This window comes from Paenibacillus rhizosphaerae (assembly GCF_014192015.1).
Classification (GTDB): Bacteria; Bacillota; Bacilli; order Paenibacillales; family Paenibacillaceae; genus Paenibacillus_AQ; species Paenibacillus_AQ rhizosphaerae.
Genome location: NZ_JACHXJ010000005.1, coordinates 288,358 through 346,028, shown reverse-complemented (window position 1 = coordinate 346,028; position 57,671 = coordinate 288,358). Strand labels below are relative to the sequence as shown.

General features: G+C 56.2%; 47 protein-coding genes (2 of these 47 only partly in view). 16 read left to right on the top strand and 31 right to left on the bottom strand.

All coding sequences use genetic code 11. The annotated features are described in order from the left end of the window. A protein-coding gene (locus FHS19_RS26990; RefSeq protein WP_183584934.1) for an aldo/keto reductase family protein crosses the window boundary here: on the bottom strand, positions 1 to 927 show its 5' portion. Its footprint begins 15 nt before the window's first position; only the first 927 of its 942 coding nucleotides appear in the window; it begins with the start codon at positions 925 to 927; its stop codon lies off the left edge, out of view. A gap of 215 nt (positions 928 to 1,142) precedes the next feature. On the opposite strand from FHS19_RS26990, the gene FHS19_RS26985 reads away from it, so the two are divergent. Then, positions 1,143 to 2,693: an FAD-dependent oxidoreductase gene (locus FHS19_RS26985; RefSeq protein ID WP_183584932.1), complete on the top strand. Its 1,551-nt coding sequence runs from the start codon at positions 1,143 to 1,145 to the stop codon at positions 2,691 to 2,693. A 36-nt stretch (positions 2,694 to 2,729) separates the two neighbouring features. Continuing rightward, positions 2,730 to 3,050, top strand: coding sequence for an antibiotic biosynthesis monooxygenase (locus FHS19_RS26980; protein WP_183584930.1), 321 nt, complete (start codon positions 2,730 to 2,732; stop codon positions 3,048 to 3,050). Positions 3,051 to 3,207: 157 nt separating this feature from the next. Here the strand turns inward: FHS19_RS26980 and FHS19_RS26975 are convergent, their stop codons facing one another. The 3 genes from FHS19_RS26975 to FHS19_RS26965 all read right to left on the bottom strand — a co-directional run bounded on the left by FHS19_RS26975 (position 3,208) and on the right by FHS19_RS26965 (position 7,346). After that, positions 3,208 to 3,678 carry a hypothetical protein gene (locus FHS19_RS26975; RefSeq protein ID WP_183584928.1) on the bottom strand — a complete coding sequence of 157 codons (471 nt, stop codon included), beginning with the start codon at positions 3,676 to 3,678 and terminating at the stop codon, positions 3,208 to 3,210. Positions 3,679 to 3,799: 121 nt separating this feature from the next. Beyond that, positions 3,800 to 4,924 (bottom strand): nitric oxide synthase oxygenase, encoded by a 1,125-nt coding sequence (locus FHS19_RS26970; protein WP_183584926.1) that lies wholly within the window; start codon positions 4,922 to 4,924, stop codon positions 3,800 to 3,802. 202 nt (positions 4,925 to 5,126) lie between these two features. After that, on the bottom strand, positions 5,127 to 7,346 hold the full coding sequence (locus FHS19_RS26965; protein WP_183584924.1) for an MMPL family transporter: 2,220 nt from the start codon (positions 7,344 to 7,346) through the stop codon (positions 5,127 to 5,129). A 316-nt stretch (positions 7,347 to 7,662) separates the two neighbouring features. On the opposite strand from FHS19_RS26965, the gene FHS19_RS26960 reads away from it, so the two are divergent. After that, complete coding sequence (locus tag FHS19_RS26960) at positions 7,663 to 8,298, top strand: TetR/AcrR family transcriptional regulator (RefSeq protein WP_183584922.1); 636 nt, start codon at positions 7,663 to 7,665, stop codon at positions 8,296 to 8,298. Positions 8,299 to 8,325: 27 nt separating this feature from the next. Here the strand turns inward: FHS19_RS26960 and FHS19_RS26955 are convergent, their stop codons facing one another. From FHS19_RS26955 to cidR, 6 genes are all read right to left on the bottom strand, one after another. After that, a complete protein-coding gene (locus tag FHS19_RS26955) occupies positions 8,326 to 9,300 on the bottom strand; it encodes a DNA-3-methyladenine glycosylase family protein (RefSeq protein WP_183584920.1) in 975 nt (324 codons plus the stop codon). Positions 9,301 to 9,513: 213 nt separating this feature from the next. Further along, positions 9,514 to 11,394 carry an ABC transporter ATP-binding protein gene (locus tag FHS19_RS26950; RefSeq protein WP_183584918.1) on the bottom strand — a complete coding sequence of 627 codons (1,881 nt, stop codon included), beginning with the start codon at positions 11,392 to 11,394 and terminating at the stop codon, positions 9,514 to 9,516. Then, positions 11,391 to 13,118: an ABC transporter ATP-binding protein gene (locus FHS19_RS26945; RefSeq protein ID WP_183584916.1), complete on the bottom strand. Its 1,728-nt coding sequence runs from the start codon at positions 13,116 to 13,118 to the stop codon at positions 11,391 to 11,393. Before FHS19_RS26945 ends, FHS19_RS26950 begins: the two co-directional genes overlap by 4 nt. Further along, positions 13,112 to 13,654, bottom strand: a complete 543-nt coding sequence (locus FHS19_RS26940) for a MarR family winged helix-turn-helix transcriptional regulator (RefSeq protein WP_183584914.1) — start codon at positions 13,652 to 13,654, stop codon at positions 13,112 to 13,114. Before FHS19_RS26940 ends, FHS19_RS26945 begins: the two co-directional genes overlap by 7 nt. A 156-nt stretch (positions 13,655 to 13,810) precedes the next feature. Further along, positions 13,811 to 15,181: an MATE family efflux transporter gene (locus FHS19_RS26935; protein ID WP_183584912.1), complete on the bottom strand. Its 1,371-nt coding sequence runs from the start codon at positions 15,179 to 15,181 to the stop codon at positions 13,811 to 13,813. 274 nt (positions 15,182 to 15,455) lie between these two features. Then, positions 15,456 to 16,349 carry a cidABC operon transcriptional activator CidR gene (gene cidR / locus FHS19_RS26930; RefSeq protein ID WP_183584910.1) on the bottom strand — a complete coding sequence of 298 codons (894 nt, stop codon included), beginning with the start codon at positions 16,347 to 16,349 and terminating at the stop codon, positions 15,456 to 15,458. A gap of 398 nt (positions 16,350 to 16,747) precedes the next feature. On the opposite strand from cidR, the gene FHS19_RS26925 reads away from it, so the two are divergent. Continuing rightward, entirely contained in the window at positions 16,748 to 17,119 is a 372-nt protein-coding gene (locus FHS19_RS26925) for a CidA/LrgA family protein (RefSeq protein ID WP_183585280.1), read from the top strand. Further along, a complete protein-coding gene (locus FHS19_RS26920; RefSeq protein ID WP_246426854.1) occupies positions 17,119 to 17,793 on the top strand; it encodes a CidB/LrgB family autolysis modulator in 675 nt (224 codons plus the stop codon). Before FHS19_RS26925 ends, FHS19_RS26920 begins: the two co-directional genes overlap by 1 nt. Positions 17,794 to 17,797: 4 nt before the next feature. On the opposite strand, the gene FHS19_RS26915 is transcribed toward FHS19_RS26920, so the two are convergent. The 3 genes from FHS19_RS26915 to FHS19_RS26905 form a co-directional block, all read right to left on the bottom strand. Continuing rightward, positions 17,798 to 18,772, bottom strand: coding sequence for a Gfo/Idh/MocA family protein (locus FHS19_RS26915; RefSeq protein WP_183584906.1), 975 nt, complete (start codon positions 18,770 to 18,772; stop codon positions 17,798 to 17,800). A gap of 89 nt (positions 18,773 to 18,861) precedes the next feature. After that, the gene (locus FHS19_RS26910; protein ID WP_183584904.1) at positions 18,862 to 21,177 is read right to left on the bottom strand and encodes an ATP-dependent DNA helicase; all 2,316 of its coding nucleotides are present in this window, start codon (positions 21,175 to 21,177) and stop codon (positions 18,862 to 18,864) included. A gap of 166 nt (positions 21,178 to 21,343) precedes the next feature. Continuing rightward, complete coding sequence (locus FHS19_RS26905; RefSeq protein ID WP_183584902.1) at positions 21,344 to 23,551, bottom strand: methyl-accepting chemotaxis protein; 2,208 nt, start codon at positions 23,549 to 23,551, stop codon at positions 21,344 to 21,346. Positions 23,552 to 24,051: 500 nt separating this feature from the next. Between FHS19_RS26905 and FHS19_RS26900 the strand changes: the two genes are divergently transcribed. Further along, positions 24,052 to 25,896: an LTA synthase family protein gene (locus FHS19_RS26900; RefSeq protein ID WP_312887343.1), complete on the top strand. Its 1,845-nt coding sequence runs from the start codon at positions 24,052 to 24,054 to the stop codon at positions 25,894 to 25,896. A gap of 265 nt (positions 25,897 to 26,161) precedes the next feature. Then, positions 26,162 to 27,142: a glycoside hydrolase family 113 gene (locus tag FHS19_RS26895; RefSeq protein WP_183585278.1), complete on the top strand. Its 981-nt coding sequence runs from the start codon at positions 26,162 to 26,164 to the stop codon at positions 27,140 to 27,142. A 179-nt stretch (positions 27,143 to 27,321) separates the two neighbouring features. On the opposite strand, the gene FHS19_RS26890 is transcribed toward FHS19_RS26895, so the two are convergent. Then, positions 27,322 to 28,392, bottom strand: a complete 1,071-nt coding sequence (locus FHS19_RS26890) for a LacI family DNA-binding transcriptional regulator (RefSeq protein ID WP_183584898.1) — start codon at positions 28,390 to 28,392, stop codon at positions 27,322 to 27,324. 333 nt (positions 28,393 to 28,725) lie between these two features. On the opposite strand from FHS19_RS26890, the gene FHS19_RS26885 reads away from it, so the two are divergent. The 3 genes from FHS19_RS26885 to FHS19_RS26875 are packed head-to-tail and all read left to right on the top strand — an operon-like array spanning position 28,726 to position 32,762. Then, positions 28,726 to 29,175, top strand: coding sequence for a hypothetical protein (locus FHS19_RS26885; RefSeq protein ID WP_183584896.1), 450 nt, complete (start codon positions 28,726 to 28,728; stop codon positions 29,173 to 29,175). Between the two features lie 10 nt (positions 29,176 to 29,185). Continuing rightward, complete coding sequence (locus tag FHS19_RS26880) at positions 29,186 to 30,931, top strand: ABC transporter ATP-binding protein (protein ID WP_183584894.1); 1,746 nt, start codon at positions 29,186 to 29,188, stop codon at positions 30,929 to 30,931. Continuing rightward, the gene (locus FHS19_RS26875; RefSeq protein ID WP_376771978.1) at positions 30,915 to 32,762 is read left to right on the top strand and encodes an ABC transporter ATP-binding protein; all 1,848 of its coding nucleotides are present in this window, start codon (positions 30,915 to 30,917) and stop codon (positions 32,760 to 32,762) included. The genes FHS19_RS26880 and FHS19_RS26875 overlap by 17 nt, the downstream gene beginning before the upstream one ends. An 85-nt stretch (positions 32,763 to 32,847) precedes the next feature. On the opposite strand, the gene FHS19_RS26870 is transcribed toward FHS19_RS26875, so the two are convergent. The 3 genes from FHS19_RS26870 to FHS19_RS26860 all read right to left on the bottom strand — a co-directional run bounded on the left by FHS19_RS26870 (position 32,848) and on the right by FHS19_RS26860 (position 34,991). After that, entirely contained in the window at positions 32,848 to 33,852 is a 1,005-nt protein-coding gene (locus FHS19_RS26870) for an alpha/beta hydrolase (protein ID WP_183584892.1), read from the bottom strand. A 169-nt stretch (positions 33,853 to 34,021) separates the two neighbouring features. Next, positions 34,022 to 34,432: a PspC-like choline-binding domain-containing protein gene (locus FHS19_RS26865; RefSeq protein WP_183584890.1), complete on the bottom strand. Its 411-nt coding sequence runs from the start codon at positions 34,430 to 34,432 to the stop codon at positions 34,022 to 34,024. Positions 34,433 to 34,442: 10 nt separating this feature from the next. Further along, complete coding sequence (locus FHS19_RS26860; protein WP_183584888.1) at positions 34,443 to 34,991, bottom strand: NAD(P)H-dependent oxidoreductase; 549 nt, start codon at positions 34,989 to 34,991, stop codon at positions 34,443 to 34,445. 170 nt (positions 34,992 to 35,161) lie between these two features. On the opposite strand from FHS19_RS26860, the gene FHS19_RS26855 reads away from it, so the two are divergent. The 3 genes from FHS19_RS26855 (at position 35,162) to FHS19_RS26845 (ending at position 38,191) form a co-directional block, all read left to right on the top strand. After that, positions 35,162 to 35,797 carry an HlyD family secretion protein gene (locus tag FHS19_RS26855; protein ID WP_183584886.1) on the top strand — a complete coding sequence of 212 codons (636 nt, stop codon included), beginning with the start codon at positions 35,162 to 35,164 and terminating at the stop codon, positions 35,795 to 35,797. 12 nt (positions 35,798 to 35,809) lie between these two features. Continuing rightward, a complete protein-coding gene (locus tag FHS19_RS26850) occupies positions 35,810 to 37,354 on the top strand; it encodes a DHA2 family efflux MFS transporter permease subunit (RefSeq protein WP_183584884.1) in 1,545 nt (514 codons plus the stop codon). A 207-nt stretch (positions 37,355 to 37,561) separates the two neighbouring features. Further along, positions 37,562 to 38,191: a LysE family transporter gene (locus tag FHS19_RS26845; protein WP_183584882.1), complete on the top strand. Its 630-nt coding sequence runs from the start codon at positions 37,562 to 37,564 to the stop codon at positions 38,189 to 38,191. Here the strand turns inward: FHS19_RS26845 and FHS19_RS26840 are convergent. Both FHS19_RS26840 and FHS19_RS26835 read right to left on the bottom strand, forming a co-directional pair. After that, on the bottom strand, positions 38,133 to 39,572 hold the full coding sequence (locus tag FHS19_RS26840) for an amino acid permease (protein WP_183584880.1): 1,440 nt from the start codon (positions 39,570 to 39,572) through the stop codon (positions 38,133 to 38,135). The genes FHS19_RS26845 and FHS19_RS26840 overlap by 59 nt on opposite strands. A gap of 172 nt (positions 39,573 to 39,744) precedes the next feature. Next, on the bottom strand, positions 39,745 to 41,004 hold the full coding sequence (locus tag FHS19_RS26835; RefSeq protein WP_183584877.1) for an alkaline phosphatase: 1,260 nt from the start codon (positions 41,002 to 41,004) through the stop codon (positions 39,745 to 39,747). A gap of 234 nt (positions 41,005 to 41,238) precedes the next feature. On the opposite strand from FHS19_RS26835, the gene fumC reads away from it, so the two are divergent. Next, the gene (fumC, locus tag FHS19_RS26830; protein WP_183584875.1) at positions 41,239 to 42,627 is read left to right on the top strand and encodes a class II fumarate hydratase; all 1,389 of its coding nucleotides are present in this window, start codon (positions 41,239 to 41,241) and stop codon (positions 42,625 to 42,627) included. A gap of 178 nt (positions 42,628 to 42,805) precedes the next feature. On the opposite strand, the gene FHS19_RS26825 is transcribed toward fumC, so the two are convergent. The 11 genes from FHS19_RS26825 to FHS19_RS26775 form a co-directional block, all read right to left on the bottom strand. Further along, on the bottom strand, positions 42,806 to 44,053 hold the full coding sequence (locus FHS19_RS26825; RefSeq protein ID WP_183585274.1) for an MFS transporter: 1,248 nt from the start codon (positions 44,051 to 44,053) through the stop codon (positions 42,806 to 42,808). A gap of 186 nt (positions 44,054 to 44,239) precedes the next feature. Further along, entirely contained in the window at positions 44,240 to 44,827 is a 588-nt protein-coding gene (locus FHS19_RS26820; RefSeq protein WP_183584873.1) for a TetR/AcrR family transcriptional regulator, read from the bottom strand. Positions 44,828 to 45,010: 183 nt separating this feature from the next. Beyond that, a complete protein-coding gene (locus FHS19_RS26815; protein ID WP_183584871.1) occupies positions 45,011 to 45,172 on the bottom strand; it encodes a hypothetical protein in 162 nt (53 codons plus the stop codon). A 142-nt stretch (positions 45,173 to 45,314) separates the two neighbouring features. Then, positions 45,315 to 47,084 (bottom strand): thiol reductant ABC exporter subunit CydC, encoded by a 1,770-nt coding sequence (gene cydC / locus FHS19_RS26810; RefSeq protein ID WP_183584869.1) that lies wholly within the window; start codon positions 47,082 to 47,084, stop codon positions 45,315 to 45,317. Beyond that, positions 47,081 to 48,943 carry an ABC transporter ATP-binding protein/permease gene (locus FHS19_RS26805; protein ID WP_183584867.1) on the bottom strand — a complete coding sequence of 621 codons (1,863 nt, stop codon included), beginning with the start codon at positions 48,941 to 48,943 and terminating at the stop codon, positions 47,081 to 47,083. Before FHS19_RS26805 ends, cydC begins: the two co-directional genes overlap by 4 nt. Positions 48,944 to 48,948: 5 nt before the next feature. Next, the gene (gene cydB, locus FHS19_RS26800; RefSeq protein WP_183584865.1) at positions 48,949 to 49,968 is read right to left on the bottom strand and encodes a cytochrome d ubiquinol oxidase subunit II; all 1,020 of its coding nucleotides are present in this window, start codon (positions 49,966 to 49,968) and stop codon (positions 48,949 to 48,951) included. Then, the gene (locus FHS19_RS26795; RefSeq protein WP_183584863.1) at positions 49,952 to 51,367 is read right to left on the bottom strand and encodes a cytochrome ubiquinol oxidase subunit I; all 1,416 of its coding nucleotides are present in this window, start codon (positions 51,365 to 51,367) and stop codon (positions 49,952 to 49,954) included. Before FHS19_RS26795 ends, cydB begins: the two co-directional genes overlap by 17 nt. Before the next feature lie 284 nt (positions 51,368 to 51,651). Further along, the gene (locus FHS19_RS26790) at positions 51,652 to 52,134 is read right to left on the bottom strand and encodes a hypothetical protein (protein ID WP_116233394.1); all 483 of its coding nucleotides are present in this window, start codon (positions 52,132 to 52,134) and stop codon (positions 51,652 to 51,654) included. A 280-nt stretch (positions 52,135 to 52,414) separates the two neighbouring features. Beyond that, the gene (locus tag FHS19_RS26785; protein ID WP_183584861.1) at positions 52,415 to 52,717 is read right to left on the bottom strand and encodes a hypothetical protein; all 303 of its coding nucleotides are present in this window, start codon (positions 52,715 to 52,717) and stop codon (positions 52,415 to 52,417) included. A 91-nt stretch (positions 52,718 to 52,808) separates the two neighbouring features. Beyond that, positions 52,809 to 54,443, bottom strand: coding sequence for a hypothetical protein (locus tag FHS19_RS26780; protein WP_183584859.1), 1,635 nt, complete (start codon positions 54,441 to 54,443; stop codon positions 52,809 to 52,811). Then, positions 54,440 to 55,237 (bottom strand): ABC transporter ATP-binding protein, encoded by a 798-nt coding sequence (locus FHS19_RS26775; RefSeq protein WP_183584857.1) that lies wholly within the window; start codon positions 55,235 to 55,237, stop codon positions 54,440 to 54,442. The genes FHS19_RS26780 and FHS19_RS26775 overlap by 4 nt, the downstream gene beginning before the upstream one ends. Positions 55,238 to 55,429: 192 nt before the next feature. On the opposite strand from FHS19_RS26775, the gene FHS19_RS26770 reads away from it, so the two are divergent. Then, positions 55,430 to 55,858 carry a DUF2500 domain-containing protein gene (locus FHS19_RS26770; RefSeq protein WP_376771984.1) on the top strand — a complete coding sequence of 143 codons (429 nt, stop codon included), beginning with the start codon at positions 55,430 to 55,432 and terminating at the stop codon, positions 55,856 to 55,858. Positions 55,859 to 56,122: 264 nt separating this feature from the next. Here the strand turns inward: FHS19_RS26770 and FHS19_RS26765 are convergent, their stop codons facing one another. Next, on the bottom strand, positions 56,123 to 56,872 hold the full coding sequence (locus FHS19_RS26765; protein ID WP_183584855.1) for a YheC/YheD family protein: 750 nt from the start codon (positions 56,870 to 56,872) through the stop codon (positions 56,123 to 56,125). A 238-nt stretch (positions 56,873 to 57,110) separates the two neighbouring features. On the opposite strand from FHS19_RS26765, the gene FHS19_RS26760 reads away from it, so the two are divergent. Continuing rightward, positions 57,111 to 57,671, top strand: partial view of a glycosyltransferase family 4 protein gene (locus FHS19_RS26760; RefSeq protein ID WP_183584853.1) — the 5' portion only. The gene runs 525 nt beyond the window's last position; the window shows 561 of its 1,086 coding nt (coding positions 1-561); its start codon is at positions 57,111 to 57,113; its stop codon lies beyond the right edge, outside the window.

The window sequence follows — 57,671 nt, the reverse complement described above, 5'->3', positions numbered from 1 at the left end:
TTGCTCGATCCGTTCCAGCACCTCCGCCGAAAGCTCAATGCCCGAGGCCTTCACGTTCTCGGTGACCTGCTCCGGACGGCTCGCGCCTACCAGCGCGCTCGCCACATTCGGCTGCCGCAGAATCCAGGCCAGGGCCAGCTGGCCTACCTTGATGTCCAGGTCAGTGGCGACCTCCTCTAACTGGCGCACCTTGGCGATCTTCTCTTCGCTGATGCGGTCTTCCTTCCAGCCTAGCTTCGCGGCGCGGCTGCCTTCCGGAGCCTGGCCGGGCGCCGTGTATTTGCCTGTCAGCACGCCTTGCGCCAGCGGCGAGTAGACGACCTGGCCGATGCCCTTCGCCTCGCCGAGCGGAATAACCTCATGCTCGATCTCCCGCTGGAACATGTTGTACACCGGCTGGTTCACGACGATGCGGTCCAGCAGGTAGCGGTCAGCCGTGCCGAGCGCGGCCTCCATCTGCGCCGCGGTCCACATGCTGACGCCGACGTACAGCACCTTGCCCTGGCGGACCAGGTCATCCAGCGCCCGCAGCGTTTCATCGATCGGCGTATCGGCATGATACCGGTGACAGTAGTACAGGTCCACATAGTCATGGCCCAGGCGCTTGAGGCTGGCGTCGCACTGTTCCATAATGTGCTTCCGCGACAGTCCCTGGTCATTGGGCCCGTCCCCCATTTTTCCGAACACCTTGGTTGCCAGCACGTAGGACTCCCGCGGGTACGCCTTCAGCGTCTGCCCCAGCAGCTCCTCGGCTGCTCCCCGCTCATACACGTTGGCCGTGTCAAAGAAATTTACACCCGCATCATAGGCCGACCGGATCGCCTGAACCGCATTTTCGCGCTCCACGTATCCGCCGTAAGTCAGCCAGCTGCCCAGGCTGATTTCACTCACTTTCAGTCCGCTTCTTCCCAGTCTCCGGTATTTCATCGTTGCATCAGCGCCTCCTTCATCATATCGGGATTCCCCCAAATGGCCGCCCTAAGCGCGGGTTTTTTGCCCCCGCCCGCAGAACGATTTAGGCTTTCCTTACTATTGTAAACAACCCCCGCAGGGAAGAAAAGCCGCCGCCCGGGCAAACTCCGTTTCTTTTTGGCGAAAAGTGGTAATAAATGAAATGAAAATACTTAGGAGGCTACGATGCTATGCAACCATCTGAACCGATATCTAATGAGCTGCCGCAGTACCCCGAATCTTTATGGAGAGCGACAACGGACTTTCCTTCCTTTCCCCGTCTGACGGAAGACATCAAGGTGGACGTTGCTATTGTAGGCGCGGGGATTGCGGGCATAACGACCGGGTACCTGCTTGCCCGGGAAGGGCTGAAGGTCGCCCTGATCGAAGCGGGAAAAGTGCTGAACGGCACCACCGCACATACGACTGCAAAAATTACGGCCCAACACGGCATGCTGTACGATGAACTGCTGAGCCATTTCGGACAGGAACGGGCATCCATGTATTATCAGGCCAACCGGGAAGCGCTGCAATTCATCCGGGACACGGCGTCCAAGCTGAATATCGACTGCGGTCTCCATGAGGAAGACGCCTATGTATATATGGAGAAGGATAAGGATCTCAATAAGCTGGAGAAGGAATTCGAAGCTTATGAGAAACTGGGCATCCCCGGCGAATGGGTGAACAAGCTGCCGATTCCTCAGTTCGCGTCGGGTGCCATCAAGCTGCCGGGACAAGCCCGGTTCCATCCGCTGCATTATTTGCGGCGTCTGCTGGAGGAGTTCGTGAAGGCTGGCGGACAAGTGTATGAGAATACGACGGTCCATAAGGTGGACAAGGAAGGGCCGTTAACGGTCGTCACCTACCGCGGAAGCCACAAGATTCAATGCAGCCATGTCGTCGCGGCTACCCACTTCCCGTTCCTGGATGAAGGCGGCTTTTATTTCGCGCGGCTGCATGCCGACCGCTCGTATGCGCTGGCTATGAAGCCGGAGACGACGTTTGCCGGCGGTATGTATATCAGTGCGGACAAGCCGACGCGCTCGCTGCGGGCCGCCTCCTGGAACGGCGAAGAGGTAGTTATCGTCGGCGGTGAAGGCCATAAAACCGGACAGCATATCTGCACCTTCTCCTACTATGAGGCGCTCGAAGCCTATGGGGGCAAACTGCTGGGCAGCAAAGGCATTCCTTTCCGCTGGTCCACCCAGGATCTGGTCACCATCGACAAAGTGCCGTACATCGGACAAATTACGTCCAAGGATGAAGGGATCTACGTGGCAACCGGCTTCAACAAATGGGGCATGACCAGCGGAACCCTCGCCGGACGGATGTTATCGGATCAAATTATCGGCAGGGACAATCCGTACAGCGAGCTGTACACGCCGTCCCGATTCCTGGCCGACCCGTCGATCATAAACCTGGTGAAGGAAAATGCCGATGTGGCCGGGGAGCTGATTTCCGGCAAAGTCGGCCTCGTCCACAGCCGGATCGAAGATCTGAATCCTGACGAAGGCGCCGTAGTCCGCCATAATGGAAAAAAAGCCGGTGCCTATAAAGATCCGGAGGGCAATCTTCATCTGGTGGATAACACGTGTACGCATATGGGCTGCGAGACCGAATGGAACGCGGCGGAGCGGACCTGGGACTGCCCTTGCCACGGCTCCCGGTTTTCCTATGACGGGGTCGTGTTTGAAGGACCGGCCATCAAGCCGCTTGAGAAACTGGACACACGAGTAGACTGAATTAAGGAACGATATCACCATCGGAGGCGATTCCTTATGATAGTCATCACCAATACGATTTTGATCAAGGAAGGGCACGGACAGGCCGTGTCCGAGCGGTTTGCGAATGCCAAGGGCGTGCAGGACATGCCGGGCTTTGTCCGGATGGAGGTATGGCTGGGCAAGAGCAAAGAGGCGGACGCCGAGGAGCTGAAGGTGTCCACCGTCTGGGAGGACGAGGCGTCATTTAAAAACTGGACGCAGAGCGAGTCCTTCCGCGCTTCCCACCGCGGTGCGGGAGGCAGCAAGGACGTCCTTCTCGGCTCTACGCTGAACCAGTACGAGCTCGTCGTCAGCCCCCTGAATGCGGCCGAATAAGCAGTCGATGCTATAGGGCGGGCGGATTTTGCCCGTTCAACCAAAAAAGGATAGGTTCGAGAGATCCAAAGGGTCTGCCGAGCCTATCCTTTACTATTTTATAAGATGCAGCTGATATGCTTCCGCCTGCGCCTGCGCCATCCCGTCCCGACGACATTCAGGCGATGCCCGCCTCCGCTCCCGCTTCTTCCACCTGAAGCCGGTATGCATACAGCGACTCGTCGATAATGGCGCTCATCATGGACAGATCCGCTTCGGGGATCAGCTCCAGTGCATAGTTCCATGCGTTCTCTTCAATCTGCAGCGCCACGCGCATCCGCTGTTCCTCGGTAAGATTCATGTCTTCCAGCGACTCGGAGAGCGCAGGCAGCTCCGGGTCCGCGGCATGCCCCAGCTCATGGGACAGGACAATTGTAAAATACTCCTCCACCCGGTCCAATGATCCGAACATCTGCATGCATTGTTCCTCGATCACACCGGTATACATCGTGATCCGCTTGGAAACCATCCCGTATTTGCCGCCGATCAGGCGTCCGTCCCGGGACCGTGTTTTCAGACGGACCTGAACGCCCAGTCCCGACCGTCCGACCAGCTCACGGATGATTTCGTTCAAATGTATGGTGTTCAATGCTCTATCTTTATCCCCTTTATATGTCAAATAACCTAATAAATCATTATACGACGCAGCAGGCGAAAAGCAACAAGCAATCAAGCACTTTTTTTCGGGTTGGCTGCAGGGAGCCGATCAGCTAATGGTGAAAAGGGCATCCTGCTTGTTCCTGCTTGGCAATCGACGCCTCTCTCTTAAAGAAGTTTGGCGTCTTTACCGTGTTGTCATACGAATGGTGAAAAATATGGGTCGTCGCCGGCGATAACGGCGGGATCAACCACGTCCAGCTGCCGGTGACCTCTCTGCCGCTTCTGGCTTCGTGCTCTTCAAACAGCCGGAACTGGGAAGCCGCCGTATGGTGATCCACCATGCTGACCCCCGCCTGCTTGTAGGAGTGCAGCACGGCGACATTCATCTCAACAAGTGCGCGGTCCCGCCATAGCGAGGTTTCGCTCGCCGTGGACAAACCCATCAGCTCCGCCACCCGCGGCAGCATGTTATACCGCTGTTCATCGGCGAAATTTCGGGCCCCGACCTCGGTCACCATGTACCAACCGTTAAATGGAGCGGCCGTATAGCGGATGCCGCCGATCACGAGATCCATATCGGAAATGATCGGCACAGCGTACCAGCGCAGGCCCAGCCCGGCAAAGGCGGGCATATCCGGATGCGTGATCGGCACTTCCATGACCAGATCCGGCGGAATGGGAAACAGTTCAGGCCCGCCTTCCCCGCCTTGAATGACAAGAGGAAGGACGTCGAAGGGCGTCCCTTCTCCCTTCCAGCCCAGCTTCATGCACAGCCTCGTAAACGCGGCGGAGGCCGGATCGCCGGTGACGGTCACGCCGTTCTCATACCCCGCATAGCGGATCAGCTGGTGGTTCATGATGCGGATATCTCTCATGCCGGGTACCGACGGCCTAAATACCGTGATCGTCGGCACGATTCTGCCGCCGCCCGTGCCGCGTTCGATATGCCGGAGCAGCGCCTCGGCAATGTCGTCAGGCCGCTCTAGGCCCCGCTCATCGATGACCTGCATCGAGTCCCAGAACAGGCGGCCGATGCAGCGGTTGCTGTTGCGCCAGGCCATTTTTGCCCCGTGAACCAGCTCCTCGTACGTATGCTCATACGTTCCAGTCTCTTCAATACTGGCCCTGACCTCCGCGAGCCTCCGGACGGTTTCGTCCTCCGTCTTGCCCAGCTCCTGATAACACCATAATATATATTCTTCCGCATCTTTCTGCAGAACGTCATACACCTTCATGCTGCGTTCACCTCGTCGTTCGTAAAAAAGGTCTGTCTCTCCCCATTATAAGCCAGACGCAGAAGCCACAGCCGTGCAAGGCTTGAGCAAATGGTGAATCTTGCGGCGGGCTGGATGGGACGGTTTGAGCGGCCGATGGAGCTGGGCGGCGGGTGCACAAATAAAGAGGAGCCCTTGTAACAAGGACTCCTCTTTTGATTGATCAGGACGGCATGCCGGCTTTGGTATTTTCGGCCTCTGTATGGGAAGACGGCCAGAAAGCAAAGCGTCCCAGCAGCGCCGTAATGGCCGGCACGAGAAACGGACGGACGATGAAGGTATCCAGCAGGACACCCGCGGCGGTAATGATGCCGAACTGGACCAGCACCTGGATCGGCAGCGAGGCGAGCACCGCGAAGGTCCCGGCCAGAATGAGGCCGGCGGAGGTGATGACCGAGCCCGTCTCGGACACCCCCTCCTGGATCGCCTGCTTTAACGGCATATGCTTCCGTTTTTTCCAGATGCTCGAGATCATAAAGATGTTGTAGTCTTCGCCCAGCGCCACCAGGAATACGAACGAATAGAGCGGAATCGCTCCTTGGATCGCGTCCGCGCCAAGCCCGTAATGGATGATGAGCCAGCCCAGGCCAAGCGCCGAGAAATAAGACAAAATAACGGTCAAAATCAAGTACACCGTTGCGGTGATCGACCGCAAATACACGAGCAGCAGCAGCGTAATCATACCGATGACAACCGGAATAATGACCATCGTGTCGCGGTCGCCGGTCTCGCGGGTATCGTATTGTTCGGCGGTCTGGCCGCTGATCCATACTTTATCCGCCGGGGAACCCACCCCCGCCGCCTGAAGTGCCTGCTCTGCCGTGCTCCGCAGGTGGGGAATCTGGTCCATCGCTTCGCTGGAATAAGGATTCATGTCGAGCGTGACGTCATACGCGATAATATTCGCGTTTTGACTGCCCGGCTGCCCTTTCGACACCTCATCCACATACGGCAGCTCCTTCAGCTTCTCATCCAGGCCGTCCGGCTTGCCTTCCGTATCGACCATAATTTTCACCGGAGCCAGCTCCCCGGGGCTGAACTGCTTCCCGATCGTATCGAAGCCTTCACGCGAGGCCATATCTTTCGGAAAAGATGACATAATATCGTAGGTGAACTTGACCTGGCTGGATACGGAGGCGAGCGCGCCCAGCACGATCACCGTCACAATGACGATCATCCAGGGTCTGCGGACCACAAGCCGGCTGGCAAAGCCGGGACGTTTCGGCTTGCGGGCCGGTACCGGTTTGCCCTTCTTGCGGGCGCGTTCCTCCTCCATCTCCGACGTGCGGGGAACAAACGGAAAGAACGACGTGCGCCCGAATATCGCCAGCAGTGCAGGTACCAGCGTCAAGCTTGCGATCACCATCACGAGGATGGAAACGCTGAACGGAACCGCAAAGCGGTGGTATGCCCCGTACTTCGCCAGAAGCAGGGCCAGCAGCGACAGAACCACCGTGAATCCGCTCATGGCGATCGCGCCTGAGGATTCCGTCACTGCCCGCAGCAGTGCCCGGGACTTGCTCTCTTCCTCTTTCAGCAAATGGCGGAAATGTGAGATCAGGAACAGACAGTAGTCCGTTCCGGCGCCGAACAGCAGCACCGTCATGATCGAAACGGCCTGGGAATCCACGGTGATCCAGCCTTTCTGGGCCATCAGGCCGAGCAGGGGGCTGACCGCGCCATACGCAAAGCCGACCGCGATCAGCGGAATCAGCGCCAGAATCGGCGAACGGTAAATGAGCAGCAGGATGACCAGCACCAAAATGACGGTGGACATGAGCAGCTTAAAATCCGCGTTCTTGAAGAGACCGGTCGCGTCGATCGAAATGCCGACCGGACCTGTGACGCGGACGCTGAGGTCCGAACCGGAGTTATGGCTTGCTGCGAAGGGATCCTGCCCGGTTTCTTGCGTGATCCCGGATTTCAGCTGCTCCACCCCTTCTTTCAGCTGGTCGCTGTCCGCGCTTTTCTGGAACAGCACGGGGGTGACCAGCGTGCTCTGATCCTCGGACAGCATCGATTTCAGCGCAGCAGCCGGCATTTGGTGAAATGGAGGAACCAAATCCTGGTAAGGAACCGGATTCGCGCTCCATTCGGCATACATTTTCTGCACATGCTGTAAATCGTCGTCTTTCAGCCCGCCTTCACGGTGCCAGACCAGCAGGGCGGGAACGCCTGCATCACTGCTGAACTGTTCCTCCGCGATGCGCTCAGCCTGTACCGAAGGCTTGGCGTCGTCCAGATTGGCCGCATTGTTCTGGACCTCTTTGTTGACCATCGGCCAGATGGCGCTCAGCACGCCCACGATGATGACCCAAACGGCCAGCGTGATCCATTTGCTTCTTCTTCCGGCGACCCAGCGCCCATATCCGGAATCCCCCATATTCTGCTCCTCCCCACCTGTTACAGGTGTCGAAATGGTATAGTATAAGCACATGTTCATGCCGATAAAGTGCGGCTTCCGCAGGCTCCGTGATACAATATGAGACAGTGCGGACCGCAGTACTTTTCAGCCTTATCAGGCGGCATACAGCTGCAGATTCCAACGAATGGCATATCCGCTGATGCGATGCCACATTAATTATATATACCGGAAGGTTAATTATCAATCGGGATTTAAAACCGAATTTTAGAATGACTAAAGGACAACGACTTAGAATACTGGAGGACAACGACTTAGAATACTGGAGGACAACGATATGGAACAATCCCAGGGTAAACATCCGGCCAAACGCTCCCCGGGCCGGCCCAAACGCCGGCAGGAGGACACCCCCATGAACGAATTCATCCTGAAAACGGCGTCCGCCCTGTTCATGGAGTACGGTTATGAGCCGGTCTCGCTGCAGCAAATTGCCCAGGTATGCGGCGTAACCAAGGCTTCCATTTACTATCACTTTGAAAATAAAGCCCAGCTCTTTACGGCGGCCGTCACCGCCATGATGCAGAAAGCGCGCAATGCCTCCCTGCGGATTATGCAGCAGGACAAACCGCTCTATGAACGGCTCGTGGAGCTGGCCGAGAACAAGCTTCGTTTCCCGCACGGAGACTTTGAAACGATTATGCGCGATGCCAGCGCCTCGCTGGCGCCCGAACAGCTGGAAGAAATCCGCGTCAGCGAGGACCAGATTCACGATGTGCTGACCGTCAGCTTCACCGAAGCGATCAAAAATGGGGAGGTGCGCTCCGCACATCCGCTCCTGATGGCGCACACGCTGGCGTCCATGCTGATGATCGGCAACCGGGAGATTGCCAAAGAGTTTGCCCCGTCCGCGGGCGAGCTGGCGCAGGAGATCGTCAATATGTTTTGGAACGGAGTCGGCGTGCAGGAAGCTTAGCGTAAGGACTGGCTGGGGTCGTCCCCGCTATTCTTTCGACGCTTGCCGGGCGGACTTGCCCCGCGCCGGCTTCTTCTGTTCCTTCTCCTGCTTCTGCCGCAGCTTCCACTCGTCAAGCCACGCCCATAAATAGTAAGCGGCATAGCTCCGCCATGGCGACCAGTCGCGGCTGATCTCCAGCATGAGCGGAGAAGCCGGCTGGCTGTCGAAGCTCCACAACTCCTTCATCGCATTCTTCAGTCCGATGTCATCGGCCGGGAAGAAATCGGTTCGGCCTACGCTGAACAGCAGGAAGCACTCGACCGTCCATTTGCCGACGCCACGGATCGGGAGCAGCCGGTTGAAAATTTCTTCGTCCGCAAGGTCCGGCATCGCGTTAAGGTCGAGTGAGCCGTCCGCTACCTGCCGCGCCAGACCGGTGATGTACTCGGCTTTGCGGCGGCTGAACTGCAGCGGCATCAGCTCGTCAGGTTCGAGCGCGGCCAGCGCGTCCGGCTTCGGGAAGCTGTAGAGCGTATGGTCCCCGATCGCCACAGGGGTGCCGTACTGCTCCGTGATTCGCGAGACCAGCGAAGCGGCAAAGCTCAGGTTCATTTGCTGGCCGATAATCGTCCGCACCAGATTTTGAAACAAATTTGGCTCCAGTAATATTTTCAGCCCATGCAGCCCCGGAAGAATGGAGCCAATGACAGGCTCATCCTGAAGCTGCGCATAGAACGGCCTGAGGTCTACATGGTTGGACAGCATTTTGCCAATATACACCCGGACGGCTTCGGTTTCCTTTGGATCGCATGCCTGCAGAAGCTCCACCTCCGCCTCAGGCCCTTGACCGGTCTCCACCAGGGTCACGGTGACCGGAATGTCGCGCCCTTCCACCGGAACCACTTTCGTGAACACTGGATATTCCGGATGGGCCAGTACGAGACGGGGGTTTTGCCCTCTGACCGCGACCATGGTTCGTTCGATGCTGAAGGGTGTGAGCAGCGGAATTGTTTCTTTCATGTACCACATACCTCCTGGCTCCTATAAGGTTATAAAGCGTTCGCCGCAGAAGGTTTCTGCGTTTTCATTTTCTGAAAGAACTTATATGATCAATATTGACAAACACACGTTCGATATTCAAGCATAAACTGCCAATATTCCAAAAAAAGAGCAGCCGTCTAGGCTGCTCTTTTGAAATGCGGATGTTCATCGTTGCGGGTGCTGCCTTCACCCTCAGACAACCTCCTGAATGCTTCCGCTGGAAAACTGGCTGTTATACAGATCGGCGTAGAAGCCGCCTTTGGCCAGAAGCTCCTCGTGGTTGCCCTTCTCGATCACGCTGCCTTGATTCATGACCAGGATCAGATCGGCGTCACGGATGGTGGACAGCCGGTGGGCGATGACAAAGCTCGTTCTGCCCTTCATCAGGTCGTTCATCGCCTTCTGAATGTAGACCTCCGTCCGGGTATCGACACTGCTGGTCGCTTCATCCAGAATGAGGATGGACGGGTCGGCCAGAATGGCACGCGCAATCGTCAGCAGCTGCTTCTGCCCTTGGGAAATGTTCGACGCTTCTTCGTTCAGCACGGTGTCATAGCCGTCCGGGAGCGTACGGATGAAGTGGTCGGCATGAGCCGCCTTGGCCGCCTCGATCACTTCCTCGTTCGTGGCGCCGGCCCGGCCGTATGCGATATTCTCCATAATCGTCCCGTTGAAGAGCCAGGTATCCTGGAGCACCATGCCGAAAATGCTGCGCAAATTGCCGCGCTTCAGGTGGGTAATGTTTACGCCGTCGATGGTGATCGCCCCGCCGTTCAGCTCATAGAAGCGCATCAGCAGGTTGATGAGCGTCGTCTTACCGGCCCCGGTCGGCCCGACGATGGCGATCGTCTGCCCCGGCTTCACGTCGATGTTCATGTCTTCGATGAGCATCGCGTCTTCCTTATAGCCGAACCGCACATGCTCAAACTGCACGGCACCCTTCGGATTGTTCAAGACGGCCGCATCCGCTGCTTGCGGCACTTCCTCTTCTTCATCCAGCAGCTCGAACACACGCTCCGCCGAAGCGATGGTGGACTGGATGATGTTCGCGATGTTGGCCGTCTGCATAATCGGCTGGGTAAACTGCCGGGCGTACTGGATGAACGCCTGCACATCCCCGATCGTAATGCGGCCATGGGTGACGAAGATCCCCCCGACCACGCAGACCAGCACGTAGCCGATGTTGCCGATAAACATCATCATCGGCATGATGATACCGGAAATAAACTGAGCTTTCCATCCGGAGCTGTACAGCTTTTCGTTGATTTTGTTGAAATCTTCGACAGACTCCCGCTCGCGGCCGAAGGCCTTCACGATTTTATGCCCCGTGTACATTTCTTCCACATGGCCGTTGAGCTGTCCCAGAGAAGCCTGCTGGGCCATGAAATGCTTCTGGGACCGGGAAGCCACCGCTTTGATGACGATGAGGCTGAGCGGCAGCGTCACGATCAGAATCAGCGTCATCCATGGGCTGATCGACAGCATCATCACGATGACGCCGACCAGCGTTACGATCGACGTGATCAGCTGCGTCAAGCTCTGCTGAAGCGTGGTGCTGATGTTGTCGACGTCATTGGTCGCGCGGCTCAGGATTTCCCCATGCGTCCGGGAATCAAAATATTTCAGCGGCAGGCGCGACAGCTTCGCGTTGATCTGCTCACGCATATCGTACACGACCTTCTGCGCCACGCCGGCCATCAGATATTGCTGGATATAGCTGAACGCCGCGCTGAACAGGTACAGACCAATCAGAATCAGCAGAATCTGGGTAATGTAGGTAAAATCAATGCCGGCGCCCGGCGTCCCCTTCGCCATCGCGATGACGCCTTCCAGCAGCTTGGTGATCGCCTTGCCGAGAATTTTCGGGCTGGCAATGCTAAACACCGTACTGAGAATCGCCGTCAGGAAAATAACGATCAGCGTTCCCCGCCGCGGCCGCAGGTACCCGACCAGCCGCTTCAGGGAGCCCTTGAAGTCCTTGGCCTTCTGCGCAGGCATCATTTGGCCGGGATGGCCGCCGGGATGCCGGGGTCCTCCCATCCGAGGTCCGGGTCTTCTTGCTTGCTCACTCATGCGATCTCCTCCTCTGACAGCTGTGAGGATACAATTTCGCGGTAGACGTCGCTGGTCTCCATCAGCTCGCGGTGGGTGCCGATGCCGGCAATCCGCCCTTCGTCAAGGACGATGATCCGGTCGGCGTCCATGACCGTGCTGACCCGCTGCGCCACGAGCAGAACGGTCGCGTCCCGCGTTACCGGCTTCAATGCGCTGCGCAGCTTCGCATCCGTCTTGAAGTCCAGCGCCGAGAAGCTGTCGTCAAACGCATAGATTTCCGGTCTGCGTACCAGCGCCCGCGCGATGGACAGGCGCTGCTTCTGCCCGCCGGACACGTTGTTGCCGCCCTGGGCAATTTCCGACTCAAAGCCGTCTTTCATATTCATAATAAACTCGGTCGCCTGGGCGATATCCGCCGCTTCGCGGATTTCTTCATCGGTGGCGTCCTTTTTGCCGTAGCGGATATTGTCCGCTATCGTCCCGGTGAACAGCAGCGCCTTCTGCGGCACGAAGCCGATCTTGGCGCGCAGCTCCTCCTGCGTCATCTCGCGGACGTCGACCCCGTCGACCAGCACGCTGCCTTCCGCTACATCATAGAAGCGCGGAATCAAGCTGAGCAGCGTGGACTTCCCTGAACCGGTGCCCCCGATAATCGCTGTAGTTTCCCCCGGTTTGGCGGTAAAAGAAATCCCCGACAGCGCCGGCTGCTCCGCGCCCGGATAGCTGAACGTCACGTCCCGGAATTCCAAATAGCCGCGGCCTTCTTCGAGAGTCTGCGCAACGAGCGGATCATCGATATCCGGCGTGATGCTGAGCACCTCGTTGATCCGCGCAGCGGATGCGGAAGCGCGCGGAACCATAACGAAAATCATGGAGACCATGATCAGGGAGAACATGATCTGCATGGCGTATTGGATAAAGGCCATCAGGTCTCCGACCTGCATATCCCCATGGCTGATGCGCAGTCCGCCGAACCAGACGATGGCGATGGTCGATAAGTTCATGACAATCATCATGATCGGCATCATGGCCGCCATGATTTTGTTGACCCGAACCGCCGTGCTGGTCAGATCGTAGTTCGCTTCCCGGAAGCGCTCCTCCTCATGCTGAATCCGGTTGAACGAACGAACAACCCGGATCCCCGTCAGGTTTTCGCGGAGCACCCGGTTCAATTTGTCCAGCTTGACCTGCATCGCCTTGAACAGCGGCAGTCCCTTGCCGGCAATCAGAGCGATGGAGCCTGCCAGCACCGGTACGATCACGACGATGATCAGTGACAGCTTGGCGTCTTTGGACACCGCCATTATAATCCCGCCGATACACATCATCGGCGCGCTGATCATCATCCGCAGCATCATGGTCAGCACCTGCTGGGTCTGGGCAATGTCATTGGTGGTTCGGGTAATGAGCGAAGCCGTGCCCAGCTTGTCGAATTCCTGCAGGGAGAAATTCTGGACATGCTGGAATACCCGGCTGCGCATCGATCTGCCGAATCCACCCGCCACTTTGGCCGACAGGTAGCTTGCAATAATGGAGCAAATCGCTCCCCCCAGGGCCACGGCCAGCATAAAGCCGCCGATTTTCCAAATGTAAGGAATGTCTCCCTCGATGATACCCTTATCCACGATGTCCGACATCAATGTGGGTAGGTACAGGTCCGACATGGACTGCAAAAACACAAGCACAAATGTGAACAGGATCAGAAGCCAGAACGGCTTCAATGAACGAAAGAGCTTCAGCATGTTGGCACTTCACCTCCATCCGATGAATCATTCTGCGTTTTTCTTTCATAATACTTATAAGCCTTGGTCAGCAGCTCGGACAGCTTCTCGCTTTCCTCGATGCCCAAGTGATCGACAAGCCCCTTGAAGGAATTGATCGTCGCCTTACGGGCTTGTATAATCGCTTCCCGCCCCTCTTCGCTGAGCTTGATCCGGACCACCCTTCGGTCCGCCTCATCCGGCGTACGTACGATCCATTTCTTCTTCTCCAGCGCTTTGACAAACTGGGTAACGGTCGGAGAAGTGACCCCTAGCATCGCACTGATCTCGGACACCTTCAGTCCCGGGCTATCCGGCTCGACATGCCGCATGAGCAGAACCATCAGCCCCATCTCGCTCATCTTCAAGCCCTCGATCACCCGGTGGCGGAACTCCCCCCTGTTAAACCGCATGACCGACTGAAGCAGCTGAACAACGGTTTCGTGGTGCCGATCATGCTCCTGCGGTTCGCTACCCTGGCAGAAGGCTTCCTGACGGTTGTTGCCATCGTCGTTCATGACGCAAACAATCCTCCCTTCCCAAACGTGCTATGAAAGATGATATCCTGCACAAAAAATAATTAGGTCACCAATTAAATAGGCAACCTAATTATATGGCCTCTCTGATTTATATGTCAATTAAAACATATCAACAAAAGTCCAACAATATTTTGTTCATGGATCAGCTGTGCTTGCAAGATCAGGATCTCGCAGCAGACGTTTCACCGTCGCCGCAAACAATATGCAGCAGGTCGCGGCCGCGCAGGCATCTGCAATCGGCTCGGCCATAATGACGGCATCGGCTTGGGGCGATATGAACGCCGGCAGCACAAACACCAAAGGAATCAGCAGAATGATTTTACGCAGGACGGCAATAAAGATGGACACCTTGGCCCGCCCTAGCGCAAGAAACATCTGCTGCAGCGCCAGCTGAATGCCATAAATGCAAGTCCCCAGAAAAAAGACCGGCATCAGCCTTTCCGTCAGCGCAATCAATTCCGCCTGATCCGTGAAAATCATGACGGGAAACCGCGGCAAAAATACCGCCACCGCCCACATGACGATGCCGAGGGCGCCGCAAACGGCCGTACAAAACCGGATCGCCGCCTTCACCCTTGCATAATCTCCGGATCCGTAATTGTAGCCGATGACCGGCTGCGCTCCCTGCGCAAAACTGGATAAAGGCAGGGAAAACAGCTGCATAAGGCTGGTCAGAATGCTGATTGCGCCCACATACAAATCGCCGCCATACCGTGCAAGAGAAATATTAAACACGATCTGGATCAGGCTTTCGGTCGACTGCATGATAAAAGGGGAAAGCCCCAGCGCAAGGATGCGGCACGCCATTCGGGGGTTCACCCGCAGATTGCGGAGCCTAAGGCGAAGGTGGCTGTGCCTGGATGTAAGAAACCACAGCACCCATATGGCGGACACAGTCTGGGAAATGACGGTTGCCAAGGCGGCCCCGCGGACTCCCATATGCATCGGAAATATAAAGAGGGGTGCCAGGATGGCGTTTAGCACAGCTCCGGCACAGACCGTGGCCATCGCCGTTTTGGCAAAACCCTGGATGGAAATAAAAGAATTCAGCCCCAGGGATATCAGCACGCTGACCGTCCCTAGCAAATAGATGCCCATATAATCGCTCGCATAGGGCAGTGTTGTATCGCTCGCCCCGAAGGCGGTTAACAGGGGACGGTGAAAACACAGCAGTACCGCCGTCAGCATTCCCGAGACGAGCAGAAGCATCAGGCAGCAGCTGCCGAGCAGCTTCTCCGCTTCCTTGGGTTTCCCTTCCCCCAGCTTCATGGAAGCCAGCGGGGCGCCGCCAAGACCGATGAGAGCCGCAAACGCCGAGATGGTCATGATCAGCGGAAAGGCGATGCCCAGTCCGGTTAAGGCAAAAGTACCGCCTCCCGGCATCCTGCCGATCAGCATCCGGTCGACGACATTGTACAGCGCATTGACGATTTGAGCCGCAATCGCCGGAAGAGCAAGAGACAACAGCAGCTTGGGGATGCTCCCCGCGGCAAACCGGCTGCTCATTTCATCGTGATGGATTGTGAATCAGTCCTTTTCGCTCGTAGTTTCAGTAGAAATGCGCATTTCCATCTTTTATTATATCAGACTGGAATCGCATGAAAACACGAGTTTTAAGGAATCTGAGCGGCCGTATAAAGGCTGTATAACATAAAAATAATAAGGAGATACATCATGGAGACAAAAACGCCTCAATAGCAAAATGAGGCAGTCTGAAGAGGTGCAGGTAAATGTGATTTTTACTTGTATACCTTATTAAAATCATGCGTTCCATGACCGGCTACTCCCTGCCCTCCATCAACTTCCCCTGCGTAAACGCGATCCATTCCCGCGCGGCATAGGACTGGTAACGGTCCCTGCGCCAGATCATCCCCAGCTGCCACGGAATGACCGGTTCCACCAGCGGCATAATCCGGATCCGCTCCCGGTCGATTTCCCGGCAGATCGTTTCCGGCAGCAGGGCGATACCCAAATTGGCGGCGACCATGCCGCTGATCAAGTCCCATTGAGAGCTTTCGTAGACGATATGCGGCTGGAATCCGACCCTGACGCATTCCGTAATGATCCGGTCATGCAGCGCAAAGTCCTCCCGGAACAGCACAAAGTTCTCTTCCGCCAGATCGGCGAGAGGGACGCACTCGCGATGCGCGAGGCGATGAGAGGGGTGCACCAGCAGCATCAGGTTTTCCCGGACGAACGAAAACGAATGGAACAGCGAATCGTCGGTCGGCAGCACCACGACGCCAATGTCGAGCAAACCGCTCTCCACGTCGACCTCCACCTTTTTGGCGCCGTCCTCAAAGATCTGCATCGTCACCTGCGGGTATTTCTGATGAAACTGCCCGATCACCTCGGGGAAAAAGCTCGATCCGACCATGGGCGGCAGGCCGAGGCGGATATGGCCTTTCTTCAGGTTTTTCAAATCGCCGAGCTCGGAGGACAAGCTCTGAAACGACTTCACGATCGGCTGCGCCTGCTCGTAAATAATGCGGCCGGCATCGGTCAGCACCACCTTTTTGCCCGAACGGTCAAACAGGGTGACGCCCAGCTCCTCCTCAATGTTGCGGATCGTTTTGCTGATCGACGGCTGCGTGATGTAGAGCGATTCCGCCGCTTTCGTAAAACTCTGCAGCCGGGCGACCTCCATAAAATACTGCAATTGGCGGATGTCCATACGTCATTCTCCTTCCCTTGAATATGGAGTCCAAGTGGACTGCGATAGATCCATATAAGTTGAATGAAAGAATACGATGCAAGCAAGGGAGAAAAATGATTCCGAAGAAGCGAGCGGTCTACAAGCTTTCCAAAGGAAAGCTTACATCGAAAGCGTATACCTTGGCTTTCAGATTTCTACCATACGTGGGCTCAATACAATCAAGAAATCGGAAAACAAGAGTGATCGTAGGGACATTTTACGTACTTGCCCATCATCCATTTCGATTTTCAACTTATATACGCCATCCATTTTTCCATAGCCATATGGAATGATATCCATTCGATATATGCATTTTACCTATGAAAATGAATGATGTAAAATTTTCATTATAAATGAAAGGAAGGCGAAAACAATTGATGAAGCATGCCGTCAAAGGGACCTTTCAGGTCGCCGTTTTAATGCTGTTCTCTTATGCGATGAACCAGCTGGCCGGTCTGCTGCATCTGCCGGTGCCGGGCAGCATTCTCGGAATCATCGTGTTGTTTATTCTGCTCGAATCCGGCATCGTCAAGCTCGAATGGATCGAAGTCGGAGCGAACTGGCTGCTCGCCGAGCTCCTGCTCTTCTTCATCCCGGCCGCCGTCGGGGTAATGAAATATTTTTCGATGCTGGAGAGCGACGGGGTGCGAATCCTGCTCGTCGTTATTTTCAGCACGGTCGTGGTCATGGCCAGCTCCGGCTTGACCGCTGCGCGCATTGCCAAACATAAAGAACGGAAGGTGTCATGATGATCGGTCTCATCTGTCTGCTGCTAACCCTCGTGATCTACATGGCAGCCAAACGATTGTATAAGCGGTATCCCAGAGTGTATCTGTCGCCGCTGATGGTGACGCCCTGCGTCATTATTATTTTCCTGCTGTGCACCCATATTCCCTATGAACATTATAACGCCGGCGGGAAATGGCTGAGCGATATGCTCCAGCCTGCGACAGTCGCCTTTGCGGTCCCGCTCTATAAAAATTTCAAGGTACTCAAAAAGCACGCCGTCGAAATCGTCGTCAGCGTGCTTACCGGTTCCTTCATGGCTATGATCTCTTCGGCAGTACTCGCCAAAGGGCTGAAACTGGACACCTCATTGGTGACCAGCCTGATCCCCCGCTCGATCACGACGCCGATCGCCATGAACGTATCGCAGGTCATCGGCGGGGTGCCGAATATTACGGCAGTCTTCGTCATTATGACCGGCCTGCTCGGCTCCGTGCTTGGGCCGATGATTCTGCGCCTCCTGCGGATCGAGAACGAAATCGCCCGCGGCGTGCTGCTCGGCACGAGCGCCCACGGGACGGGAACGTCCATGGCCTTCGGCTTCAGCTCGATGAGCGGAGCGATCTCCAGCGTCTCGATGATTCTGGCCGCTCTGTTTACGCTCGGCGTAGCACCGCTGCTCATGCTGATGTGGTAATGGGTTAGAGCCGGACCGGCTTGCCTGAAGATGCCGATGCCAACGCGGCAAAAGTTACAGCCTGCGTCCGGCAGGCATCCTCATAGCTTGAAAGAATACGGGAGCGGTCTCCAGTGCGCAGCGCATGGAGAAACGCTTCCGTTTCGCGTACATAGGGGCTTCCCTGCTCCGCATATTCCGTCTTTACGCCGGGCGCTGCCAGCTGCAGCCGCTGCGGGTTCCAATCGACGATCCCCCGGTCCGTGTAGAACGTCAGTCCCGTCTGGCTCAGCCCGCCGCCTTCCGGCAGGACGCACGTGTTGGAGATGTTCGCTACCACACCGCTCGCCATACGGAGCGTGACCGTTCCTACGTCGGCGACCTCCACCCCGTCCACCTGGCTCCGCTTGACCCGGTCCCCGTAGAGGGCATACACTTCCTCCACTTCACCGGCCGTATACCGAAGCATGTCGACCATATGCGTCGTCTGCTCGATAAACTGCCCGCCGGAGCCGTTTTGGCGTCTCCACCAGGACACGCCCGGCATACTGTCCATCCACCGCCCCAGCACCATGCCGGTCGTATGGTTCGACAGTTCCTCCTTCAGCCGCGCTGCATTGTGCTGGTAGCGGAAATGGTACCCCACCGACGTCAGCAGTCCCGTTTCACGGATTCGCGCCAGAATTTGTTCCGGCAAGCTGGTATCGAGCCCCAGCGGTTTTTCCACCAGAAACGGAATGCCACGCTCAATCAGCTTCATCTCGATTTCACCGTGCGCCATCGGCGGCACGCAGATATACGCCGCGTCGAGCGGCCCCGCGTCCAGCATGGCATCCAGTTCCGCATATCCCTCGGCGCCGTAGCGCCGTGCCATCCGGTCTGCTTTCTCCTGGCTTGTACCACAAACCGCCGTCAGCTTTACTCCATCCATCGCCGCCAAGTTGTCGGCATGTACGCCGCTGAACCACCCGGTCCCGATTAATCCGATACGAAGTGTCATCCTGCGAGATCCCACCTTTATCCTGTTTTCTCCACTATACGGGCGGAAGTCCCGTTTGGCTATGTTTTTGTTTGAAGCGGCGCCCCTGCCTAAGGTCTCCCGACGGTGAACCCCTTCCACTCATCCGGGAGCAGTCCCTGATAGTGCCGCTGGAGAAAACGGTCGTCGACCAGTACCAGCACGCCCGTATCCTGCTCGGAGCGGATCAGCCGTCCTCCCGCCTGAAGCACCTTGTTCATCCCCGGAAACACATAAGCGTAATCATAGCCGCTTTTCCCGTTCTCATTAAAATAATCACGAATCAGGTTCCGTTCAAAGCCGAGCTGCGGCAAGCCCACGCCGACCACAACGACACCTCCCAGACGATCCCCCTGCAGGTCGATCCCTTCAGAGAAAATGCCCCCGAGCACGGCGAAGCCGACGAGCGTATCGGCATTGTCCGCCTGGAACGCAGCGAGGAACCGCTCCCGCTCCTCCTCGGCCATCCCGGTATCCTGCACAATAATGCCAACTTCCGGGTGCAGCTCCGCAAAAGGCTCGACCACCAAACGCATATATTGATATGACGGGAAAAAGACCATGTAATTCGCCCTGCGCTCCGATATGAGGCCATGCAGCAGCTTCACGAGGGCGTCCCGGGTGTCGTCCCGGTCACGGTACCTGGTGGACAGCGGCTCGATGCGCACATCCAGCTGCTCCCGGCTGAACGGCGACGGCACAGACAAGCTGTAGTCCTCCTCGCCGGCGCCCAGCATATCCCTGTAGTAGGACATCGGAGACAGCGTGGCCGAGAAGAACACGGTTGAGCGGAAGCTTTTTCCCGCCTGGGTGAGCAGGTAGGACGGATCCATGCAGAACAGCTTCAGCACGCAGTCGCTCCCGCGAATCTCGGCATAATTCAGGAAGCGTTCATCATACAGCTTGGCGATCCGGATATAATGCTGCGACGCAAAATAAGCATCCAGCAGCTGCTCCTGCAGCCCGGGGTCGCCTTTGGGAGCCAGCAGCTCCCGCTCGGCTTCGGCGATGAACAGCGTAAGCCGCTCCCCCAGCTCTCCGGGCTGTTCCTGCCACACCTTCTGGCGGGCTTCGCCCAATTCTTTTTTCAGCTCGATAAAAAACTTGTTGACCGCATCCGCCGCCTTCTGAACCCCGGCGTCCACGCCCTTGTATCCGCGCTTCAGCTCGAGAAATGCCGCCTTGCCGATCTCAGCCGAGAACATGTCCCGCCCCCGATCAACAAGGTTGTGGGCTTCGTCCACGAGCAGCACCGTCTGCTTCTTCTGTTCCTCGGGCAGCCGTTTGAACGAAACCCGCGGATCAAAGATATAATTGTAGTCGCAAATAACCGCATCCGCCGCGTAGGCTGCGTCCAGTGAAAACTCAAAGGGACAAACCTGGTGCTTGCGCGCGTAACGCTCAATGACAGCGCGGTCCATCACCGTTTCCTGGGACAGCATGTCCAAAATCGCCCCGTTGACCCGGTCGTAGTAACCGTCTGCAAACGGACAGGCGTCCTTTCGGCAGACCGTCTCCTCCTGAAAGCAGACTTTGTCTTTGGCTGTAATCGTCACCGTCTGCATCCGCAGCCCTTTGGCCTGCATCAGCGCGAAGGCCTGCTCGGCGGCCGTTCGGGTGATCGTCTTGGCCGTCAAATAAAAGATTTGTCCCAGCAGCCCCTCCCCGATCGCCTTCACGGACGGGAACAGCGTGGACATCGTCTTGCCGATCCCCGTCGGGGCCTTGGCAAACAGCTTCCGCTTCTCCTTTACCGCCTGATAGACCGCTCCCGCCAGCTTGCGCTGTCCTTCCCGGTAAGCGTCGAACGGGAACGGCAGCGCGCGGATACTCTCGTCCCGGAGGCGCGCATTTTTCAGCCGGAGCGCAGCGTACGGGGTGTAGACGTCAAGCACCCCCATCATAAACGCCTCGAGCTCCGCCAGCGTCATGGTGCGCCGGAACCGGCGCTCCATTCCGGTGTGCGTCTCTACATAGGTGAGCTGCACCGACATCTGATCCAAGCCGTGGTCCATGGCATAAATATAGGCGTAAACGGTAGCCTGCGCCCAGTGCACGGCCTGTCCGTCCCCCTCCATCGCATCCAGGCTCGCAGAGGTCGATTTGATCTCATCGATCATCCAGCCGTCATCCGTTTGGATCAGGCCGTCGCATCTTCCTTCGATGACATAAGTCAGGTCCCGAAACGGGATCTCCCGCTTCAGGAACACCTCCTTCTGGTCGCCTTCCCCGTATGTTTTCTGCACCTGCTGGTGAATTCGCGTGCCTTCGACCATGGCGGTGGCAGACCGGAATCCGGAGTCGATATCCCCGCTTGAGAAAGCATATTCCACCAGCGGCCGGACCGATATCCGAACCTCCGCCCGCTCCCGGTTTTCTTCAGACATAGGATCACCCGTTCCCCTCGTTTTTCCCATCATACCATAACTGGAGCAGGCAATCCCAATGCTCTGTCCACGAAAAAAGCCCGTGCCGCCCTGATAAAGGGGCCCGAGCCTGTCTTAAGAACCTATCCGGCAGCGGCAGAGCACACACAATGCCACCGTCTTCCCGCTATCTTCTCCGCGTCTCGGTCAGGCGGAACTGGTTGACGAGCTGGAGCAGCGATCCCGTGATGGATTCCACATTCTCCGATGTGCCGCGGACATGCTGCATATCCTCCTGCAGCTCCTGCAGGGTGCCTTCCACCTCTGCCGAAATGCTGCGGTTTTCGATGCTGACGGCGGCTACCTTTTCCATGATTCCCACCACTTCGCCGACCATCTTGGACTTGAGGCTATCCTGGCTGCTGGCCTGTCCCAGCATTTCAGAGGCCGAAGCGACGATTTTTGTGCCTTCTTCTACCGCCCGGCTGCCTTCGTCCATGGAGGCAATGGCCGTCTCCACCTGCCCGCCGATCTGCTGCAGCGTCCGCTGGATCTGCTCGGTGGAATGCCGGGTAAGCTCAGCCAGCTTGCGGATTTCCCCCGCCACCACCGAGAAGCCTTGGCCGTGCTCACCCGCCCTCGCCGCTTCGATCGACGCATTCAGCGATAACAGGTTGGTCTGCTTGGAAATGTTCTCGATCGCCGTCAGCAGGCCGGCAATATCCCGCGTCGTTTCCATAAACGTCCGGATGGTCCGGTGGCTCTCCTCCACCTTGTCCTGAATCTGCTTCATCTTGCCGCCGATATGCTGCACTTCGCTCTGCGCCACCGCAATTTGCCGAGCGGCCGCCTCCTCGATTTCCCGCAGGGTGCCGCTCATCTCCACCGACACGTCCTTGGCCACGTCGATATCCTTCAGCTGGCCGCGGATACCGCGGATCATGCTGTGGACCTTCCCGCTCACCCGCTCCGTGGAGCTGGCGGTCGACTGGGCCGTCGCATGCTGCACGTGCTGGCTGTCCTGAACGTCCTGCGCCGCCTGCTTCACCTGCAGCATGATGCCTTCCAGGGCATCGATCATGCTGTTTACCCATTTGCCGAGCTCCTTGGCCTCGTCATCCGCAAATTCGCGCAGGTCCAGCCGCTGCGTCAAATCCCCTTTGCCTTCGGCATTAATCCGGATGAACCGGTTCAGCCTGCGAAAATGCTCCGCCGTCCGCCGCGTCCCCCTGCGCTCAAGAATGGAGACCGCGATCCAGACGAACAGCAGGTTTGCCGCCAGAACCGCGGTAAGCCCCATGACCGGAGGCAGACTCCAGGCCAGCAGGCCGAATAGAAGACCGTTCAGCACCAAGCCTGCCAGGCCTGTCATCAGGTGCATTTTCTTCATCTTCCAACCGAAACTCCGGAAGCGGTACACTTCCTCCAGATCCCCTTCGCACATCATTCCCCATACGTCCGGGCAATGCGGAAGCTGAAAGGTAACCCCTTTACCGATGACCGGAATGTGCCGGTAGTCCGAATATCCCGGAAACTCGACGAACAGATTGCTTCCGTTCCGGATCGTGTTGGCCACCCCGGGATGCAGTTCTCCCGTGGCCGGATCTTTGAACACCAGCTCCAGCTCGGTATGGTTCTTCACCTGAACCATCCCGTAGTCGGTCCGCACTCCCTCTTTCAGGTTATCGCCGTGTGTAAAGGTAAAGTCCTCGAAGCGGCTTCGCGACAGCGCCGTTCCGGGCGCGATGTTCTTGCTCAGTCCCGGCTTGGCCATAAATATGTAATTATCGCCCGAATCGGGATATACATGCCCCTGCTCCCGTTGGATCAAGTCACCCAGGACGTCGTTCGGAACCCGGCCGCACAGCGCCCCTTTCCACTCACCGTCCTTCATGACCGGCAAAATAAACATCAGCGTCATGGCGTCGTGAAACGCCGAAGTGCTCGGACCGATCTCTAATGTGGCCGGGTCGGAATAAGGGCCGAACAGGCACGGACTCCCCTGCAGCGTATACTTCAGCCCCGGCGCGATCAGGCCCTCCCGGCTGCAGCTTGCCCCGATGCGGGACGTATGGGTGGAGCACACTACTTTCATGTCGTCACGAATCAAGAAAATCTCCGAGAAATCGGCCCCCCTCTTCATATAGGAAGCGAACAGCGGCTCCAAGGCAGCAGCCCCGGCGGGATCTTGGACGAGATGACCGAAAATCGGGCCAAGCTGTGTGCTTAAACGCTCCAAATGGGACCAATACTCCGTAACCCAGCTCTCTAATATTTGTGTGCGATTCTGGGCGATCCCCTCAAAAATGTCTTCGATATCCTCTTTTAAATGACGGTTTAACCGGTACGACCACCAGAGCGGCAGACCTGTTGTAAAGCCAAGCCAGTCAAACATCCCCCTCAACCCCTTCGTAAATATGACACTTCTTGTTAATTTATTTAACACTATATGGTATTCGCACATTTTACCTAAAATTCAGACCAGGTTCAACACAATATTTTACAGTTTTTAGGGGGTTATTGACCGGTTGGAAATAAGCGGTGTATCCCGTGTTTAGCGGGAAGTCGCGGCGTTACGGCTCAGGGCGGCTTCATTCGTCGGATCGGAAATCCGGACGTTTTCGAAGAATGGTTCAGAAGAGCGGCGGAAGCGGTTCATTTACTTCCCAATATGGTAAATGATAACTAGAAATGACTAGGATTCGCCTTTTGACATCTTTCCGGGCCGAAGGCATAATAAACCTATTGCCCTCGATTCCATACGACAAAAGGGCTCAAGCAACCGCAGGATATTCAATTTTATGCGCAATCATCCAGCTTTTCGCGCGATATACTCAGCTGCCCGGCTCAGATCAGCCAGGTCAGCCCGTCATTAACAGGAAGGAAGTTGGTAACGTGTCTTCACTTCGTGGATTTCTGCGAAAACCGTTTGTCTTATTCACCATTCTTTTAATTTTAAAGGGGTATTTGGCATGGGCCGTTACGTTTCATGACCTGATACCCTGGAAGCCCATCATTACCGAAATTCCGTTTATTTGGCTCGTGTTCTGCCTGATTGAGTGGTTTGCCGGCAAGCGGAAATTCGGCGCTTATGTCATCGCCAACCTGCTGCTGACCACGATCTTTTTCGCCGTCATTATGTACTTCAAATACTATGGCGTCATCGCGACTTACCATGCCTTGGAGCAGGTCAACCAGGTTACGGCCGTCCGCAACAGCGTCTTTTCGCTGATGGACCCTTACTATCTGCTGATCTACGCCGATATCGTCGTGATATTTATCATCATGGTGCGCCGCCGTAAAGTGTGGCAATGGAAGGATCAAACCAGCCGCCGGGCCCGCCGGGGCGTCGTTACCGTGCTGTTCATCCTGTCCCTCGTGATCTGCCTGTTTAATATCGTTCCGAACCGGGCCAGCATGAACGAGATCAAAAAAGCCCAGCAAATGGGTATTTTGAATTACGAAGCGTATACGATTTTTTCCAAGAAGAAAGAGGACATCGTTCCGCTGAACAGCATTACCCAGGCTTCGATCGATGAGCTCAAAGGCCTCAAGAAGACCGATAAGCCGCAGCATTTCGGGGATGCCAAAGGCAAGAACGTGATCATTATCCAGCTGGAATCGTTTCAGAATTTCCTGATTAACCTGAAGATCGACGGCCAGGAGATTACACCCAATATGAACAAACTGGCCAAAGAACAGTATTACTTCCCGAACTTCAATCAAATGGTCGGCCAAGGCAATACATCGGATGCCGAATTCGTCGTGAACACTTCGTTCTATGTTCCGCCGAGCGGGGCGGCCACGCAGAACTATGTCGACAAAAAGCTGCCGAGCCTGCCGAGGCTGATGGAGAGCAACGGATACACGACCGCGACCTTCCATACGAATGACGTGGAGTTCTGGAACCGCGGGGAGCTGTACTCATCCCTTGGCTTCCAGCATTATTACGACAAGTCCTTCTTCGGCGACGAGGATTCCTTCTTCTTCGGTCCATCGGATGAAGTGCTGTATAAGAAGACCGCCGCGAAGATGAAGGAAATGAACCAGGAAGACAAACCGTTCTATGCCCAGGTCATCTCGATGTCGGCGCATCATCCGTTTACGATTCCGGAGAGTAAATACCACATGCAGCTCCCTGAGCGGTACGACGGCACGTTTGTCGGGGATTACATCCGCGCCCAGAATTATGCGGATTATGCGCTGGGTCAGTTTATTGATGAACTGAAGAAAAACGGCCTCTGGGACGACAGCCTCATCGTCATCTACGGGGATCACATGGGACTGCCGCTGTACTCCCTGGACCGGGATGACAAAGAATTGATGAAGGAAATTTACGGACATGAATACTCCTATTCGGATATGATCAACATTCCACTGATTCTGGCAGGCAGCTCGATCAAACATCCGGAAGTGAACAACACGGTGGGCGGACAGGTCGACATCCTGCCGACGGTCGCCAATCTGACAGGCGTTTCCGCCCAGGATCACATTCATTTCGGGCAGGATCTTTTAAATCAGAGCTATAATCTGATTCCCGAGCGTTATTATCTGCCGACCGGTTCCTTCCTGACTAACAATGCGCTCTTCGTGTCGGGAGCCGGTTATGAAGATGGAGCGCAGTACCCGCTGAGCGGCCGAACCTCGGTGGACGAAGGCACCACGGAAGACGAATATAACCGAGCGCTCAAGCTCCTGAATCTGTCCGACAGCTACGTCAATCAGCAGCCGCTTAAATAGAGAACAGCCTTATGCATAGTAAGCCTTGCCTGTACAATTACGGGCAGGGCTTTTATTTTTTTCATTGTTATCAATCTGTTATCCACTAATAGCACACCCCATTTCTGCAGAAACTCAGATCATCCACCTATATTTAGCATATTATCGCACACGCACACTTGATCTTCAGATGTATTTTGTTTATAACAATTATATTAGTTATCTTAATTAATAACTAAATATGCTAACAAAATAACTAAACAAAGAGGTGCACACCGTGAATTCAATGCACAAAAACATGCTGGAAGGATATATCGGCGGCATGACCTGGGGGTGGACCGGTATCCGGGGAACGTGGAACACGCCCGAGGCCGGAGGTTCGATGGAAGAAATGGCAAGCCGCCTCGGCGTGAACTGGACGGCCGTCACCTTCGCAGCCCTGCAGGATACGGCCCATTCGACGGAAATCCGTTTTGCGGAAGAGCCGACTGTAACGGATGAAGAGGTGCGCCATGCGATTGCCTCCGCCAAACGTCTCGGCATGCGCGTCTGCCTGAAACCGGTCGTCAACTGCGCCGACGGAACTTGGCGGGCCCATATCAACTTTTTCGATATCGACGTGCCCTGTGAACCGAAATGGTCCGAGTGGTTTGACTCTTATACCCGGTTTATGCTGCACTACGCAGCAATGGCCGAGGAAGCCGGCTGTGAAATGCTGTGCATCGGGTGCGAGATGGTGCAGACCGACCGCAGGGAACGGGAATGGCGCGAGCTCATCCACCAGGTTCGGCAAGTATACTCCGGCATCATTACTTATAACTGTGATAAATATCAGGAAGGTCAAGTGGCTTGGTGGGATGCAGTGGATGTCATTTCATCCAGCGGCTATTACCCGATCGACAGCTGGGAAGAGCAGTTGAACCGGATTGAGCCGGTCGTTCGCCGTTACGGCAAGCCTTTCTTCTTTATGGAGGCGGGATGTCCCAGCCGGACCGGTTCGAGCCGGATTCCAAACGACTGGGGACTGCCCGGAGAACCGAACGAGGATGAACAGGCTGCTTATTATGAGCGGATGTTTGAATCCTGCTCTCGCCGTCCGTGGGTCGGGGGATTTATGCTGTGGGACTGGCCGGCAGCGCTGTATGCACCGGAGGACGCCGCCGGAAATGATGATTACTGCCCTTATGCGAAAAAGGCGGAGGGCCTCATCCGCGATCATTACACGGCACAAATCCGCGAGCTCGGCGGACTGCCTGCCCAGCCGTAAGCGATCTAAAGGACGCGCAGTTAGGCGTAGCCTTGTATTTTCGGCATCCTCAGCACGCACATACGGGCAACCCTGTGCATTCACCGGGAAACATCCTTTATCAATAAAAAGCATCCTGCCAAACAGGCAGGATGCTTTTTGGTATAACCGGCTGAGATTTTATCGCGCCTGCTGTGCGGTCAGCTCCCGGGGCCATCCGGCGCCGGCGCCGTGGAATCGCGGTAGACGATATCGCCGGCAAGCAGAATTTTTTCCAAAGGCGTATCCGCCTTGTCCATTCGTTCGAGCAGCTTCTCGACGGCCCGGCGGCCCATCGCCTCCTTCGGAACATGGACGGTCGTCAGGGACGGACTGCCCTTGGCCGCATCGGCGATATTGTCGAATCCGGCAACCGACACGTCCTCCGGAACCCGCACGCCAAGCTCGATCAGGATATCCCGGGCCGTCAGCGCAATCGCATCGTTGGCGCAGACCAGTGCGGTCGGCAGCGATTTGGATCTGATTTTCCGCGATATCCACGACCGGATCTCGGGCTCAAAGCTGCCGTTCTCCAAATCGGGAAGCGGAATGACCAGCCCTTCCTGACTGGACAGCCCCTGCTCGTCCAGCGCCGTCCGGTAGCCGATGGAACGGTCCCGGAAGCTGCGCGAATACCGGTCGTTCCCGATGAATTGCAGCCGGTGATGGCCGATGCCGATCAGGTGGGTCGTCAGCCGGGCCATCACATCCATGTTGTTCGCAAAGACCGTATCAGACGGAATAAGCGGATCCTCCATATCGACCAGCACGATCGGCAGCCCCATCCGGTGCACCTCCAGCAGCAGCGGCGTGGAAATTTCCCCGACCCCAATGAGCCCGAGAATCCCTTCCGGATTCAGGAGGCTGACAAAGTTGTCCACGTTCTGCTCCGAGATGATCACCATGCCCAGTCCCCGTTCCTCCAGGCTGATCGAAATCCCCTCCATAATCTTGCCCCAGTACAGCGATTCCCTGTTCTGAAAACGGATATTGGGCATCAACAAGATCACGGAATGCTTGGAGCCGCTGCGCTTAAGCGTATGGGTCTCCGTGCGCGGGCTTCTCATGTAGGCTTTCTTTTGCGAAAAATACCCGAGCTGGGAAGCCGCCTGGATCACCCGCTCCCGGGTCATTTCATTGACTCCGCCCTTGCCGGACAGCGCCTTGGATACAACGAACTTCGATACGCCCAGATGGTCGGCGATTTGCTGCATCGTAATCTTTTTGGCCATCGTCTCTATTTCACCTCAAATAAACTGTCATTCATGTTATGAATATGGTAAGGGCTGCATCAGCTCGCCGCTTCCAGGGCGGTTAAGGCGCCGGTTATGCTCCCGGTCCGGATACAGCCGTTTCTGGAACCATGTTTGTTAGTCTGCAGAATCAACAACATTATAACAAAATGGACGCCGGCATTATATAGAGACGATAATGAAGAACAGTGAAAGCTGAGCTCTTTCCACATTTAGGATCAAAAGAATTGACTCTCATCCCGCGATCGTATACATTTGTATACAAATAGCGATGCAGGTATACAAATTCACTAATTCTAAGGAGTGAAGTCAATGACAGAAGATATGAACAACGAGGCAGGCCGACAGCCGGAATCGGCTGCTGATCCCCGGATGCTGGAGGGTGGCGGCCGCTGGGAGCGAGGCGACCGGCGCGGCGGGGGCCGCGGACACGGACACCACGACCACGGCCGACGCGGCAAAAGGGAGCACCACGGCGACGACGAGGGCAGCCGGAGCTTTCAGAGCGCCCAGACGTTTCGGCGCGGCCGCGTACTGATGTTTCTGGAGCGTATGCAGGTCATGCGCAGCACGCTCATGCAGCAGCTGAGCCAGCCCGAGTTCCAGCCGATCCAGCAGGTCATTACCGGCGAGCTGAAGGCCGTTGACCAGATGATCCAGGAGTACATCCATACGTTCGAGCTGCGCGAAATGGGAGATGGCGAAGTCCCGGGTTCTTCGCCGGGAGGCCAGGCGCAGGCTGCCGATTCCGATACCAAGTGAGGTCCTGCCCATGTGGAAACTAATGATATCCTACCTCCGCCCGTACAAGGTGTCGGCTCTGCTGGCTCCTCTGCTGATGCTGCTTGAGGTATCCATGGACTTGCTGCAGCCTGCGCTGATGGCGAACATCGTTAATAAAGGAGTCGTTCTCGGCGACCTTGCGTACATCGAGCGAACGGGTCTTCTGATGATCGGGGTTGCCATTGTCGGCCTGATTGGCGGCGTGGGATGCACCGTCTTTTCGACTTATGCCTCCCAGCATTTCGGCACCGATCTCCGGGACCATCTGTTCCGGAAAATACAAACCTTTTCCTTCCGCAATCTTGACGAGCTGAAGACCGGGTCGCTCATTACCCGGCTGACCAACGACGTCGTTCAGCTGCAGACGGTGGTCCAGATGATCCTGCGGAGCATCCGCTCCCCGCTGCTGTTCCTCGGCAGCCTCAACATGGCCATGTGGATCAGCCCCCGGCTGACACTGGTCCTGGCGGTATCGATACCCGTCCTGGTCGTATTTCTGGTGCTGCTGATCCGGAAGTCTTTCCCGCTGTTCGGCCGGGTTCAGTCGATGCTCGACCAGGTCAACGGTGTCCTGCAGGAGAACCTCGCCGGCATACGGGTCGTCAAGGCCTTCGTTCGCGCAGGCTATGAACGCAAGCGTTTTGCCGGTGCAAACGGCGAATACACGAAGGAGGCCATTTCGGCCAACCGGCTCTTGGGGCTGAACATGCCGGTGATGACGCTGATCCTGAATTTGAGCATCGTGGCGGTGCTCTGGTACGGGGGTGCCCTTACCCGCGGCGGTTCCCTTCCCCCTGGCGATTTGATCGCCTATATCAATTACGTGACACAGCTCCTGTTCGCCATGCTGATGGTGAGCAACATGCTGACCTTCATCTCGCGGGCCAGAGTCTCCGCAGCCCGGGTTCAGGACGTGTTTGGCGCGCAGCCGGACATTGTTGATCCCACCGGCGCCCAGGCCAAGGAACCGGCCGCCGCGGACGTGGTCTTCGAGAACGTATCCTTCGGTTACGGGGAGCATCCGCATGCCGATCCGGTGCTCAGCGGGATCAGCTTTACAGCCAGACCGGGACAGACGACCGCCATTCTCGGCGTAACCGGGTCCGGCAAATCCTCGCTCGTGCATCTGATCCCGCGGCTCTATGATGCCACCGGCGGCCGCGTGCTCATCGGCGGTACGGATGTCCGCGACCTCCCGCTGGACACCCTCCGCGGGATGGTCGGCATGACGCTGCAGCAGTCCGTGCTGTTCAGCGGCACAGTGCTGGACAACATCCGTTACGGCCGGCCTGAGGCTCCGCTGGAGGAAGTGACCGCGGCAGCCAAGGCGGCCCAGGCCCACGATTTTATTATGCAGATGCCGGACGGCTATGAGACGTTGATCGGGCAAAAAGGCGTCAACCTGTCCGGCGGGCAGAAGCAGCGCCTGTCCATCGCCCGCGCGCTGCTCTTGAAGCCGCGGATTCTCATCCTGGACGACAGCACGAGCGCGGTCGACGTCGGCACGGAATCGCGCATCCAGGCGGCGCTGAAGGAGCTGATGAACCGCAGCACGAACATCATCATCGCGCAGCGGATCAGTTCGGTCATGGAGGCCGACCAGATCCTGGTGCTGGAGAACGGCTCCATTGCCGCCCGGGGAACCCACGAGGAACTGCTGCGGAACAGCGAGATCTATCAGGATATTTACCGTTCGCAGCGGAAGGAGGAAGATACGCATGCCGCAGCCAACTAAACCCGCCAGCGCCGAACCCGGCCGCGGGGGCCCTCCCATGATGGGCCACGGACCCGGCCGAAACATGGTGATGCAGAAAGCCAAGCCCAAGCAGGCTGGCGCTACCCTGAGAAGACTGTGGGCCTATTTAAGCCGCCAGCGGTTCGGGCTAATCATCGTATACGTAACGACCATTCTCAGCGCGGTCATTTCCCTGATCGGCCCTTTCCTGCTCGGCAAAGCGATCGACCGCTTCATTATGCCGAAGGAGCACGACGGCTTCTGGTCTCTCTGCTTGCTGATGATCGGCATCTATGCGCTGGGCAGCGTGGTTTCCTGGGTTCAGGTGTATGTGATGACGGCGGTCTCCCAGCGTACCGTCCTCGCCCTCCGTCAGGATCTATTCGATAAATACCAGCAGCTGCCGCTGCGCTTTTTCGATACCCATCCGACCGGAGAGCTGATGAGCCGCACGACCAATGACATCGAGAACGTGTCGAACACCCTGAACCAGAGCGTCACCCAGCTCTTGAACAGCATCATTACACTGGCCGGGTCGCTGGTCATCATGCTGAGGCTCAATCTGCCCCTTACGCTCGTCAGCCTTATCAGCATTCCGCTCGTGCTCGTGGCCACCCGCCAAATCACGCGGCTGACCCGAAAGCTTTTCAAAGCCCAGCAGCAGCACCTCGGCGAGCTCAACGGCTTTATCGAGGAGACCGTCAGCGGGCAAAAAATCGTCAAGCTGTTCCGGCGGGAGCCTGTCGCCATCGAGCAGTTCCAGAAGATCAACCACAAGCTGAATCAAGTCGGGATCCGCGCGCAGATCGCCTCCGGCATGGTCGGGCCGGTCATGAACATGGTGAACAACCTCAGCTTCGCCCTGATCGCGGCGGTCGGCGGCTGGATGGTGCTAAAAGGGCACACCTCCGTCGGCATCGTCGTCAGCTTCCTGAACTACTCCAAGCAGTTCGGCCGGCCGATCACCGAACTGGCCAACCAGTTCAACCTGATGCAGTCCGCCATTGCAGGGGCCGAGCGGGTCTTTGAGATTTTTGACCTCGACACCGAGTATGCCGAGGACTACAAGCGGGCGGTCACAGAGCTTGGGCAGGTGAAGGGCAGCGTCGAATTCCGGAATGTATCGTTCAGCTATAAACCGGGAACGCCGATTCTGCAGGACGTATCCTTTACCGCTGAGCCCGGACAGATGATCGCCCTTGTCGGCCCGACGGGCGCAGGCAAAACGACGATCATCAACCTGCTGACCCGGTTCTATGAGATCGACCAAGGCGACATCTGCATCGACGGGGTGAGCATCCGCGATATGGACAAAGACAGCCTGCGGAGCAAGGTCGGGATTGTTCTCCAGGATGCGTACGTCTTTTCCGGAAGCATCCGTGAAAACATCCGGTTCGGACGGCTCAATGCGACCGATGCCGAAGTGGAGCATGCCGCCAAGCTGGCGAATGCCGACCGCTTTATATCCCGTCTGCCGGACGGGTACGATACGGTCCTGGTCGCCGAGGGCAGCAATCTCAGCCACGGCCAGCGCCAGCTGCTGACCATCGCCCGGGCGATCCTCGCAGATCCGGCCATCCTCATTCTGGATGAAGCCACCAGCAGCGTCGATACCCGGACCGAAATGCATGTCCAGGAAGCCATGCAGACGCTGATGAAGGGGCGGACCAGCTTTGTCATCGCCCACCGGCTGAGCACGATTCAGGATGCGGACCGCATTCTGTTCATCCATGGCGGACGCATTGCCGAGCAGGGAAACCACCGGCAGCTGCTGGAAGCCAAGGGCTTCTATTATGACCTGTACACCAGCCAGTTCCAGCGGGCGATATAATTGTGGGAATCATAATAAAACTCCGGACGCCTTCATAGGCGATTCCGGAGTTTTTTACGGATGAACAATGTTGTTAGGTTAGGATCTAACCCTCCATGGGAGTCAGAACAGCCTGCGGCTCCGTTTCGCGAATCCGCTCCTTCTCCGTTCCCTCCCCTAACCGGATATAACGCCCAATAAATTGGCGTATCCTGCGCTTGTACTCTGTTTTGTCCACAAAATAAGCGTTCGCGTGCGAAGCCCCTGGAACCACGTAGACTTCCTTATCCCCTGCCGCGGCATCCACAAGGCGGTGCAGCATGGCGTATGGGACAAAGGTATCGCGGTCCCCGTGAATAAACAGAATCGGAAGCTTCGTCCGGGCCACCTGCTTTAACGCCGACGCTTCTCCGAAGGTGTATCCTGCCCGCAGCTTGCACATCAGGCTGGTCGCCGGCAGCAGCGGAAAAGGCGGGAGCTTATACATCTGCTTGAGCTGATGGGTCAAAATGTCACGCACCGACGTGTAGGCGCAGTCCGATACGATGCATTTCACCTGTCCGGGGAGCTCTTCCCCGCTTACCATCAGCACCGTCGCTCCCCCCATGGATACGCCGTGCAGGAAGATTTCCGCTCCAGGTCCGCTGCGGCCGATGACCGAGCCGATCCACCGCAGGATATCCCTGCGGTCCGGCCAGCCAAACCCGATGTAATTCCCCCCGCTTTGCCCGTGCCCCCGGTTATCCGGCATCAGCACGTTCATGCCCATTTCATGGTACAGCCTTGCAAAAGCCCCCATTTCCCGGCCCTGGCTGGAATAGCCATGCACGACGATGGCGGTTTGACGGGTGGGGGCTTCCGCGGGGATGAAGTATCCTTTGAGGGCAATTCCGTCTGAGGACGTCAGCTCCAACGTTTCAACAGGCTGGTGGTGGAGCCACTCGTCCTCCAGCTCCCAGGGATGCTCTTCTTTGACCAGCGCCGGATCGGCCTCCAAAAACTCCTTGGTGCTGCGTTTGATGCCCACATTATAAAAATAAACACTTGCCGCGGCCAGCAGCAAAACGACCACGGCCAGGCAAATGATGACGACCCATACGGCGGTGAACATGATGGTGATCTTTCCCTCCCGGTCTTAGGCGAATATTGGATATGTATAAAATAACATTCCGCGGCACGGCATACAATGGCAGTTCTGCGGCCGCCCCATCCCGTCACGCAAAAACAGCCCCTTCGGTCCATCGGCCGAGCGCGGCTGTTCGCTGTGCTGCAGGATGATACTACTTTTTGTTCTTCGCCATCGACCGCAGCGCCTCCCGGTAGGCGTTGTCCGTGCTGTAGTCTGGCTTTGGCGCCGGCGGCTCCTCTTCCTTGGCCGGCGTGCCTCCGGCGAACTGCCGGATCGCCTCGCGGTAGGCCCGGTCGCCTTGCTGCTCCGCGGCCTGCGGCCTCCGGGTTAGCACCGGCACCGGCTCAGGCTTTCTTACCTGTTGGGCGTTCACCGGTTTGGCTGCCGCCGGCGGCGGTTCCTTCGCCTTCACAGGTTCAAGATGAGCGGCTGGATCCGCTTCTTGGTTGTTCCGGACAGGTTCCTGAGCCTGCTTTTTCGCCGTTTTCTTGGATATCCGGGCGTTGTAAATAAAAAGAAAGACCAGGGCGAGGACAGCCAGAACGATAAAGGCGATAACCATAGCCTATACCTTACCTTGCTGCCGTAGAGAACCGTCCGGACAATTCGGCTACGCGCTTGCCTAATGCACGGCCCAGGGCGAGGTCGTTTTCGCTGGGCAGGTTTTTGGGATCGTCATCCGAAAGCTCCACGGGACACGTCACGCCCACGCCGTAATACGATCCGTACAGGGCGTTCTCCGGTATATTTCCGGGAAGGCCGACAACGATCATGCCGTTGTGGAGCATCGGCGTCAGCAGGTTGATCATGGTGGATTCCACCCCGCCGTGCACGGTCGCCGTCGTGCAGAATACGGCCCCGACTTTGTTGACCAGCTTGCCCTGCGCCCACAGGTAGCCAAGCTTGTCCATCCAATTTTTGAGTCCTGAACTGATGGTTCCAAAATGTCCAGGACATCCCCATACGATGGCATCCATATCTTCAAGTTTATAAATGTCCGCTTCATTAACGTGAGCGATTTCCGCCTCAGCTCCGTCTACGCTCGAAGCCCCTTCCCAAACGGAACGCGCCAACGCTTCCGTGTGGCCGTTTTCGCTGTCATAAACGACGTACACTTTCATGCTTTAACTCCCCCTTCATCAACTGGATTTCTTATTTATCCCCAGGGCGGCGTTCCTTTATCCTTGCGATGGTCCGGGGGTATTCCTCTATCGAATATGAATGGGGCGATTAGGAGATGCTCTTGTATATCTGTACTGAGGAAGCAAACTTTAGGAGGGAATATGCTGTTATGAATTCGCGTGCACTGCTGGTCAACGTTGTAGTCGTCATCATTGTGCTCGTCTTGGGCGGCGCGGCCATTTATTACTACAACCAGACCTCCAGCTATATTAAAACCGACAACGCCCAAGTCACCGGACAGGGAGTATCCATCACCGCTCCGGCAGCCGGCAAGCTTACGACCTGGAACGGATCCGTCGGTAAATACTATAATTCCGGCGATGTCGTCGGAAGCGTAACCTCCGGAGGTACCCGGCTTGATATTACCTTCCCTGTGAACTCCACCATCGTTCAGCAAACGGCGGTTCCCAATTCTTATGTATCCCCAGGGACTTCGCTGGCAAGAGCCTTCAACCTGAACAACCTGTGGATTACGGCCAATATAGAAGAAACCAAGCTGGATAAAATCAAGGTCGGCCAAACCGTCGACGTTTACGTTGATGCCTTTCCGGATACGACGCTGACCGGCAGAATCGATCAAATCGGATTGGCTACCGCCTCTACGTTCTCGTTGTTTCCAACGACCAACTCCAATGCCAACTACACCAAAGTAACGCAAGTCATCCCTATTGTCGTGACCATTGAGGGGTATAAAGGCCTCGGGCTCGTTCCAGGCATGAATGCGACCGTTCGAATTCATATTTAGGGGGCTTGTCTAATGGAAAACATACATATGGGGCGAACCTTGACGGTGCTCATGCTTGGGGCGTTCGTCTCCATCCTGAACCAGACGCTGCTGAATGTGGCGATCCCCCACCTGATGATCGATTTTAATGTTTCCGCAACGACGGTGCAGTGGCTGTCCACCGCCTACATGCTGGTGAACGGCGTGCTCGTTCCGGTCACCGCTTTTCTGATCGAGTCCTACGGGACCCGGGTTCTCTTTATTACGGCCATGAGCCTTTTCACCGTCGGCGCGGTGCTCTGCGCCGTCAGCACCAACTTTCCGCTGATGCTGTTCGGCCGCGTCGTGCAGGCCAGCGGAGCGGGAATCATCATGCCCGTCGTCATGAATGTGTTCCTGACGGTTTTCCCGCCCGAAAAACGCGGAACCGCGATGGGCATGATGGGGATTGCCCTGATGTTCGCACCGGCGATCGGACCCACGTTATCGGGATGGATCGTGGAGCATTATACGTGGCGGATCTTGTTCTTCATGGTCATTCCGCTGGCCGTTCTTGACATTCTGTTCGCCCTGAAGTGGCTGAAAAACATCAACCGCCTGACCAAACCGAAATTCGACTTCTGGGGCGTCGTCTTCTCTACCCTGGGCTTCGGGATCCTGCTGTACGGATTCAGCTCCGCCGGAGACAAGGGCTGGACCAGCTTCACGGTACTTGGCTCGCTGATTGCTGGCGCCGTGTTTATTATCCTGTTTATCGTGCGCGAGCTGAACATGGACTCGCCGATGCTGGATTTCCGCGTGTTTAAATACGACATCTTCTCGGTCTCGACGGTTGTCGGCGGCCTCGTCAACATGATGCTGTTCGGTGCGATGCTGCTGCTCCCGATTTACCTGCAAAATATCCGGGGGTTCACCCCGCTCCAGTCCGGCTTGCTCCTTCTGCCAGGGGCGATCCTGATGGGGATCATGTCCCCGATCTCGGGAGCGATTTTCGATAAAATCGGCGCACGGCCCCTGGCCATTATCGGCCTGCTCATCACCGCGGTCATGACCTTCGAGTTCAGCCGGTTGACCGACGCCACGTCGTATTCGCATCTGATGATGCTCTATACCATCCGCAGCTTCGGCATGTCGCTGATCATGATGTCGGTGCAGACTGAGGGACTCAACCAGCTTCCCTACTACCTTGGAAGCCACGGAACGGCAATGTCCAACACGATGCGGCAGGTGGCCGGGTCGATCGGGACCGCGCTGCTTGTAACGGTGATGTCGACGCGCACCACGTTTCATATAGCGGAATCCGCCACGCTCTACAACGAAGACAATCCGTTCATCATGCAGGATATCGCTGCACTTGGGCAGGAAGTGGCCGCCACTGCAGGGGTTCCCGCCGAAAGCGGCGTATCGCTGGCCCTGCAGTCGGTGCTGGGGCTGGTATCGTCGAATGCAAGCATCAACGGCATCAATGACGCTTTCATCGTAGCGACCTGGTTCGCCATCGCCGCCTTGTTCTTTTCCCTCTTTCTGCGCCGGGCGCACAAGGGCAAACAGTCAGGCAGCCCGGCCAAGCAGCCGTAAGCCTCAGACCCAAAGCTGCCGCACCAACTATATTGGACATTGGATTCTTGGAGTCCACCATACACAACCGAAAAAAAGCCTTTATCCCGCATGGGATAAAGGCTTTTTAATTTTTAAGGACAAGATTTGGTTGTATTAGTCGTACAAGCAGGGCCCCTCTCATAGGATGTAACAATGCGACAGATTGATGAAGGGGGTTTTCTTTGAATGAGTGTATGGATCAGCCATTTCCTGCTTGGCCTTTCCCTGGCCGCTCCGATTGGTCCCATCAATGCGGCACAGATGGACCGCGGGCTCCGTGGAGGCTTTTTACACGCGTGGCTGGTGGGCCTCGGGGCCATGGTGGCCGACGGTATTTTTATGCTGCTTGTGTATTTCGGTGTCATTCATTTTCTCAACATCCCCTTTATGAAAACATTTCTGCTGCTGTTCGGGTTCTTTATCCTGACTTATATCGGCGTAGAAAGCCTCCTAACTGCAGGAAAAGCGGGTATGGAAACCCGCAGCAGCAATGAATCGCATATGAAATCCTTCAGCGCCGGCTTTATCATGTCCATCTCCAATCCGCTGTCCATCCTGTTCTGGATGGGGATTTACGGTTCGGTTCTCGCCGACATGATCGCCAAGTACGAAGCCAAAGAAGTGTTCCTGTACAGCTGTGCCATCATGGCCGGCCTCATGCTGTGGGATGTGCTGATGGCCCTGGTAGCCAGCATGTTCCGGCGGGTGCTCACGCAGCGCCTGGTCAGCGCCATTTCGGTCATTTCCGGCATTTCGCTTATCGGATTCGGCCTCTACTTCGGATACGAGGCATACCGAATTTTGTTCGGGTCCTGATCGTTCTTGGGCCGGACTCGGCATGATCGGCATGATCGTACGAGCCCTTCTTCGGCCCATCGGTCTTGTTCCAGAAATGGCGCATCACCAGCGTGACGCAGCCGATCACGACGATAAATCCGAGGCTGATGAAAAAACCGGGTCGGCTGATTTTATGAAACAGCGTTCCGATCAGCGTCAGAGTGATCAGCGCCATGCCGATATACCGCTTGACTTTGCCCCAGCCGGTCAGCTTCAGCAGCTTGCCGGACGTGACGAGAATAAACATCCAGTTATACAGCAGCATCATGCCCGCGGCCGTCGTAATGTACTCATACACGCTTTTTGGCATCAGCAGAGCGGATACCACCGAAGCGAGCAGCCCCACAGCCGTCAGACCGATGGCCGGCAGGGGCTTTTTGCCTTCCTTCTTCTTGCCCTTGATGAAAAAGCGCGGTGCGTCCCCGTCGCTAGCCAGCGTTACGATCATCGTCGTCACTGCAAACAGCGAGGCCGTCATCGTCGAGAAGCCGGCAATAATGAGTACGGCGTTAAACAAATGCGGCACAAACGGCAGCTTATAATCAACTAGGGCCACCACAAACGGGCTCTCCTCCTCGGCATAAGATTTCCATGGCTCGAGAATAAGCGCCAGTCCGATCGAAATGACATAGATGGACACTAACAGCAGCAGCATCATTTTGCCCGCTTTGGGCGCGTCTTTGGGCTCCTTCAGCCTCATCGTCATCAGACCTAGCGCTTCCAATCCCCCGTATCCGTAGAAAGCGAAAATGAGCGCCGCCCAAAATCCTGTGAGCCCGCCCGGTATCCAATCCCGCGGAAAAGCGGGACCGTGGGCGTTGGTCGGAAGTACGCCGGTTACCGCTAGAACAGCGATGACCATAAACATGAAGATCGCCGCAATTTTTAGCACGGCAAAAATGTTCTCCATCCGCTCAAACCCCTTGGTTCCAATCCAAATGATGAGGAGCCCGAGGACACCGTATCCCGCCGCAAAGCACCACATCGGAACCTGCGGAAACCAGAAACGCGAAAACAAGGCAAGCGCCGTTAATTGGCTCCCCATAATGAGCAGCTCCGACGACCAGTACACCCACCCGCTGCTGAACCCTGCCCACCGGCCGAAAGCCTTCTTGGCGTAAGAGCGGAACGAGCCCTCCATCGGATCCTCCGCCGTCATTTGGGACAGCTTGTCGTAGACCAGGTAAGCCCCGAACGCCGCCAGGGCGTACGCAACGACCGCGGAAGGGCCGCCGATCTCAATGGCAATATGAGAGCCCAGGAAAAATCCCGTACCGACCGTGCAAGCCACCCCAAGGAGCGACAGCTGCCACCATTTCAGTTTCTTTTCCTTCGTCTGGGAGCCTTGATTCTGTGCCATAAATGATTCCCTCCACCGTATTGGTCGAACTCTGTTATCATCCCCTGGAGGTGACATTTTATGTACTTTATGGCGGGCTCCGGAATACCAAAAACCGCAGCCCTGCAGAGACTTCCGTCATTCTGCGAACCGCGGTTTTGAGTGATGGACTAATGATGCCTTTTAAGATTCGTTATTTTTTGATTCCCCAAGCCTTCAAAATGGCATCATGCACATACGTGTTTTCGTAGACGCCTGCAAACAGCTCGGCTCCGCTGCCCATAGCCGTCAGCGGCACGTCCACGCCGGAGTGGCCGGAAGTCGTCCAGTCCACATAGAACTGATCCTTGGAGTTCGCGATGGCGAACGGACCGTCTTCCTTAGAAATGCCGTCTCCGGACTCGTCCTTGTCATCCGGCTCTTCGATCGTCAAGCCGCCTGTCTCATGGTCGGCCAGCACAAGCACCAGTGTATCGGGATGCTTCTTCGCGAATTCCTTAGCTGCGCCAACGGCTTTGTCCAGCTCCTGGCCGGCTTTGATCGTCAGCTTGGCATTGTCATTGTGGGCGAATTCATCCGTGCCTTCTTCCTCAACCATCAGGAAAAAGCCCTTTTTATTGGTAGAGAGAGTATCCAGCGCTTTTTTCGTCATGTCCACGAGCGGTACCGTTGGATTGTACAGGTCACCTTGCCCTTCCTCTCTTTGCTGGAACATTTCTTCATTCGCAAACAGGCCGAGAATTCTGCCGTTCTTCGCTTTGCTCAACTCTTCTTTGTTCGTTACATATTGATATCCGAGCTGCTTGGCTTTCTCCACCAGGTTGCCCTGAGTGCCCTTGCTGCCTTCTGTCGGATCTTCAGCCGGCTGGTCCGGATGTGGGCCTGGCGTGCCTTGCGGATACCAGAAGTCCTCACCGCCCCCGAGCAGAACGTCTACTTTTTTCTCCAGATACTGCTTGGCGATATCACTTTGCTTGGAGCGGTCTTCCACATGGGATGCGAATGCCGCTGGCGTTGCGTCGGTAATTTGGCTTGTCGTCACGAGACCCGTGGATTTGCCTTTCTCCTTGGCGATTTCAAGCAGCGTTTTGACCGGTTTTTTGTTGGCGTCCACACCGACGGCTCCATTATAAGTCTTCACGCCGCTGGCAATGGCCGTTCCCGCTGCGGCGGAATCCGTAACCGTAGTCGTGGAATGGGTGCGAAGAAGTCCAACATATGGCATATCGTCCATTTGCAGCTTGCCGTTGACGCCAACGGTGCTCAGACGGATGGCGTCGCGCGCTGCGGTGCCCATGCCGTCACCGACGAATAGAATCACGTTTTTGGCTTTGCCCGCATTTTGCGAAGGGGCTTTCGAGTTTCCTTGGGCGCTGACCGAGCCCGTAAAAATTAAACTTGCCGCCGCGCTCAGGCAGAAAGCGGTTTGAACCAGACGTTTACTGCGTTTCATTCATCATTCACTCCTTTAAAGGATTCTAGCATGTCCCCATTATAGGAGCCGATTGTTAAACGAGATGGCGGAGTTTGTAAAATGTATTTCATCTTTGTGAAGAAGCAGGGGAACAGACCAGACAGGCTCAAACAGGCCGCGGGTGAAATCTGTTTTCTTCTGGTCCCCGGATTATGATATATTTCATATCAGGAAGACCTATTTTTAGTAGAAGTGGAGAAGGAGGAAACACAATTGGAATTCAGAATTGAGAAAGACACCATCGGCGAGATCAAGGTTCCGGCGGACAAGCTCTGGGCGGCGCAAACCCAGCGCAGCTTTGAAAATTTTGAAATCGGCACGGAGAAAATGCCTCTTGAGCTGATTCGTGAATTCGCCATCCTTAAAAAAAGCGCAGCCCTCGCCAATAAAGAGCTCGGCAAGCTGAACGCGGAGAAAGCGGGCGCCATTGTCGCAGCGGCCGACGAAGTGATCGCCGGCAAACTGGACGATCATTTCCCGCTCGCCGTATGGCAGACCGGAAGCGGCACCCAGTCCAACATGAACGTGAACGAGGTCATTGCCAACCGGGGGAACCAGCTCCTTCAGGAACAAGGCAGCGACCAGCGTATCCACCCGAACGACGACGTCAATAAGTCGCAAAGCTCCAATGACACGTTCCCGACCGCAATGCATATTGCCGCCCTGATCGCCGTGGAGGATCAAGTCCTGCCTTCCCTCGTGAAGCTGAAGGAGACCTTCCGCGCGAAGAGCGAGCAGTTTATGGATATCATCAAGATCGGCCGGACTCACCTCCAGGACGCAACTCCGCTGACCCTGGGCCAGGAAATCAGCGGATGGCACCGGATGCTGGAGAAAAGCGAAAGCATGATCCGCAGCAGCCTGGAATCCCTGCGCGAGCTGGCGATCGGCGGCACCGCGGTAGGAACCGGGATTAACGCCCATCCGAAGTTCGGCGAGATGACGGCAGCCAATATCAGCAAACTGACCGGCAAAACGTTCACATCGGCGGAAAACAAGTTCCACGCGCTCACGAGCCATGACGAGATCGTCTATGTTCACGGCGCGCTGAAAGCGCTTGCCGCCGATCTCATGAAAATCGCCAACGATGTGCGCTGGCTGGCCAGCGGTCCGCGCTGCGGCATCGGCGAGCTCACGATCCCGGCCAATGAACCGGGCAGCTCCATCATGCCGGGCAAGGTCAACCCGACGCAAAGCGAAGCGCTGACGATGGTCGTCTGCCAGGTGATGGGCAACGACGCGGCGATCGGCTTCGCGGCGAGCCAAGGCAACTTCGAGCTGAACGTGTTCAAGCCGGTCATCATCTATAACTTCCTGCAGTCCGCCCGCCTGCTGGGAGACGCCATGCGCTCATTCAACGACCACTGCGCCGTCGGCATTGAGCCGAACCACGCAGTCATTGAGCGCAACCTGAATCAGTCGCTCATGCTCGTGACGGCGCTCAACCCGCACATCGGCTACGAAAACGCCGCCGCGGTCGCCAAGCTGGCGCACAAAGAAGGCCTGACGCTGAAAGAGGCGGCCCTGAAGAGCAACCTGCTCACCGAAGAGCAGTTCGATGCCGTCGTACGTCCGGAGGAAATGATCCATCCGAAGGAATAGTTTGAATATAGAAGCAAAAAAGTCGAGTGATAGCCAGGAATCTTCCTGGCTTACTCGACTTTTTTTATATTAGGTAGATCAGTGGCACCCGCACCACTCCATATGTTCAATAGTTGCAAAAGGCAACTGCATTCGGCTCAACCGCCCATCTAAAAACAGTTTCCTCACCTCGCTCCCCTTAGCTCGACATGGACCCTTGGTCTGCCCCAGCGGCGGCAAGTTTGGCTTTGGCGTGTTCCGACCGGATTTCCTCCTGCTTTCTAGCGGCGTAGTAACGCCGGAAGCGGATGGAATAACCGAGCATATACAGCACCAGCAGCGAGGCCAGCGAGTTCAGTACCACGAGCGACACATGCAGATCGAAAAAGTACGTCAGCACCCCCGTGCCGACAACCGGTACGATAAATCCGGCATACCCGGCGAGGTAAAAGGTCGTGATGACCTTTGACCGGACTTCGGCGTGCGGCAGCTCGCCTGCCAGCCGCAAGCTGATTTGGAACGTCCAGCCGCTGCCAAGGGCCTGAACCAGCACACCGATCCACAGCAAGCCAATGCTTCCGGTCGATCCCGAGAAGACGACCAGCCAGGCTCCGATCGACAGCAGCGCGATGCCCAGCCGCAGACGGGTGACCGGTTCGCTCGCCAGCGGCATCAATTGCAGCAGTGCCCCTCCTCCCAGCAGGAGCAGGATCAGCAGGCCGGAGACGGACAGGTTGGACGTGTGCAGCACGCTTTTCACGAAGGAAGGGATCAGGGACAAAATAATGCCGTTCAGCGTAAACAGCGTAAAAATCGGCAGGGCGCTGAATGACCAGAAATGCGGGCTGATCTCGGATGGCACGCCCAGCGATATCGGTGCAGGTGCCGCTTTAGGTTTGCCTTTTTGCGCCAGAAAATCGGCGTCCTTTAGCGTTTCAAGAGCCATCCACGCGGTCACCAATAATGCCGTCAGCAGCCAGAAAGGAACGCGCAGCGGCATCAAGTGCAGATACTGAATGACGAGTCCCGTCAAAGCCGGACCCAGACCAAATCCGACCGATACCGTTATACCCGACAAGGTGATGGCCAGAGGGACTTTGTCACCCGGCGTCTGTTTCAGCAGAAATGCCACCGCGGTACCGGTAAACGTTCCGTAAGCGATGCCCTCCAGAATTCTTGCGGCATACACAAGCCACGCCTGCTGACTGCCCATAAAAACCAGAGTGGCAAGGATGGAAATCCACACGCTGATCCGGAGCACCCGCTTGAGGCCCCAACCGCTTCCACGGGATCCGGAGATCAGCAGTGACGGCAGCAGAAACAGGGCGTACACCGCAAATAGAATCGTGATCTGCAAGCTGCTTAAATGATAACGCTCCTGGTAGAGCGGAAATAACGGGGACGTAAACGTCGCCCCGATCGACATCATTAAAATCATCCAAAGCATGCGTTTCAAGATGATCACCCTCACTTATTGGAATGTTCGTTCAAGAAAAAGGTATAAAAATCGGCCCTCCTACAAATGGGTGAAGCAGCCGGAGCTGTAACTAAAATTTATCAGAACGATCGTTCAAGAAAATATCAAAAAAATAGGGTCCAGACTCGCTGAAAACTTACCCATTTCTATTTAACTTTAAAAAACCGTAGACACTGCGACGGCACAAATATCCTCCAGCACACCGCGATCGGCCGTCGTCCGGGCCATGACATGGATGCCCTGCTTAACGCCGTTCAAAAAACGGGCCAACTGGCGCGGACTTTGCTTGCTCCGCAGCAGCCCTTTGTTCTGCGCCCGCATCAAAAAGCTGAACAGCAGCGCTTCGGTATGCATATAGTGCGCATCGATCCGGCTGGCAACGTTCGGGACAAAAGCTACCGCTCCCAAGGTCGTGTTCGTCATGAGGCAGCCGCGCCCCCGGGCCGCGTTACTCAACGAAACGTCCATCACTCTGGAGAAATAACGCTCCAGTTGTTCCTTGGGCGAGTCGCTGTCCTCTTTTAAAATATGGTTATAATTCTCGTCCGCCCTTGCGCTGAAACGGTCCAGGCAAGCCAAAAACAGCTCATGCTTGTCGCCGAACGTATCGTACAGGCTGCCCCGGTGAATCCCGAGATGATCGCACAAATCCTGGATTGAGGTGCTCTCATAGCCCTTCTCCCAGAACAGGTCCAGCGCCTGGTCGACGGCTTTCTCCTGGTCGAATTCCTTGTGTCTGCCCATACCGTAAACGCCCCTTTCCTGATCTTGATGTGAGGATAACATTTTTTTGAACGTACAGTCAAGTATTTTGCGCAAAAAACAGGCGGGACACCCCCGATCTTCACGATCTCATTAGGGACGCCCCGACGTCTTATCACAGCTATGAATGGAATATGGTTTTTGTGGCCAAAGCCCGGGGGACGATTATTCGTTATCCTGGGCTGGCTGCTGGCTGAACGCTTCTTTGGCGTCCTCCACCATTTCTTTGGCGAACTCTTCTCTTTGTTTGTCCGGTACCGGCATTTTGTTCAGCTCGGTTCTTTGGACTTCGTGTTTGCTAAGCTCTTGATCATTGTGATTCGTCATGTCCGGGTGCACCTCCTTTAATTACAAAAAACTGCCCAAGTGGTAGGATGCACCAGTCCGGTTTTTTTATGCATGGCAGGTTTCAACGAAAAGCGGACGGCAGCACGCTGTGTACTGCCAATTGTACAATGCCGGCCTCCCATTAATTGGCCTTGGTCAACAGCGCCTCCGGCCGGTCCAGCTGGTACAAGCTGCGGTAGCGGGGCTCGTTCTCTATCAGCTCGGCATGACTGCCGCGCATTACGATCTTTCCGTCCTCCACAAACACGATTTCGTCCATGTGCTCGGCACCGGCCAAATGATGGGTCACCCAGATCAGCGACTTCCCCTGCAGCGAATCGAGCATGATCCGGATCAGTTCATTCTCCGTGCGGGGGTCCAGGCCAACCGTCGGTTCGTCCAGAAGAACCACCGGATTGTTCCGCAGCCAAATCCGGGCCAAAGCGATCCGCTGGCGCTCGCCTCCGGAGAACCGCTGTCCGGTCTCGTGCATCCGGGTATGGTAGCGGTCCGGCAGCGATTCGATCAGCCGGTCAAGCTTCACCTGCCGGGCTGCCCGCACGATATCCTCCTCGCCGGCATCCTGGCTTCCGAGCCGGATATTGTTGGCCACGCTCGTATCGAACAGGTGCGGGTTCTGGTTCAGCACCGAAACGATATGGGGCATATGCTCCCCGATCGCCGCGGCCGGAACGCCGTTCAGCGTGACCTCGCCCTCGCCAGGGGCCAGCGCGCCCTCCAGCAGCTTGAGCAAAGTCGATTTGCCCGCACCGCTGCGGCCGATGATAGCGATCTTTTTGCCTTGCGGAATATCGAGGGATATATCCCGCAGCGTCCAGGACGACTCGCCTTCATAGCGAAAGCCGGCGCGGTCTACCCGAATATGGACGGCGCCGCCGGCCATCGCCGCGGCTTGATCTTCGCTCAACTGTCCGTTTTCGTATCCTTTCACGCTGGACTCCTCCCCTTCCAAATCCGAGAGCCGCCGCAGGGAATCCCGATAGCGCGGTAGATGCTCCACGGCTTCCGAAACCGGGAGCAGGGCATCCGTTACCGGGAACACGACGAGCACAAAGGCCGCGATCAGCACGGCCGGCAGCTTTCCGTCCGCATGCATCCCTGCCGCCCAGACCAGCATCGTCAGCAGGATCAGGCCGGCTACGCACTGGCCGGCCAGCTGTCTGAAGCGTACCCAGGCGCGGAGCTTGGCGTCTGTTCGGGCGGCTTCCCCGGCTTTCGCCTCGTAATCCGCCAGGAACTGCGCCTCCCGGCCGCTGATCACCCAGTCGCCCATGCCCAGCACGGCATCGGTCAGCTGCCGGTACATGCCGGCTTTCTGCGTTTTGGCCAGCTTCGTTTTGGCCTTGGTCATCAGCAGGGATACCCACGGCAGAATGCCGACCAGGACGAACATATACAGCGCCAGGAGCAGGGCAAAACGAAGATCCCAGCGGCCTACCGCCGCTGCGGCTGCCGCGTACATGACCAGCGCCGACGCTCCGGGAAACACGGTCCGCAGGTACACGTCCTGCAGATGCTCGATGTCGGCGGACAGCACGCCCAATATGTCGCCGGCGCGAAAACGCGACTGGATCCAGAGCGCCTGCGGCTCAAGGATCCGGTACAGCCGCTCGCGCATGGAGGAAACGATCCGAAGGACCGTATCATGGCCCGCCAACCGCTCGGCGTAGAACAGGACGGCCCGCCCGATGCCGAACGTGCGGACGAGCACGATCGGCACGTACACCATCAGAATGTTGTCCGGGCGCAGCGCCGATTTGGAGATCAGCAGTCCGGAGGTGAACATCAGGCCTGCCGCGAACAGCAGCGCGAGACTGCCAAGCCCGATAATCACCAGGCAGCGTCCCCAGTTCGCTCGGACGTACGGTAATATCCACCCTTCTTTTCTCACCTTACTCCCTCCATTTGCGACCGAATCAAAGCGTCATACGCCCCGCCCTTGCCGAGCAGCCCCGAATGGGTGCCCTCCTCGACGATCCTGCCCTGCTCCATCACCAATACACGGTCCATATCGGGCATCCAGTGCAGGCGGTGGGTGGCCAGAAAAACAAGCTTGCCCCGGAACAGGCGCAGCATCGTTTGCTTCAGTTCATACTCGGTTTCAATATCAAGATGGGCCGTCGGCTCATCAAGCAAAATCATCGGCCGGTCGCTCAGAAAAGCTCTAGCGAGCGCCACACGCTGCGCCTGCCCGCCGCTCAGCTGGCGCCCGCCCGCGCCGATCGGCTCATCCAGGCCTCCCGGCAGGCTGCGGACCAGCCCGGCCAGTCCGGCTGCTTCCACAGCCTGCCACGCCTCCTCCCGGGACGCCTCCGGCGAGTAGAACCGGATGTTGTCCAGCAGGGAGCTGCTGAACAGGTACGGGTGCTGCGGGATGTAGGTGATCTGGCTCCGCCAGGCTTCACCGGCCAGCGAATCGACCGGCGTGCCGTTCAGGCAAATCTCGCCCGCATCGGGTGCGAGGAACCCGCCCAACACGTCGATCAGCGTGGATTTGCCCGCACCGCTGGCGCCGATAATGCCGATGGTCTGCATGCCCTGAACCTCAAAGGACGCGCTATCCAGCGCACGAGGGCTCTGAGGGCTCTGAGGGCTCCGCTCCTCCTGCCCGGCTCCATCCGTACGGCGCTCAGTAGGCCGGTCAGCTCCAGCCTCCCGTCCGCTTTCAGCACCATCCGTCTCCGGTGCTGAACCATACGCTTCAGCCTGGTGCTGCACAGTCACCCCCGACAGCGTCAGCCGGCTGAACGGCGTCCAACGCCAGTCGGCGCCCGGACCCGGCGCTCCATCGGAGTCAGCCGGTCCTCCTGCCGGGCGATCCAGGATGGACTGCATCACGGCACCCGCCTCCTTGCCGTCCTGCGTCGCATGGAAGTCCGTACCGACCTGCCGGACGGGCAGGAAATATTCCGGCGCCAGAATCAGCACCGTCAGCGCGGTGACCAGCTCAAGCTGCCCGTTCACGAGCCGCAGGCCAAGGCCGACGGCGACGACGGCCACCGACAGCATCGTGAAGAAGTCGAGCGCGAACGAGGACAGGAAGGCGACGCGCAGCGTACGCATCGTCGCCGTCCGGTAGCGGTCGCTCACCTTGGCTACCGATGCGCCGTGCTCCCGGCTCTGCCCCAGCAGCTTCAGTGTCTCCAGGCCGCGCAGCGAATCGACGAAGTGGTTGGACAGTACCCGGAAGGTGTCCATCTGCTTCTCGGCCTGCTTGCGGGCCGCCAGCCCGATGAGAATCATGAAGGCGATCAGGATCGGCATGGAGACCAGCAGAATGACGCCGGACGTGATGTCACGGAAAAAGACGTAGGCCAGAATCAGCCAAGGAATGATGGACATGCCGGCCATTCGGGGCAGGATCAGCTCCAGGTATTTCCGGAACTTCTCCGTTCCTTCGAGCGCCAGCGTGACCAGATGGCCCGTGCCCTCGGTTCTCGCAAACCGCGGGCCGAGCCGGAACAGCTTCCGCAGCACCCGCCCCCGGACCTCGGCTGCGGTGCGGTCGGCAAACGCGCTGCCGATTCTCTGCTGCAGCAGTCCGAGCCCGTGCCGGAGCAGGAAGGCACCCAGGAACATCGCGATCCTGCCGGTCTGCCCGGATAGCGGTGCCCCCGCGAACAAGGCCGATACGGCCTCAGCCAGCCCCTTGGCCATGATCAGGATGGAGACGCCTTGCAGAACCGTCAGGAGCAGCATGACGGCGAAAACGGGCTTTATCCCTTTGTAACCCAGCAGCTGCTTATCCATGGTTCTCAGTACTCCAGATGGCTCTGCTCGTGAACCCGTTTATGAAAGACGAAATAACTCCAGATCTGATAGCCAAGCACGAACGGCAGCAGGGATAAAGCCACGATCGTCATAACTTTCAGGGAATACGGGCCCGATGCGGCGTTGGTCAGCGTCAGGTTGAACGCCTGATCGATCGAGCTGATCATGACGTTCGGGAACAATCCGGTAAAGAAGAAGGCAATCGTCAGCGCGATAACGGCGCCCGTCATGCCGAATGCCCAGCCGTCACGGCGCTTGGCGATGAAGACGGCGGCCAGCACGTAAGCGGCAGCGATCACCACGCCCATGACGGTCAGCAGGAACGCACGGCCCTCAAAAATGTCCGTTTCGAAATAGGTCATCGCTCCGAATGCGGCGATCAGTACCGCCAGCGGTGCGAGCAGCATCTCCGCCAAACGGCGGGCCCGCGCCTGCAGGTCACCCGTGACCCGGAGCGTCGTGAACATCAGTCCGTGCACGAGGCAGAGCACCACCATGGTGAGCCCGCCGACCACGGAATACAGGTTAACGATGTCGCCGAAGAAACCGGCTTTCATCTCCATCGCCTGATCGATCGGCAGCCCCCGGATCAGGTCGGCGAAGACGACGCCGAGCAGCAGCGGCGGCAGCAGACTGCCGGTGAAGATGACGACATCCCATGTTTTTTTCCAAGCAGCGGTCTGCACTTTGCCGCGGAATTCAAAAGCCACCCCGCGCCCGATCAGGGCGAGCAGCAGGAGCACCAGCGGCGTGTAAAAACCGCTGAACAGCGTTGCGTACCAGTTCGGGAACGCGGCGAACATCGCGCCGCCGGCCGTCAGCAGCCACACCTCGTTGGCATCCCAGAAGGGGCCGATCGAATTGATCAGCACCCGGCGCTCGGTATCGTTTTTGGCCAGGATGCCCGTAGACATCCCCACCCCGAAGTCAAAACCCTCCAGAAAGAAAAACCCGATAAACAGGACAGCTACAAGGACAAACCACAGCTCATTGAGAGACAGCATGCGGAACTCCCTCCTTATCAAATGGATCGGCCGACTCATACGATTTTTGAGTGGCGTTGTCGGCGTACGGCCCTTTCTTGATGACGCGGACGAACAGATACACCATGACCACCGCCAGAATGGCGTATATGGCCGTAAAAGCAATGATGGAGAACAGTACCTGGCCGGCCGTGACGCTCGGCGACACCCCGTCGGCGGTGGTCATCAGCCCGAATACGGTCCAAGGCTGGCGTCCAATCTCCGTCATGATCCAGCCCGACGTATTGGCGATAAACGGCAGTGAAATAGCAAACAGCATCAGGCGCATAAACCAGGTGTTGCGGTTGTCGAGCTTTTTGCGTGCCGCAAGATAGACGCCGTACAAGCTGAGCACAATCAGCAGGGAGCCGCTGGCCACCATGATGCGGAAGCTCCAGAAGGTCGTGCGCACCGGAGGAATGTAATCCCCGGGGCCGTACTGCTGCTCATACTGGGACTGCAGCTCCTTCATCCCCGTCACTTCGCCGGAAAACTTGCTGTAAGACAAAAAGCTGAGCAGGTAGGGAATCTGGAATTCCCCGGTGTTGGTCTGATTTTTCGTATCGATAAACGCCGTAACCGTCCACGGCGCGGGATCGCTGCTCGTTTCCCAGAGCGCTTCGGTCGCAGCCATTTTCATCGGCTGGGTCTTCACCAAGTATTGCGCCTGCTGGTGGCCCACCAGTGCCACGCCAATCGAGGATACAAGCCCGATGATCACCGCGATGGCAAAAGATTTTTTGAAAAAGGCGGTATCCTGCTTCTTCAGCAGCTTATAGGCGCTGACCCCGGTGACCAGAAAGGCCCCGGTCATAAAAGCCGCCAGAATCGTGTGCGGGAACTCCAGCAGCAGCTGGCCGTTCGTAATCAAAGCAAGGAAGTCGTTCATCTCCGCGCGGCCGTTATGGATCGTATAACCGACCGGACGCTGCATAAAGGAATTGGCCGCCAAAATCCAGAACGCCGACATCACCGTGCCGAACGCGACCAGCCAGATGCAGATCATGTGGACCTTTTTGGACAGGCGTTCCCATCCGAAAATCCACAGGCCGATAAACGTCGATTCGAGGAAAAACGCAAGCAGCGCTTCGATCGCCAGCGGCGCCCCGAACACATCACCCACAAAGCGGGAGTAAGCCGACCAGTTCATGCCGAACTGGAACTCCTGCAAGATCCCCGTCACCACGCCGACGGCGAAGTTGATCAGGAACAGCTTCCCCCAAAATTTAGCCATTCGTTTGTACTCTTCTTTGCCCTTGACGACATACATTGTTTCCATGATCGCAATCGTGAACACCAGCCCAATGGACAGCGGCACGAAGAAAAAGTGAAAAATCGTCGTCGCGGCAAACTGGATACGTGACAGCATAACTACATCCATCGTCTCTTCCCTCTTTCCTGTCGTTATTCTTAAAACCCGCCTAACAGGTTCCGATAACTTGGCTTCATCGTTTCTTCCTGTATCATGGCAGACTTTGATTCCGAATATTGTGATTTATGTCACAATACACAGCCCAAATCGTTGATTTTGTGAAATTAGTCACAAAATATTAAAAAATGAGCCCTTCAAGTACAAAAAAGACGCCCGCACCTTTCGGCGCAGCCGTCCAATTCTTCGGTTCCTCTATATATGTTGCCTGCTTCAGGTTCGTTCGTGAAATCATGCTAGTCCCGTGCCACATAGTATTTATTGGTCATGTACCAGGCATCGCCCTTATCGGTCGGCACTCTGCCCTTCTTCTTGTCCAAAAATACGATTTCCTTGCACTTGGAACAATACCATTTGGTCGTGTAGTATTGGGAAAAGGTCGTGTAAGTCGTACCGCATTTGCAATCGACCTTGAAGTACACCCGATTTTCTTCATACGCCTTCGAGAGCTGATCCGTGTTGTCGGGCTCCGAAGAAGAAACCACGGGCTTGATCAGTTCAGCGTAATTGGAGAACCGATTATGCACTTTAAAATCGGCGACCAGCTCCGGATTCAGGCCGAAAAACTCCTTACCGATCGCTGTGATGAATTTCGCATCCGTGCGATAGCACTCGATCCATTCCTGAATCTGCTTATTGGATAAAGGTACAGTTCCTTTAATGCCGCTATTCAAGGTGTAGGTCATGATGCTCAAATTCTCATTGTCTTCATAGAACATTAATTCGGAAACCTCCTTATGATTTCAATTATTAATGTACTACTTCTGAGGGACAGAATCAAAGTGAGAAATAGTGCCAAGTGCCGGAAACATAAAAAAGCCCCCTTTCGGGGGCCTTCCAAAGCGTGAAACCCGCAGCTGCCGGATGTAGAGCGCTTTACTGCGGCATGCGTGCGGCTTCATTTTTTGTATGAAATTACGACAAACAAATACCTTTTAACAGCCCTTTTGTCGAAATCCGCCTGGTGTAAGCGGTTGTTAGCCGCAGGAACAAGGCGGTCTATAGACGACGATATGGGCCGGGGCCGGGATACGGTTCATGCGGATAATACGGAACCGGGCGATGACGGCCGTCCGCCAGTACAATCACCAGCAGATCGAACAGAACGAGCGGCAGGATAAAAGGAAAAAACGAGATATGCGCCTTTCCCGGACTGCTCGAGACCGAGGAAACTCTCAGGTATACCTTGGTACCGCTGACCTTGACGATTTTACCGTAGAACGTGCTTCCGTACTTCGTCTTGATCTTTACCCGGCGGTTCATATACTTCTTGGCTGCCGAGTAATGCTTAGATTTCGCCATGCGTCTCACCCCCTTCACCCCAGCTTATTCCAGTTGGGACGAAGGGAGCCGGGACGGAAGGCTATTTCCTAAGCCGGTTGGAGCGGAGCTTTTAAAGGTTACGGAAAGCCAACTTCCATACAGTAATATTGGCGATGAATGCCACGGCCAGCAGCACATAGACACCGGAAGTCGAGAAACGGAATGCTAGATGAAGCCCCGCCATGGCCCCCAATATCAAAAATAGAAGGAGCATCAGGCCGGCTTTTCCAGATTGCGTTCCTGCCTGTGCGGGTTCGGTAAACGGCATTTCCAAACCCATCAGCCGGAAGCTGATTACGGTATAGAGCAGGGTCATGACGAGTATGACCAGCAGATCCGGCAAAATCCTGACGCCGAAAATCAAGGTAAAGACGATGCTCTCCACGACGAAGATCGGCAGAATAAGCTGGACAATGCATGCTTTAAGCGTGCCTTTATAGACAGGCACATGATCACGCAGCGGTACGGTATCGAAAATCCACGCCCCTTTCGGCGAGCTGGTGTACTGCAGCATCATGACGGCGCTGGGTACCACCAGGCCACAGAAATAGAGAAGTAAATAAGAGTTACCGGAACGAATGTCCTCCCAGCTGCTGCCCGAATGAAAGGTATTAAACATGAAAATAAACGGAACGATGAGTGAGAGTCCCAGCGAAGGGTATACCTTCAATTTATAATCCCGCTCCTTCCTGATCATGCCCAGTGCAAAGCGGAAAAACACCTGCTCTTCCCGGCTTCTGCAGATCCAGCGCCCCAGAACATCCGGCCACTGGCCACCCCTCCCCTTCTTCCGGGCAGTCTGGTTGGACAGTTTCCGCAAATTGGCTTCAAACGAAGGGATCGTCCGTACATAAATCCATACAGCCAGGAGCGGCAGAAAGACCGACAATAGGCTGAAAACGATGATCGCCTCTCCCCTATGTCCACCGAACAACATTTCAAACGGAGCCGCAAACCAGACCGGGAACAGAAATACATGCCACCAATGGGCTTCATATCCAATCTGCAAATCCACCAAATTGAACACTCTGGCGAGGAGCTGGTAACCCACCGCCATCACCATCGTCAGGCTGATTTGCACATAATTAATGATGTCCTTCAGCTTTTCTCCGTCGAAGAAGCGGAGGACGAGCCAGTACAATAATGCTGTTATCGCGACGATCAGCAGATCCATCAGGCAGATTTCCAGCACAAATACCAAAAAGAACAAGATACCATAACGGAACAGGGCGCCAGCGAGCGGTGCGGCCGTAAGCGAGCCTGTAATAAAAAACAAATAAATCATGATATGAATGGCCTTGGCCATATTGATCGTCTTAACGTTCACCGGTTTGGAGCCCAAAATGGTATGGTCCCGAACATCCAACAGCACAGAGGAAAAGTCGGAAATCAGCGACGTCATAATCATAAACATCAAGATACCGAATACGAAGCTCATCTGAAAAATAAGGTTGTGGCCCATGACCACTAGCGGGATCATAACCACCCCCATGACGGCATAAATCCACAGCGACTTCATAAACTGGTTGGACAGCTCTTCCGGGTCGGCAGAGCGGGAGGTTTTGCCGATGAGTGTCGAGGCCCGGCGGCCATCCATTGTGAGTTTGACCTGCAGTATTCGGCGCATCTGCACATAATCCATCCCTGCTTTTTCGAACAGACCTTTGCAGCGGTCCAGCAGGATCAGCGTTTTGAAATCACTCATCGCTGTACCTCTTTCACAATGGACACGATTCGGGCCGCCGTATCTTTATGTTCATGATAACCGGTCAGCTCTGTAAAAATCTCTTCCAGTGTTCCTTCATGCAGCTGTTCTTGAAGCTGCTCGAAGCTGCCGTCGGCGACAACGTTCCCCTCATTCAGCAAAATGATCCGGCTGCTGATCTTCTCCACAACCTCCATAATATGCGACGAATAAAAGATCGTTTTGCCTTCGGCTGCAAGGTTCGCCAGCATCTCCTTAACCACCATAACGCTGTTTGCATCCAGTCCGCTCAGCGGCTCATCCAAAAAAAGAATGTCCGGATTATGCAGGAGGCTTGAGATCAGCAGCACTTTCTGGCGCATGCCTTTGCTTAAAGAGGAGATCCGGTTAAAGTACACCTCTTCCAAGCCAAACTGCTCCATCAGCCGTTGCGCCTTGTGATCGGCAAGCCGCCGCTCAAGACCGTACAGCTCACCAACGAACGTCAGATATTCCTGGGGGGTCAGGCTATCGTACATCTCGGCGACCTCCGGAACATAGCCGATCCTGGCTTTATACTCTACCTCTCCGTTCGAAATATCCTTGCCGAAGATACGAACCCGGCCGCTGTAGCCTTTGACAAGGCCCAGCATGATTTTGACCGTCGTACTTTTTCCAGCGCCGTTCGGGCCGATATATCCGATGATTTGCCCTTCATACACATCCAGGTTGATGCCCTTCAGAACCTGCTTTCCCCCATAGTTCATTTCGAGTCCTTGGATGGAGATGATCGGTTCATGGTTCGATTCTGACATCGCAGCTCCTCCTATGATCCTATTTTCCAAATACTAGCATAGCAGATATAAGGATGGAAGCGGACCATGAATCCTACAATCGCCGTATTTTTTGCCGACATGCGACAACTTTCCTTCATTTTACGCGTTCTACACAATGTCCGGTTGAATGCACTCCAAACCGGCACAATGAAAGGAGATTGACACGTTATGATGACTCCCGGGCCACCGCCCTTTGGCGGAGGAGGCTTTGACTTCTTCGATTTTATGTTTAGAATTTTCCCCTTTATTTTCGGCATCGTGTTCATTATCATAGTTGCCAGCTTCATTATGAATGGTGCCCGTTATTTCAAAAATGCCCGTACGCCCCGGTCGTCCATGTACGCCCGTGTTATTTCCAAACGGATGGACATCCGCCATCACAGCGGCAGCCATCATGATAACGGCAGCGGCTTTGTCAATTCCAGCGGCTCCTCCAGAACGTACTACTACATCACCCTGGAATTGGATAACGGGGAGCGGAAGGAATATTTGGATGTGAAGCATCTGTACGGCCTGGTTACCGAAGGAGACGAGGGTTATGCCGCGGTCCAGGGCGATTGGATCGTCGGTTTTGAACGGGAGGTCGGGCAAACGCCCTAAAACGGTCAAAGCAGCCTTGACCGCGGGTTTCATCGCAGGACAAAGAGCAGTCCCATCTCCTTCATCTCCTTCGTCCTGCACGGATGCCGTGTTACTCCAGCAGCCCTCCATAGGAATAATTTTTATGATTATACACCTCTCCGGCTGAGGACGCGAAGGCTGATTTTTCGACCTGGTCTGATCGAACAAAAAAAGAAGGCCGGCGCTTCAGCCGGGCCCTTCCCCGCATAAACTGCTTATTAACGGCTTCGGGTAGATACGCTCTTACTTCCAAGCCCGTCTGAAGTTCATCACTCTTCGGAATATGGATTTGTCCTTCAGCTGGTTAAAAATGTACGGATCGGGCATCGTGTTCACTTCAATGATCCACGGAGTCCACGTCCGGTCAAAGCCGATGTCCAGGCCGATCTGCCGGAAACCGGGGTACTTTTTGTGTAAGTGCTTTGCGGTCGTCACCCCGAGCTTGTTCAGGGATTGGATGACTCTAGCCGTCTCTATCTCATTCAAATGGGCCCCGAGCAGCGTTTTGACGTCCATCGGCGTGCCCCCGCTGTGGTAATTGGTCACGATCTTGCCTTCACGGGCGACTCTTCCGATCAAGCCGGTCGCCTCCCAATCTCCTCCAGGACGCCGCTGCACCATCACCCGGATATCGAAACGACGCTTATGGTACTTTACGAGGTGAATCCCTTTTTGAATCAGATAGCTTCTCTTCCCGGTCAGCTTCTGCAGCGATTGATAGAACGGGTCATAGCTGCTGAAGGTCTTTTTTACCGTCTCCACCTGATACGTATAATCTCCGTTCTCCAGCTGTTCGGCGCGAATAACCCCTTTGCCGTGGGTTCCGTTTTCCGGTTTGACATAGACCATACGGTACGACTTCAGCATTTCCTTCAGGTCGGATTTGCTGATTTTGCGGGTATCCAGCATGAACGGCCGGACTTCCTTGCTGCCAAGCAGCACTTTCGTTTTAATCCACTTGCTGACGACTGCCGTGCGGTTCTTCTCCCCCATCCACCGATCTCTCCTGTCCTGTCTTCAAAATTGATTGTAGCGCGCTAGCAAAACCTGTGTATTCTATGCACGGCACGGCGGACTGGACAGGACATTCATCCCGCAGGCGGAACAATAGGTTCCGTTTCTGGGCTGGAATCCTGTACTCCCTTATGGGGGCACGCATAAATAATAGAATGGAACAATTGAAGCAGCAGGTGCGGGGATAAGCATCTTTGCTGTAAGGGAGGAAAACGGCTTGAACATACTGATCGTAGCCCCCGAACGGCTCCCTGTTCCCGGCAGCGGCTCGGTGGAAATCTGCATATTATCCGTCGCCAGGCAGCTTGCCAAGAAGCATGCGGTAACCGTCTTAAGCAGAGCCTCCGCGGGATTGCCTATGGAGAGCACGGATGAGGGGGTTCACATTGTCAGGGTCCGTTCCGGCAGCTCCAAAGTCTACCTCGCTTCGGTGCTTCGATTCATTCAAGGGAAAACTTACGACGTCGTCCAGGTGGATAACCGTCCCCATTATATGGCCGCTATTCGGCGGGCTTTTCCCCAGGCCAAGGTAACCCTGTTTCTCCATTCGCTCACTTTCGTGCCTTCGACACGGCTCGTTGCCGCTAGCCTGAAGCATGCCTGGTGGATCGTCGCCAACAGCGCTTCGCTGAAACAGAAGCTGTCCGTGCGGTTTCCCTCGCAAGCGCACAAAATACGTACGATCGAGCTTGGCGTCGACACCGACCGGTTTCGCCCGCCAACCGATTTTGAACGGGCGCAGGCGCGCAGCCGGTATGGAATCGGGGATGTCTTCACC

Coding starts and splice junctions, on each gene's coding strand:
- FHS19_RS26985 (WP_183584932.1), top strand. CDS start 1,143: ATGCAACCATCTGAACCGATATCTAATGAGCTGCCGCAGTACCCCGAA.
- FHS19_RS26980 (WP_183584930.1), top strand. CDS start 2,730: ATGATAGTCATCACCAATACGATTTTGATCAAGGAAGGGCACGGACAG.
- FHS19_RS26970 (WP_183584926.1), bottom strand. CDS start 4,924: ATGAAGGTGTATGACGTTCTGCAGAAAGATGCGGAAGAATATATATTA.
- FHS19_RS26965 (WP_183584924.1), bottom strand. CDS start 7,346: ATGGGGGATTCCGGATATGGGCGCTGGGTCGCCGGAAGAAGAAGCAAA.
- FHS19_RS26960 (WP_183584922.1), top strand. CDS start 7,663: ATGGAACAATCCCAGGGTAAACATCCGGCCAAACGCTCCCCGGGCCGG.
- FHS19_RS26955 (WP_183584920.1), bottom strand. CDS start 9,300: ATGAAAGAAACAATTCCGCTGCTCACACCCTTCAGCATCGAACGAACC.
- FHS19_RS26950 (WP_183584918.1), bottom strand. CDS start 11,394: ATGAGTGAGCAAGCAAGAAGACCCGGACCTCGGATGGGAGGACCCCGG.
- FHS19_RS26945 (WP_183584916.1), bottom strand. CDS start 13,118: ATGCTGAAGCTCTTTCGTTCATTGAAGCCGTTCTGGCTTCTGATCCTG.
- FHS19_RS26940 (WP_183584914.1), bottom strand. CDS start 13,654: ATGAACGACGATGGCAACAACCGTCAGGAAGCCTTCTGCCAGGGTAGC.
- FHS19_RS26935 (WP_183584912.1), bottom strand. CDS start 15,181: ATGAGCAGCCGGTTTGCCGCGGGGAGCATCCCCAAGCTGCTGTTGTCT.
- cidR (WP_183584910.1), bottom strand. CDS start 16,349: ATGGACATCCGCCAATTGCAGTATTTTATGGAGGTCGCCCGGCTGCAG.
- FHS19_RS26925 (WP_183585280.1), top strand. CDS start 16,748: ATGAAGCATGCCGTCAAAGGGACCTTTCAGGTCGCCGTTTTAATGCTG.
- FHS19_RS26920 (WP_246426854.1), top strand. CDS start 17,119: ATGATCGGTCTCATCTGTCTGCTGCTAACCCTCGTGATCTACATGGCA.
- FHS19_RS26915 (WP_183584906.1), bottom strand. CDS start 18,772: ATGACACTTCGTATCGGATTAATCGGGACCGGGTGGTTCAGCGGCGTA.
- FHS19_RS26910 (WP_183584904.1), bottom strand. CDS start 21,177: ATGTCTGAAGAAAACCGGGAGCGGGCGGAGGTTCGGATATCGGTCCGG.
- FHS19_RS26905 (WP_183584902.1), bottom strand. CDS start 23,551: ATGTTTGACTGGCTTGGCTTTACAACAGGTCTGCCGCTCTGGTGGTCG.
- FHS19_RS26895 (WP_183585278.1), top strand. CDS start 26,162: ATGCACAAAAACATGCTGGAAGGATATATCGGCGGCATGACCTGGGGG.
- FHS19_RS26890 (WP_183584898.1), bottom strand. CDS start 28,392: ATGGCCAAAAAGATTACGATGCAGCAAATCGCCGACCATCTGGGCGTA.
- FHS19_RS26885 (WP_183584896.1), top strand. CDS start 28,726: ATGACAGAAGATATGAACAACGAGGCAGGCCGACAGCCGGAATCGGCT.
- FHS19_RS26880 (WP_183584894.1), top strand. CDS start 29,186: ATGTGGAAACTAATGATATCCTACCTCCGCCCGTACAAGGTGTCGGCT.
- FHS19_RS26875 (WP_376771978.1), top strand. CDS start 30,915: ATGCCGCAGCCAACTAAACCCGCCAGCGCCGAACCCGGCCGCGGGGGC.
- FHS19_RS26870 (WP_183584892.1), bottom strand. CDS start 33,852: ATGTTCACCGCCGTATGGGTCGTCATCATTTGCCTGGCCGTGGTCGTT.
- FHS19_RS26865 (WP_183584890.1), bottom strand. CDS start 34,432: ATGGTTATCGCCTTTATCGTTCTGGCTGTCCTCGCCCTGGTCTTTCTT.
- FHS19_RS26860 (WP_183584888.1), bottom strand. CDS start 34,991: ATGAAAGTGTACGTCGTTTATGACAGCGAAAACGGCCACACGGAAGCG.
- FHS19_RS26855 (WP_183584886.1), top strand. CDS start 35,162: ATGAATTCGCGTGCACTGCTGGTCAACGTTGTAGTCGTCATCATTGTG.
- FHS19_RS26850 (WP_183584884.1), top strand. CDS start 35,810: ATGGAAAACATACATATGGGGCGAACCTTGACGGTGCTCATGCTTGGG.
- FHS19_RS26845 (WP_183584882.1), top strand. CDS start 37,562: ATGAGTGTATGGATCAGCCATTTCCTGCTTGGCCTTTCCCTGGCCGCT.
- FHS19_RS26840 (WP_183584880.1), bottom strand. CDS start 39,572: ATGGCACAGAATCAAGGCTCCCAGACGAAGGAAAAGAAACTGAAATGG.
- FHS19_RS26835 (WP_183584877.1), bottom strand. CDS start 41,004: ATGAAACGCAGTAAACGTCTGGTTCAAACCGCTTTCTGCCTGAGCGCG.
- FHS19_RS26825 (WP_183585274.1), bottom strand. CDS start 44,053: ATGCTTTGGATGATTTTAATGATGTCGATCGGGGCGACGTTTACGTCC.
- FHS19_RS26820 (WP_183584873.1), bottom strand. CDS start 44,827: ATGGGCAGACACAAGGAATTCGACCAGGAGAAAGCCGTCGACCAGGCG.
- FHS19_RS26815 (WP_183584871.1), bottom strand. CDS start 45,172: ATGACGAATCACAATGATCAAGAGCTTAGCAAACACGAAGTCCAAAGA.
- FHS19_RS26805 (WP_183584867.1), bottom strand. CDS start 48,943: ATGGATAAGCAGCTGCTGGGTTACAAAGGGATAAAGCCCGTTTTCGCC.
- cydB (WP_183584865.1), bottom strand. CDS start 49,968: ATGCTGTCTCTCAATGAGCTGTGGTTTGTCCTTGTAGCTGTCCTGTTT.
- FHS19_RS26795 (WP_183584863.1), bottom strand. CDS start 51,367: ATGGATGTAGTTATGCTGTCACGTATCCAGTTTGCCGCGACGACGATT.
- FHS19_RS26790 (WP_116233394.1), bottom strand. CDS start 52,134: ATGTTCTATGAAGACAATGAGAATTTGAGCATCATGACCTACACCTTG.
- FHS19_RS26785 (WP_183584861.1), bottom strand. CDS start 52,717: ATGGCGAAATCTAAGCATTACTCGGCAGCCAAGAAGTATATGAACCGC.
- FHS19_RS26780 (WP_183584859.1), bottom strand. CDS start 54,443: ATGAGTGATTTCAAAACGCTGATCCTGCTGGACCGCTGCAAAGGTCTG.
- FHS19_RS26775 (WP_183584857.1), bottom strand. CDS start 55,237: ATGTCAGAATCGAACCATGAACCGATCATCTCCATCCAAGGACTCGAA.
- FHS19_RS26770 (WP_376771984.1), top strand. CDS start 55,430: ATGACTCCCGGGCCACCGCCCTTTGGCGGAGGAGGCTTTGACTTCTTC.
- FHS19_RS26765 (WP_183584855.1), bottom strand. CDS start 56,872: ATGGGGGAGAAGAACCGCACGGCAGTCGTCAGCAAGTGGATTAAAACG.